Genomic DNA, 56,684 nt, shown 5'->3' on the forward strand with positions numbered 1-56,684 from the left:
CACCGTGACGCTGCCTCCCGTGACGGCACTCGGTTCTCGTGCGCCAACCCCGCGTGCGGGTGGACCGGCCACGCTGACACCAACGCCGCGATCAACATCAGCAACGCCGCAGGAACTGTGGTGTCAGACATCCCTGGAGCTTGGATGTCAAGCTATGAGGGCTTGGGATCGGTGTGACCAGGCGGTTGTCTGGTCGTAGTGGGTGCGGGTCTTGAGGCAGCCGTGGAGGATGCCGACGAGGCGGTTGCCGACCTGGCGGAGGGCTGCGTTGTGCCCGACATCGCGGGCGCGGAGCTGGTCGTAGTAGGCGCGGACCTCGGAGTCGTGCAGGATGGCGCAGGAAGCCTGGAGATGGAGCGCGTCCACGAGGCGGTCGTTGTGGACAAAGCGGGCATGAACGGTGCGCATCTTCCCGGATTGGCGGGTGATCGGGCTGGTTCCCGCGTAGTTCTTACGGGCCTTGGCAGAGGTGTAGCGTCCGGGAGCATCTCCGAACTCGGCAAGCACCCGGGCGCCGAGAACGACACCGATACCGGGCTGGCTGAGGATGATCTCAGCATCCGGGTGCCGGCCAAAATGCGCCTCGACCTCGCTCTCGAGGGTGCTGATCTCGGCGTTCAGAGTGGTGATGACCGCAACCAGGGCGCGGACAGTGGAGGCGTAGGCGGCGGTGACCAGGCCAGACTGGCCCAGATGCTCACCGCGCAATGACTGCTGGATCGCGGCGGCTTTGCCCGCGATGTCCCGGCGGCCCTTGAGTGCCGCGCTGATCTGGCTGATCGTCAGCTTCGCCGCCGCGGCCGAGGTAGGTGCCTTGGCCAGCAGCTTCAGCACCGGCTCGGAGGTCAGGCCGAGGGGCTTATAGGCGTCCAGCGCGGCGGGGAAGTAGTCGCGCAATGCGACCCGCAACCGGAGCATGTGCCGGGTGCGTTCCCACAGCAGGGTCTGGTGGGCCCGCGTGACGACCTTGACCGCCTCAGCGACCTCGGAGTCACCGGCGACCTCCAGCAGTTGGTGGTGGCGGGTGCGCACCATGTCGGCCAGCGCATGGGCGTCGCCCCTGTCACTTTTGGCGCCGGAGCTGCTCAGAATCTCCCGATGCCGGGCGGCCTGCTTGGGGTCCACCCCGAACACCCGGTATCCAGCTGCCCGCAGCGCCCGCACCCACGGGCCCCGGTCGGTCTCGATACACACCAGCACGTCAGACGGCTCGGCGTCCTCGGCCACGAACCGGGCCACCAGTTCGTGGAAGCGCGATATCCCGGCTATGCCCTCGGGCAGCCGTACTCGCTTGAGAACCTTTCCGGCCTCGTCCTGGACCTCCACATCGTGATGTTCCTCAGCCCAGTCATCTCCGACGAACAGCACCGAGCCCCCAAAGATCGACAACATAACCAGCAGCCTGCAGGAGCCGGTCAGCGACCTAATGGACAAGTGTTCACGCCATGCGATCGGCGGACACGACATCCCATCAGCGATCAAGACCCCTGACCACTGGTGAGGGCACAATCTGACACTAGGACTCGAGATCCAGGCCGTGGAAGTGCTCACTCACCAGCGGCTACCAGGCACCGAGTCTGCCCGAACAGCAGGCCCGGTAGCTTCCATTAGGACGTGGAGACCTCGGGGCTGCCCGGTCTGTGAAGCGTCAACCCCCGCGCGCCGCTTGACCGTGACGCGACGGGAGAAGCTCCGGCCTTCAGGCCGGGGAGGAGTTCAATCGTACGCCGAAGAGACCCCGCCGCCGCCACCGAGGTCCGCCAGGCGGCCCCCGTGACCACCGTCGGGATCGTCGGGACCGGGCCGGAGGCGGCGACGCTCGCCGCGGCCGTCGACGGCGCCGGATTCACGGCCGTGGTGGCGGAGAGCTCCGACCTGGCCCCGGTGAGGAACGCCGACGTGATCGTCGCGCTGTCCGACCGCCCCATTGTCGAGCTCGCCGTACGGCTCCCGCACCCGGACCGGCTGGCCGGGCTGCACCTCGTGGGCGACGACGTGGCCGAGGTCGCCTCCACCGTGCTGACCTCCGAGGAGACGACCGGGGCCGTCCGCGATCTGGTGGAGATCCTGGGACGGACGCCGGTGATGTGCGGGGACCGGGCGGAGTTCGTCGTCAACGCCCTGCTGTACGCGCACATCAACGACGCGGTCCGCATGCTGGAGTCGGGATACGCCTCGGCGGGCGACATCGACACCGGGATGCGGCTCGGCTGTGGATACCCCGCCGGGCCGCTGGAGATGCTCGACGCCATCGGCCTGGAGGCGGTCAGGGACGGGCTCCGCGCCCTCTACGCGGAGTACCGCGAGCCGTCCTTCGCTCCCGCGCCGCTGCTCGACCAGCTCGTCACGGCCGGGGTGCCGAGCATCCGGGAATACGCCGGCTGAACGGCTCCTGACTGAACGGCTCCTGACTGAACGACTCCTACGGCCGCGTCACGCCGGTCGGGGCCGGGAGTCCGCCACCGCCGGATAGGCCAGGACGTCACCGGTCACGGTGAGCGTGACCAGCGCGCCGGTCGCCGGAAGGTCACCGCCCGAGACGCGGGCGGTGACCTGTGGTCCGCCGGGCACGCCGGACAGCAGGTCCAGCCGTACGGCGGCGTCGTGCCCGAAGTAACTGACCTCCGCGACACGAGCCGCCACCCCGGCGGCGTCCGAAGCGTGGTCCAGCCGGATCTGCTCCGGCCGGATCAGCACCTGGGCCGGTCCGTTCGCGGGCGCGCCGCCGTCATGTCGGCCGCTGTCCCCGATGTTGTCCCCGACGTTGTCCCCGATGTCGTCCCCGATGTCGTCTCGGCCGACGTTCCCGGCCGGCTCGCGTACGGCGAGGCTGCCGAGGGCGCACTCCGCCCGTCCGTCACGGAGAACCGCGGACAGGAGCACCGCCTCTCCGACGAACTCGGCCACCCCGGCGTCGCACGGGTACCCGTAGACGGTCGCGGGAGAGTCGAGCTGGACGAGGCGGCCCTGCCGCATGACGGCCACCTGGTCGGCGAGCGAGAGCGCCTCGCTCTGGTCGTGGGTGACGAGCACGGCGGTGGCCTGGGTCCTGCGCAGGGCTTGGGCCACGGCCCGCCGGGTTCCTTCACGCAGGCCCGCGTCGAGTGAGGAGAAGGGTTCGTCGAGGAGGACGACGGACGGCTCGGGGGCGAGGGCCCGCGCCAGCGCGACCCGCTGCTGCTGCCCGCCGGAGAGCTCGTGCGGGAACCTCGTGGCGAGCCGCTGCTCGAGGCCGACGAGATCGAGCAGTTCGGCCACCCGCGCACCGGTCTTGCGGGCCCGCCGGGGCAGCCCGAACGTGATGTTGGCCGCCACGGTCAGATGCGGGAACAGCGCGCCTTCCTGGGGGACGTATCCGACGCGTCGCCGCTGGGGCGGCACGGAACGACCGTCGGCGAAAACCGTCTCCTCACCGAAGGCGATGGTGCCGGCGTCCGGGTCGGCGAAGCCCGCGATCAGCCGCAGCAGCGTGGTCTTGCCGCAGCCCGAGGGGCCCAGGACCGCGGTGAGGGTCCGCGGGCGGATGCGCAGGTCGATCCCCATGAGCACCGGGGTGGCCCCGAAGGACTTGGTGACTCCGGTGATGGTCAGCCCGGTGATGGTTGAGGCCGTCATCCGCGCGCTCCTCGTCGTGACTCTCGGGTGAGCAGGTAGGTCGCCGGTGCCGAGATCAGCACCATCAGAGCCGCGTAGGGTGCGGACGCGGCGTACGCGATGCTGTCGCTGTGGCTCCAGAACTGGGTGGCCAGCGTCTGCGTGCCGATGGGTGCGAGCAGCAGTGTCGCGGTCAGTTCGGTGACGATGGCGATGAAGACCAGGGCGGCGCCGGCCCCCAGCCCCGGGGCGATCAGCGGCAGCGTGACCCGCCGGAAGGTGGCCGCGCGGCCGAGGCCGAGCGCGTGCGCGACGTCCTCCAGCGCGGGCGCCGACTGAGCCAGCGCGGAACGGACGTTCACCATGGCCCGGGGCAGGAAGAGGATCGTGTAGGCGACCAGCAGCAGCGCCGTCGTCTGGTAGAGCGGCGGCGTGAGCCGGATCGCGATCGTCACCAGGGCGAGCGCCACGACGATGCCGGGCAGCGCGTTGCCGAAGTAGGTGCTGCGCTCCAGCGCGACGCTCAGCCTTCCTGGCCTGCGGACGCACAGCCAGGCCACCGGAATCGCCAGGATCGAGGTGAGGAGTGCCCCCGCCGCGCCCAGTCCGATCGAGGTGAGCGTGGAGGAGAGCAGGGGCTCCACCGGGATGGCCGCGGAGCTTCCCGCCGTCAGCCAGTACACCAGGCTGCCCAGCGGCACCCCCAGCGCGAGCGCGATCAGCACGCCCAGGCCGAGCAGCGCCGGAACCGTGAACCCGCCCAGGCGGGCCCGTACGGCGGGGCGTGCCACTCCGGCGCCCAGGCGCGCGTAGCGGGCGCGCCCGCGCAGCCGCAACTCGGCGAGGAGCAGCACCAGGCACAGCAGCACCAGCACCCCGGCCAGCATGTTGGCGGCGGGACCGTTGAACGTCGACTGGTACTGGTCGTAAATCGCGGTCGTGAAGGTGGGGAAGCGCAGCATCTGCAGGGCGCCGAACTCGGCCAGCAGGTGCAGGCTGATCAGCAGCGACCCGCCGAGCAGGGCGGGCCGCAGCTGGGGGAGGACGACGCGCAGGAAGGTCCGCCAGGGGGTGTGCCCGAGCGCGTGCGCGGTCTCCTCGAGCGCCGGGTCGAGCCCGCGCAGCGCGGCGGCGACCGGGAGGTAGACCAGCGGAAAGTACGACAGGGTCACGATGAGCAGGGCACCGCCGTATCCGGTGGCCCACGGAACGACGGAGACCCAGCCGAAACTGTTGACGAACGCGGGAACGGCCAGAGGCGCCACGAGCAGCACGTTCCACACCCGCCGGCCGGGCAGCGTGGTGCGCTCCACCAGCCAGGCCGCGCCGGTGCCGAGCAGCGCGCACAGCAGCACGCAGCCGGCCGCGAGCCGTACTGTGTTCCACAGCAGCTCCCCGGTCCGCGGCCGGACGATGAGCCGCACCGCCTCCGCCGGGCCGACGCTCACCGAGTAACCGGCGACGAAGACCAGCGGGATCAGCGCGACCAGCGCCACGAGCGCCGCGGCCGCCAGCACAAGGGGCGGGTAGAACCGCGGGGTGCGGCCCGCCCTCGTTCGGCGTGGCACGCCGGGAAGGGGGGCGGGGGCGTCCGTGGACGACACCTAGAGCAGTCCCGCCTGCTGCATGAGCTCGACCACCTTGGGGCCGTTGAGCGTGGAGACGTCGACGGAGGGGGGATCGAGCTCGCTCAGCGGCTTGAGCACGGGGTTGGCGGGGACGTCGCTGGCGATGCTGTACTCCAGGGCCGTGCTCGCGGAGAGGATCTGCTGGCCGTTCTTGCCGGTGAGGTACTTCACGAGTTGCTGAGCCTGCTCCGGGTGCTTGCTCGACTTGAGCACTCCGGCTCCGGAGACGCTGACGAACGCCCCGGCGTCCTTACCGCCGAAGTACTTGAGCTCGGTGTTCGAGCTGTTCGTGCCCGACTCCGCCCGGTCCTTGTACCAGTAGTAGTGGTAGATGACGCCGGCCTGGATCTCGCCCGCGTTCACCGCCTTCATGACGGCGGAGTTGCCCTGGTAGATCTTCGCGTTGGCCTTCAGGCCCTTGAGCCACTCAGCCGCCGCCTGCTCGCCCTCCACGGCGACGACCGCACTGACGATCGCCTGGAAGTCGGCGCCGGCCGCGGCGATGCCGATCTTGTCCTTCCACTCCGGCTTGGCCAGGTCCATGATCGACGCGGGCAGCTTCTCGGGCGTCAGCGCCGTGGAGTTGTACGCGAGGACGGTGGCCCGGGCGGCGAAACCCACCCAGTTGCGGCTCGACGGGACGAACTGTGCGGGCACCTGGGACAACGTCGCGTCGTCGACCTTGGCGAATCCGCCGTGGGTGTCCACCAATCCCATGGCCGGCGAGTTCTCGGTCAGGAAGACGTCGGCGGGCGACGCCGCCCCTTCCTGGACGAGCTGGTTCGCCAGCTCGAAGTCCTTGCCGGACCGGATGTCCACCTTGATGCCGGTGTCCTTGGTGAAGCCCGCCACCATCGCCTCGATAAGGTCGTCGTGCTGGGCGTTGTACAGCGTCAGGGTGCCCTTGTCCGACGCCGTGGTGGCGTCGCCTCCGCAGGCCGTCGTCATCATCATCGCGAGGGCGGCGATCCCCGCCAGCGCCATCGTCATGTGTCTGGGCCGTCGCATGCCGTCCCCATCTCTCTCAGAAACCCGTCAGGCTTTGCTTAGGTTAGGCATACCTTAGCGGGACCTCGGATCCGGGTAAGCACGGGCCCCTGGAAGAATGGGGGAGGATCTCCCGTTCCGACTGACATGAACCTCCCGCAAGGACCGTCGTCATGAGCCCCCGCCGTGCCCGCCGCCTGAGCCCGTTCGACCGCGCCAACGGTCGTGGCACCGCTCGTCCGGTCGGCTCGGTGCCGGGTGTGGACCGCGTGGAGACCTCGTCCGACGGCGAGTGGGTGGTGCGGAACGTGTCGGGGTCCGCACTCGCCAAGAGCTACCGATGTCCCGGGTGCGACCAGGAAATCCGTGTCGGCGTGCCGCATATCGTGAGCTGGCCCAACTGGCCGGGGGGCGAGGACGAGCGCCGGCACTGGCACACCGCCTGCTGGCGTAACCGCGTCAACCGCGGGCCGGGCCGTACGCGCTACTGACCCCGGCCCCTGCCCCCACGGGGTACGTGAGGGACGGTAGAGCTCGTCCGGCCCGGGACACCGGGACGGACCATCACATGATCGTGCAGGAGGTTTCGGGATGGTGGCGGAGATCCGGGCGTCGACGGTGCTGCCCGCGCGGCGCGAGGACATCGAGTTGCACACGGCCGACGGGCTGACGCTGGTCGGGGAGCTGGCGCTGCCCGAGGACAGGCCGCCGGTAGCCACGCTGGTCTGCCTGCACCCGCTGCCCACACACGGCGGCATGATGGACAGCCACGTGCTGCGCAAGGCGTCCTACCGCCTGCCGGCGCTGGCCGATCTCGCCGTGCTGCGCTTCAACACCCGAGGCACCACCTCCGATCGCGGGACCTCCGAGGGCGCTTTCGGCGACGGCGTGGACGAGCGGTTCGACGTGGCGGCGGCCCTGGAGTACGCCGAGTTCCACGACCTGCCCCACCCGTGGCTCGTCGGATGGTCCTTCGGCACCGAGCTGGCCCTCAGGTGGGGTCGCGACCCCCTCGTCCAGGGCGCGATCCTGCTCTCGCCGCCGCTCCGCCGCGCGTCGGACTCGGACCTGGACGCCTGGGCGGAGTTCGGCAGGCCGCTGGTCGCGCTGGTGCCCGAACACGACGACTACCTCCAGCCCGAGGAGGCCCGCAAGCGATTCGCCCGCGTGCCGCAGGCCGAGGTCGTCGGGGTCGACGGCGCCAAGCACCTCTGGGTCGGCGAGCCGTACGTGCGGATCGTGCTCGACGAGATCGTCAAGCGGGTGAACCCGGCGGCCGGGCCGCTGCCCACGCAGATCTGAGCCTCCCCGGGGCGGGGTGCCGTGCTGGAAGTCGAAGCGGTATAAAACAGGAACGGTAGAGCTATGTTCTGTTCCAGGGAGGCACCGTGCAGGCGTTCGATCTCTCCGGCAAGAAGGCGTTCGTCACGGGGGCGTCCCGCGGCATCGGCAGGGCCATCGCCCTCACGTTCGCCGAGGCGGGAGCCGACGTGGCCCTCGTCTCCCGATCCGCCGAGAACCTCGCCCAGGTGGCCAAGGAGGTCGAGGACCTCGGCCGCCAGGCCCACGTCATCCCCTGCGACGTGACCGACCGCGAGGCCGTGGCGGCAGCCGTCCACGCGGCGATCGAGGCGCTCGGCCACGTGGACGTCGTCGTCAACAACGCCGGCGGTTCGAGCTTCCTCGCCGAGTTCAAGGACCTGCGGCTGAGCGGCTGGGACAAGCTCATGCGGCTCAACCTGGACTCGGCGATGGCCGTCCTGCACGCGCTCGCTCCCCACCTGCTCGAGCGCGGCGGCGGCTCCGTCATCAACGTCGCGTCCGTCGCGGCCAAGGGCGCCCCGTTCCTCGCCCCGTACGCGGCGGCCAAGGCCGGGCTGGTGGCCCTGACCAAGACCCTCGCGATCGAGTGGGCGTCCCGCGGCGTCCGGGTGAACGCGCTGTGCCCCGGATGGACCGCGACGGAGCTCAACCGCAACCTGTGGGAGGACGAGAACGCCAGCAGGGCCACCATCAGCGGGGTCCCGATGGGACGCTGGGGTACCCCCGACGAGATGGCTTACCCGGCGCTGTTCCTCGCCGGCTCGGCCTCCGCCTACATGACCGGCCAGGTCCTGTTCGTCGACGGAGGACAGACCGCCACGGCGTGAGCGCGATCTTCCCGGTGCGGCCGAGTCGGGGGATGGCAGGCGGCCGAACGCGGGTTACGGTGACCATGTGCAGCTGTACTCGCGATCGGCCGGATCCGGGACGCCCGTGGTCCTGCTCCACGCCTTCCCGCTCTCCTCGGCGATGTGGCTGGCGCAGCGTGAGGGGCTGGCGCCGGCCTGCCGGGTGATCACCCCTGACCTGCGCGGCTTCGGCGGCTCGCGGCTGGGGGACGAGGCGCCCTCGCTCGACCTCATGGCCGACGACGTGGCGCGGCTCCTCGATCACGAGGGCGTCGAACGGGCGGTGGTCGGCGGCCAGTCCATGGGCGGTTACGTCACGATGGCCTTCTGCCGCCGCCACCCCGACCGCCTGCTCGGCGTGGTCCTCGCCGACACGAAGGCGGCGGCCGACCCGCCACCCGCCCGGGAGAACCGGGAGCGGATCGCGGAGGCCGTGCTCCGCGACGGCTCGGAGATCCTCGTGCGGGAGGTCCTGCCGCCGCAGCTCGGCGCGACGACCAAGCAGGGTAGGCCCATGGTGGCCGGCCGGGTCCGCGGCCTGGTCCAGAGCGCGCCGCCGGCGGCCGTGGCGTGGGCGCAGCGCGCGATGGCGGCCCGCCCAGACTCCTCCGACACGCTTCGCACTCTGAAGGTGCCCGCGCTGGTCGTCGTGGGGGACGAGGACGAGCTGTCCCCGCCGGCCGAGGCGGAGGCGATGGCCGGGACGGTGCCCGACGGCAGGCTTGTCGTGATCGAGAAGGCCGGTCATCTGTCCGCGATGGAACAGCCCGAGGCGTTCAACCACGCCGTCGCGGACTTCGTCCGTTCCCTGGCCTGAGCGGCCGACCCTGAGCTGCCGACTCTGAGCTGCCGACCCTGAGAGCGGCCGACCCTGAGCGGCCGACTCGGGGCGGTGAGCGAGGGGCGGACGCGGCCGACGGGGTCACCGTCCAGGCCTGCGTCCCCTCCCTCTGCTTTCCTCCCTCGGGAGCTCACGGAGTCAAGCTCCGTGTCTGCTCCATGTCGTCACCTTTACGGCTCGACACCCCGATTGTGGTACAAACTTGTGACCTGATCCGGCCATTGGCCGGAACATGCCACGGAGGTGTACGTTGTGGGACGCCATCGGGCTGGACGTTCTCGAAGAACGGATCTATCGTCTGCTGCTCCGTGACCCCCGCTGTTCGGTGGAAGAGTGCGCGCGGCGGCTGGAGGCGTCGACCGACGCCGTACGCGCCTCGGTCGACCGGCTCATGGAGCTCGGCCTGCTGGAGTCGTCCGGTGGGCACGGCCTGCGCGCGGCCGACCCCAGGATCGGCCTCGGCGGGGCGATCCGCCGCCGCCGGGCCGAGCTGGACCGGCTGACGCTGGAGGCCGAGGAGCTGGCGGCCTCCTTCCAGGAGGGGCTGCTGCGCGCCGATCCCGAACGCGTCATCGAGGTCGTCGAAGGCTCGGCCGCCGCGGGTCGGCGGGTGGGGGAGCTGCTGGCCGGCGCGTCCAAGGAGGTGCTCGCGCTGGATGCCCCGCCGTACGCCGCCTTGGGGACGTCGATCAGCGCCGAGGAATCGGCCATGGCACGCGGTGTGCGCTGCCGTGCGATCTACTCGTCCGCCGTGCTGGACCTGCCCGCCAAGCTCGACGAGATCCGGAAGATGATGAGCCTCGGCGAGCAGTCACGGGTGCACGCCAACCTGCCGATCAAGCTGGTCCTGGTCGACGGCACGACCGCCCTGCTGCCGCTCACCGGCAGCGAGGAGGGCATCCGCTTCACCTCCGTCGTGGTACGGCACAGCGCGCTCACGGACGCCCTGGTCGCGCTGTTCGAGACCCTGTGGCGCGAGGCCGCCCCTCTCGCGGGGACGTCGGCCGTACCGGGTCTGGACGCGGTGGACCGGCAGATCCTGGAGCTGCTGGCGGTCGGGATGAAGGACGAGGCGATCCTGCGGCACCTCGGCATCTCCGAGCGGACCCTGCGGCGCCGGATCGCCTCGCTGCTCGGCCGTCTGGGCGCGACCGGCCGGTTCCAGGCCGGAGTGCAGGCCGCCCGCCGCGGCTGGATCTGAGATCTCAAGGGCGCCCCGAGCCGCCGAGCGGAGCGAGGCCAATAAACACAGCAGGGCCCGGCGGAGGTGATCCGCTGGGCCCCGTTCAGTGTGCCGGAATAGCCGTCGCCAACTCCCCGAAAGCGCCGGCCGTTACTCCTGCCACCACTCGGCGTCGTCGTCGGCCTTGGCGCTGGTCTCGACGGGCTTGGAGACCGAGGCGGGCTTGTCGACACCGCTCGGGGCCGCGGACAGCGCGGGCTTGGCCGGGGAGGCCGCGACCGGCGCGGGCTCCGGGTCCATGCCGGGCAGCGGGGCGCCACCGAGCAGCTGGCGCAGCTGGGCGAGGTGGCTGGTGATGCTGTCGCGCTGGCGGGTCAGCTCGTCGACCTGGCGCTGCATGGAGGTGCGGGTGCGCTCGGCCTCGTTCTTGGCGTCGGTCACGATCGACTCGGAGCTGGCCTTGGCCTCGGCCACGAGCTGGTCGGCGTTCTTCCGCGCGTTGGCGAGCAGCTGCTTGGCGTGGGTGTCGGCCTCGCGGCGGGTCTGCTCGGCCTGCTGGGTCGCCTTGCTGGCCCGCTGCTCGGCGGTGGCGGCGCGCTGCTCCGCCTCGGCGACGAGCTTCTGCGTGTTGGTCTGGGCGGTGGCGTGGCGCTCGGCCTCCTGCCGCTCGGCCTCCTCGCGGCGGGACGCGAGCTGGATCTCGAACTCCGCCTCGTCCTGCGCCCGCTTGGCCTCGGACTCCTCCAGCACGCGCTGCGCCTGGGCGCGCATCTCGTCGGCCTGGCGCTTGGCGGTGGTGAGCACCTCGTCACGCTCGCGCTTGGTGGACGCCCGGAGCTGGGCCACCTCGCGCTCGGTGGTGGTGCGCAGCTTGGCGATCTCCCGCTCGGCGTCCGCCCGCTTCTCGGCGACCTCGTGGTCGGCGGTGGCGCGAACCTTGGCGACCTCCCGCTCGGTGGTCGAGGTCAGCTCGTCGGCCTCCCGCTTGGCGGTCGAGCGGATCTCGTCGGCGTCCCGCTCGGCCGTGCTGCGCATGTCCTCGGCCTCGCGCGCGGCGAGGGCGCGCTTCTCGGCCGCCTCGTTCTCGGCGGCGGCGCGCATGTCGGCGGCGTCGACCTTGGCCGCCGCCTTGATCTCGTTCGCCTCGGACCTGGCGGCCTGGACGAGCTCGGTGGCCTGCTCCTCCGCAAGACGAAGCAACTGCTCAATGCGGGCACCGAGCCCCGAATAGGTCGGACGCTCCTGCTCCTGCAACTGGCGCTGCGAGTCCGAAAGGTCCCGCTGGAGCGTGCCGACCTGTTCCCGGGCCTGACGCAGTTCGGTGTCGAGCGTCTTCAAGTGGTCGTGGACCTGGTGCCGGTCATAGCCGCGGAGCACCACGTCGAATTCCCGAGAAGGGGCGTCTTCAAAGAAATTGTTGAGCTGGGCGTCGATGTCGGACTGCATGAGGCTCGATCCTGGGTTGTCGAGACGGCTACACGGGCCGGACGGGGGGTTCGGACAGAGGAGGCGGGGAGCCCATCTCAGGATCCACGTCCGGTGATAGGCCAGCGTACTCCGGTGCTGCCGCGTTGGCGGCCCCCTCCGACTTTATGCGCGACTTGTTACGTATGAACCTTTCTTGTGTTCAGAGTGTCAATGCCGCGCTGTCTCGACCAGCTCCGTCAGGACTCCTCCCACGTCTTTCGGGTGGAGAAACGCGATTGACGCGCCCATTGAACCGTGCCTCGGACGCTCATCGATGAGTTTTATGCCCTTTGCGGCGATATCCTGCAAGGCTTGCGTGACATCCGCCACGCCATAGCCGATGTGGTGCACACCCTCGCCGCGCTTCGCCAGGAACTTTCCGACCGCGGTGTCCGGGTGAAGGGGCTCCAGCAGCTGCACGTACGAGGCGCCGCTGGGACCGTCGGTCACGTGCAGCATCGCCTCCCTCACGCCCTGCTCCTCGTTCACCTCACGGCTCACGACCGTGAGCCCGAACGTCGACTCGTAGAACTCGATCTTCTCTTCGAGGTTGTGGCAGGCGATGCCCACGTGATCGATCCTGAGCAGCATGTCTCACTCCGTCCGCATCACAGTCCGCGCTCCAGTCCGTGCTCCCGCCCGTCCGGCGACCACTGTTCCACGTGTGGAACATATGGCCGACCACCATGGCGATCGCTCGGGCACTCCTGGGTATCGTGACATCGTCGCCCCGATCCCGTGATGGAGGCCCCTCCAATGTCCGGTTCCGTGATCGTCGCAGGAGCTCGTACGCCCATCGGGCGGTTGCTGGGCTCACTCGCCGGCCTGTCCGCCGTCGACCTCGGTGGCATCGCCATCAAGGCCGCGCTCGAGCGCGCCGGCGTCGCGCCATCCGATGTGCAATATGTGATCATGGGGCAGGTGCTCCAGGCCGGCGCGGGCCAGATCCCGTCCCGGCAGGCCGCCGTCAAGGCGGGCATCCCCATGACCGTCCCGTCGCTGACGATCAACAAGGTGTGCCTCTCCGGGCTCGACGCGATCGCCCTGGCCGACCAGCTCATCCGGGCCGGCGAGTTCGACATCGTGGTCGCCGGCGGCATGGAGTCCATGACCAACGCGCCGCACCTGCTGCCCGGCCTGCGCAAGGGAGTCAAGTACGGCCCGGCCGGCATCGTCGACTCCATGGCCTTCGACGGGCTCACCGACGCCTTCGACCAGATCGCCATGGGCGAGTCGACCGAGCGGCACAACGCCCGGCTCGGCATCACCCGCGAGGAGCAGGACGAGTTCTCCGCCCGCTCCCACCAGCTCGCGGCCCAGGCCACCAAGACCGGCGTCTTCGACGACGAGATCGTGCCCGTCAGCCTGCCGGGGCGCAAGGGCGGCGAGCCCATCGTGTTCTCGGCCGATGAGGGCATCCGCGGCGACACCACGGCCGAGACGCTCGCCGGGCTGCGGCCGGCCTTCGCCAAGGACGGCACGATCACGGCGGCGTCGGCCTCGCAGATCTCCGACGGCGCCGTCGCCGTCGTCGTCATGTCGCGGGCGAAGGCCGAGGAGCTCGGCCTGGAGTGGCTGGCCGAGATCGGGGCGCACGGCAACGTCGCCGGACCGGACAACTCGCTCCAGTCCCAGCCGGCCAACGCGATCAAGCACGCGCTGGGCAAGCAGGGCCTGTCCGCAGACGACCTCGACCTGGTGGAGATCAACGAGGCGTTCGCCCAGGTGGTGCTCCAGTCCGTCAAGGAGCTCGGCGTCCCGCTGGACAAGGTCAACGTCAACGGCGGCGGCATCGCGCTGGGCCACCCGATCGGCGCGTCCGGCGCGCGCATCGTGCTCACGCTGGCCCACGAGCTGAAGCGGCGCGGCGGCGGCGTGGGCGCGGCCGGCCTGTGCGGAGGCGGCGGCCAGGGCGACGCCCTGATCATCCGCGTCCCCTCGCGCGACTGATCCGCACCCCGTGCGCGCGGGCGTCACCGCCCGCGCGACGGAGGCCGTACGCGATCAAGCGTTTAGGCTGGTCAGCGGGCGACCAGGACGGGAGGTCTCCATGGACGTCGGGGCGCTCGTGGCGGACGCGAAGCGGGGACGGCCCCGCGCCGTCGCCCGGCTGATCACCCTGATCGAGAACGCGACCGCGGTGCCGGGTGGCGTCGATCCGCTGCGCGAGGTGATGGCGGCGTTCGCCGCCGAGAGGGGCCCCGGAGGCGCCGGCGGGCGGCGCGGGCCGTACGGCGCGCGGGTGATCGGGCTGACCGGGTCCCCGGGCGTGGGGAAGTCGACCTCGACCGGCATGCTCATCCGGGCGCTCCGCAAGCGCGGCCAGCGGGTCGGCGTCCTGGCCGTGGACCCGTCCAGCCCGTTCACGGGCGGCGCGCTGCTGGGTGACCGGGTACGGATGCAGGAGCACGCCACCGACCCCGAGGTCTTCATCCGCAGCATGGCGAGCCGGGGCCACCTCGGAGGTCTCGCGTGGGCCACCCCGCAGGCCCTCCGGGTGCTGGACGCGGCCGGGTGCGACGTGATCCTGGTCGAGACCGTCGGTGTCGGCCAGGCCGAGGTCGATGTCGCGCGGCTGGCGGACACCACGATCGTCCTGCTCGCGCCGGGGATGGGCGACGGCATCCAGGCGGCGAAGGCCGGCATCCTGGAGGTCGCGGACGTGTTCGTGGTCAACAAGGCCGACCGTGACGACGCCCACGCGGTGGTCCGCGAGCTGCGGAACATGGTCGCGCTGGTCCACGCGCCGTGGAAGCCGCCGATCGTCTCCACGGTGGCGTCGAAAGGCGAGGGGGTCGACGACCTGCTCGCCGCGCTCGACAAACACGCCGCGTACCTCGACGAGTCGGGTGAGTTGCGCCGCCGCAGGCTGGCCCGCGCGCGGGACGAGATCGAGACCATCGCGCTGGCGCAGCTGCGGGCGCGGTTCGCGCTGGCCGGCCGCGAGCGGCGGCTCGACCTCCTCGCGGAACGCCTGCTGGCCGCCGAGACCGACCCCTACACCGCCGCCGACGACCTGCTCTCCTCGCTCGGCTGATCCCGGCTGATCCCGGCTGATCCCGGCTGCTTGCGTGGCTGATCGCGGCGCTCGGCTGATCCGGCGCGCGCGGGGGCGTCAGGGCTCGGAGGAGTACTGGACCACCACGTCGGTGAAGCCGAGCGACCCCAGCATGCCCTGGAGCATGGCCCGGGTGTTCTGGTCGGCCCGCGCGCGCAGGTCGCTGGACGTGGCCGCGTCGGCGATCTTCTTCTCGGCCAGCACGTAGAGCTCCTGCTGGTTCTGCGGGGAGGACGAGAGGAAATCCGACACCCGGTCGAGCAGCCCGCGCTGCTGGGCGAAGACGTACGACCTGGTGTTGTCCAGATTGGGCTTCTCGAGCTGGGCGTGCGGGAGCCGTACGGTGACGGTCGTGCGGTCGGCCGAGACAGTGATCGCGTCCTTGGCGAGCGAGCCGAAGTCGACGTAGGCGTCGACGCTGCCCGCGCCCACGAACAGGGTCCTGGTGCCCTTGATGGCGTCGGGCAGGAAGGCGGCGTCCTTCTCCAGGTCGACGACGACCTGGAAGTTGCCGGTGGCGGCCTCGAAGCGGCTCAGGTTGTGGATGGACCGCAGCAGCACGGGACCGCTGCGGTCCACGGTCCGCTCGTCGAACGGGTCGAGCCAGGAGAGGGCGAGCCGCGCGCCGACGACGAGGAGCAATGCGAGGAAGAGCAGGCCGGCCAGCCACCGCCAGCCGCGTCGGGAGCGCCGGTTCGCCGGTTCTGCGGGCGACGACCCCTGGGGGGCTCGAGTCTGGCGGTTCACGGAAGGAGTCTTCCCGTGATCGGCCCGGTCTCACCTTGGAGTGACAAGTGGTGATCCGTCGGTTTCCGCCGGCGCATCTGGGGTCTCGCGGCCGAACGGCGGATTCATGGGGTAGCTGGGGGCGGCGGGGGCGTCCCGCCGGACGTCTCCGCCGAAGTACCGGCTCTGCAGCCGGCAGGTGGCGAAGTCCGTGTAGAACATCCGCAGCCAGTCCCGGCGCTGTGTCTCGGTCAGGTGGGCGAACCAGGTCGCGGCACGCCGGTGCTCCGCCAACGGCCCCGAGGGCAGCGGCTCGTCCCGCAGCCAGGCGATGACGATCGCGCGGTATCCGTCGGCCGGGGAGCCGGGGCACGGCCGGGCGAGCTGCTCGACGAACTCGGACGCCGCGCGGGCGGCGTACCCGGCGTCGAGATCGTCCACGTAGATGGGCACCACGCCCTTGGCGACCTTGTCGGCGTCGGAGCGTGAGCGCTGCTCGACCCGGTTGAACGCCGCGGGGGTGCCGGCCAGCCGGGCCGCGATCGTGGTGAACGTGCTGCCCAGCTCGCCGAGGCCGCCGCGCATCCCCGGATGCACGCATACGACGATCGGCCATTCCTGGCAGCTGTAGGCGAAATTCTCGCTCACCGCGACCGCCTGCGGCTCGCTCAGCAGCCGGGCCACGCCCGTACCCGCGGCGAGCAGCGCGATCATGGCGGCGGCCAGCGCGAGCGCCTGCCGCGTGACGAACGCGGCCCAGCCCAGCAGGAGCGCGACGCTGATGCCGACCAGCCACAGCGCCTGGGCGGTGAACGTCCCCAGGGGCATCATCCGGAAGGCGTCGTACGGCTCCCGGCCGGCGGGCGTCAGCCGGTCGGCCCACGGCGCGCCCGAGGCGACCCAGGTGAACAGCGCGTACGTGCCGAACCCGGCGATCAGGGGCGCGACGGCGACCGGCGCCAGCCAGCCGGCGACCCATCCGGCGACCACGTAAAGGGCGAGCCCGGCGGCTCCCAGCGCCACCCCGCCGGCGCGCAGGCCGTTGCCCTCCCCGGTCAGCAGGGCACGCACGGTGAGCACGGTCATGGTGGCGGCGAAGGACCCCACGACGACCATGAGGATCGCGAGCGGCGGCCGCACCGCCTGCCATGTGGTGAGCGTGCGGCGGCGGCCCGCGCGGCGCCTGCGCGCCGCGATCCACGCGGCGAAGGCGGCGGCGACCGGACCGGTGAGCCGGAGCGATCCGATGACCGCCACCATGATGTTGTCCCAGTCCATGACACCCGGAATCAGGACGCTCCACGCGGTGACGAGCCCAAGCACGAGCAGCACGGCCAGAAGTACGACCGCGCCCTGCTTGAGTTCCTCGCGTGAAACGCCTCTGCGGCTATCCACGACCCGGCGCGGCAGCCGGCCGCGCCCATGGTCGTGTGCGGCGCTGCGCCCGCGCCGTCAGCTGCATGTTGCCCATTAACCAAAACCCCCCGTGCGGGTGGGCGGTGGCGTCGGACCGCGCCGGTCCCCGTGGCGCTGGTCCGCAAGGTGCGCCCGCCGTGCCTGCCAGCTAGCAGACTTGGCTCGCGTTGCCCTCCGGGTTTGCCGCCGCCTCACCTTTTGACGTGGCAACCATAACGGAGCGTGATGTTTGACGCCGGAGTTCTGGAGTCAAGGAATCAATTTGATTACACAGCGTACGCATCGCAATCGGGACTAACGTCGCGCTACCGTATCCGCTGTGTTCATCTCGAAGCCGCTCAACCTCCCGTTCGACCCCATTGAGAGGGCTGCTGAGAGCTGGCGAGCGAACTTCGGGCCGTCCTCCGCGATGGCCGCCGTCACTTCGATCATGAGAGCTCACCAGATACTCCTGGCGCAACTGGACGCGCTGCTCAAGCCGTACGATTTGACCTTCGCCCGGTACGAAGCGCTGGTTCTGCTCACGTTCAGCAAGGCGGGATCGCTGCCGCTCTCCAAGATCGGCGAGCGCCTCATGGTGCATCCGACCAGCGTGACCAACACGGTCGACCGGCTGGAGCGCGCCGGACTTGTACGCCGCATGCGCAACCCCCGAGACGGGCGCGGCGTGCTCGCCGAGATCACCGACCGGGGCCGCGATGTCGTACGGCTCGCCACCGCCGATCTGATGGCCGCCGACTTCGGCCTGGACATGTACGGCGAGGAGGACCTCGGCGAGATGTTCGGCCTCCTGCGGACCCTCAGGGTCGCCGCCGGCGACTTCGCCGACTGACCTGACGGCACACCGCCGACGGTGTGCCGTCAGCGGTGCGCCGCCGGGATGTCCGGCCACCGGTGGCCGGACATCCGTGTCGTACTTGTAGGCACCAGCTAGCGGTGCACGGCGCGGAGGGCGTCGACGATGCCCTTGCCGTAGAAGCCGTTCGCCGCGGCGTCGCCCTCACAGGTGTGCGTGGCGGTCGCGGTGGTGCCGTTCGGCAGGTGCCGCGTGTAGGTGAACGCCGCCGGGGTCGGGCACGGAGTGGGCGTGGCCGTTTCCGTGAGGATCCGCTTCACGACGTCGGGGTCCAGGGTGAGCCCACCCGGGTGACGGGGGTCGGGCCTGCCGTACTTGCTGACGATCAGGGCGGCGACGCCCGCGGCGCGCGGCGAGGCCATCGAGGTGCCCTGGAGGTACTGGTAGTAGCCGCAGACCTTGCCCTTGCAGTCCTTCACCACGTAGGGAACCGTCGGGTCGCCGTTCTCGTCGATCTCGCCGTTGGCGACGGCGAGCGACTTCGGGTACGCCGAGAGGGTCGCCTTGGTGATGTCCCGCGTGTTGTCGGGCGTGTCGTACACGTCGCCGCCGGGGGAGGCGACGTCGATGAAGCCGTTGCCGTGGTTGGAGTAGTACGACTTCCGCTTGCTGATGCCGGTCGACGAGACCGAGATCACGTGGTCGCCCTGGCCGGGCATCGACTTGCAGCTGGTCGGCGTGATCGTGCGGGGGTACGGCGCCTGGCCGGGCACGCTCACGAAGTCCGGGCTGGTCCTGTCGACGTTGGTCTTGGTGTAGTCCATCGCCTCGTTGCCCGCCGCGGAGACCAGGGTCACGCCCTTGCCGTGCGCGTAGGTGAGGGCACGCTGCGTGGCGGCGATGACCGTGGCCTGCTCCAGCTGGCTCTCGGGAGAGTCGGCGGGGTTGTTCACGCAGTTGAACAGCCACGGGTCGACGTAGTAGCTCATGTTGACCACGTCGACGCCGATGTCGCCGGCGTAGGTGAGCGCGTCGACGGTCGGCTGCAGGAAGAAGTACCCCGAGTCCTGGCCGGCGCGGATGTTCACGATCGAGACCTTGGGGGCCACGCCGGAGACGCCCAGCCCGTTGACCGGGGACGCGATCGAGGAGGCGACGTGCGTGCCGTGGCCGTCGTCGTCCACATCCGCCGGGTCGACGCAGGAAGCCACCTCGCAGGGGCCGTCCACCTCGTTGCCGTCGGCGTCCGTGGGGATGTCGACGGTGAAGTTACGGCTCAGCGCCCTGTTGAAGTTGGGCGCGATGTCCGGGTGGGATCCGTCGACCCCGGTGTCGATAATGCCGACGAGCACCCGCTTGTCGCCCATCTCGTACTTGTGCGCCTCGTTGGCGTGGATCTGCTGCATGTCCCACTGCAGATCGCTGAGCGGTTCGGCCGTGGGCTTCTTGCCCCGCTTGACCGGAGTGGCTCCGGCCCTGCCCTCCTTCTCGACGGCCTTGGCCTTGACGGCCTTGACGGCCGCGGCCGGGGCCTTGGCCATCTTCGGGGCGGAGCCGATGGCGCGGTTGCGCGCGACCCCCTCGATGGCGGAGTTGTCCTTGATCGCGGCGATGAAGCCGCTGTTGGTCGTGGTGACCGTGGCCAGTCCAACCGCGTTGTTGACCTTCACGATGGAGCCGCCGGCGGCCTCGATCGCCTTTTGGGCGTCGGCCGCGTTGGCACTCTCCTTGTAAAGGACGACGTACTCGGTCTGCGCGGCCGGCTAGGCAACGGTACGCACCGCCTGAGCCGGAGACGCCAGCGTAGCCGCGGCCAAAGCCGCGGCTGCGGCGACGACAATGACGCGCTTCACATCCACCTCCCTGTGGATAGCAACCATGCGCGTCTCATATTTCGGTATTGACGGTCTCTGCCATAGATCCGCGGGGTTTTGCGACCAAGGTGTGACATTCGAGTGTCCGGGGGGCGCGGTTCCCTGGCGCGATTTACTAGGACGTCCTAGTGTTTTGGGTGAGGGGAGGGGGAGTATGAACGCGGACGAGATCGAGGCCGGGCGGGCCCGCTGGCAGGCGCGGTACGACGCGGCGGCGACACGCGCCCCGCGGCGGGAGCACCGGACGCTGTCCGGGCTGGAGGTCACTCCGGTCTACGGGCCGGACGGCGACGATCCGAGGTTCGAGCGCATCGGCTGGCCGGGGGAGTACCCCTACACCCGTGGCCTGCACCCGACCGGATACCGGGGGCGGCCGTGGACGATCCGGCAGTTCGCCGGGTTCGGCAACGCCCGCCAGACCAACGAGCGCTACAAGATGATCCTCGGCGCGGGTGGCGGCGGCCTCTCCGTGGCCTTCGACATGCCGACCCTGATGGGCCGTGACTCCGACGATCCCCGCGCCCTCGGCGAGGTCGGTCACTGCGGCGTGGCGATCGACTCCGCGCTGGACATGGACGTGCTCTTCGAGGGCATCCCGCTGGGCGAGGTCACCACCTCGATGACGATCAGCGGCCCCGCCGTCCCGATCTTCTGCATGTACGTCGTCGCGGCCGAGCGTCAGGGCGTGCCGGCCGGACGGCTCAACGGGACGCTGCAGACCGACATCTTCAAGGAGTACATCGCGCAGAAGGAGTGGCTGTTCGCCCCCGAGCCGCACCTACGGCTGATCGGCGACCTGATGGAGTTCTGCGCCGCCGAGATCCCGGCGTACAAGCCGCTGTCGGTGTCCGGCTACCACATCAGGGAGGCCGGGTCCACGGCCGCGCAGGAGCTGGCCTTCACGCTCGCCGACGGCTTCGGGTACGTCGAGCTCGGGCTCTCGCGCGGCCTCGACGTCGACGTCTTCGCCCCCGGGCTGTCCTTCTTCTTCGATGCGCATATCGACTTCTTCGAGGAGATCGCGAAGTTCCGGGCCGCGCGCCGCATCTGGGCCCGCTGGATGCGCGACGTGTACGGCGCCCGCACGGAGAAGGCCCAGTGGCTGCGGTTCCACACCCAGACGGCCGGGGTGTCGCTGACGGCGCAGCAGCCGGACAACAACATCGTCCGCACCGCGATCGAGGCGCTCGCCGCGGTCCTGGGCGGCACCAACTCGTTGCACACGAACGCGCTGGACGAGGTGCTCGCGCTGCCCTCGGAGAAGGCCGCGGAGATCGCCCTGCGCACCCAGCAGGTGATCATGGAGGAGACCGAGGTCGTCAACGTCGTCGATCCGCTGGGCGGATCCTGGTACGTGGAGGCGCTCACCGATCGGCTGGAGGCCGAGGCCGAGTCAATTTTCACGAAAATTCGTGAAATGGGTTCCGACGGCACGATGACCTCCGGCATCCTGCGCGGCATCGAGGACGGCTGGTTCACGGCGGAGATAGCCGAGGCCGCCTTCGACTACCAGCGCAAGCTGGAGAAGGGCGACAAGAAGATCGTCGGAGTGAACCGCCACACCTCGACCGTGGAACAGCCGCTGGAGATCCTCCGGATCAGCCACGAGGTCGAGCTGGAGCAGCGCCGCGTCCTCGCCGACCGGCGTGCCGTACGGGATCGGAAGGCCGTGGACGACGCGCTCGCCGTTCTCGTCGCGGCCGCGCGGTCCGACCGGAACATGATCCCGCCCATGCTGGACGCCGTACGGGCCGAGGCCACGCTCGGCGAGATCTGCGACGCCCTCCGCGCCGAATGGGGCACCTACACCGAGCCCGCGCGCTTCTGACAACATCGCGTTTCCCAGCGTTCCGCCCGACTTGTCCCGTCATTTCCGGGGTTCGGCGCGCCTTCCGAGCGCGGCGGACCCGCCGGAGCTGACGAGGGGGCGACCCCTCGTCAGACAAGGAGGCACGGTTGGCACGGAACAGCCGCGCGCGTACGGCAGGATTGGATTCATGGCAGCGGATTTCACTCGACCTGGATCGCTCTACGGCGCCGTGGACCTCGGCGCGCGCAAGCAGGCTCTGGAAGCCCAGGCGCGGCGCGAGGCCGCCGCGCAGAACCCGGACGCGGCGGCCGCGCACGTCATCGAGGTGACCGCGGCGACCTTCACCGCCGACGTCGTCGAGCGCTCGATGAGCGTTCCCGTGATCGTCGAGGCCACTGTGCCGCGGGCGGAGCAGGTCCAGCAGTTCAGCCAGACCATGGAGAAGCTCGCGGCGGAGGCGGGCGGCGCGTGGATCCTGGCCCGGGCGGACGTCGAGGCCAACCCCGAGCTCGCTCAGGCGTTGCGCATGCGCGCCGTGCCGACCGTCTACCTGGCCGTCCAGGGGCAGCTCATGCCCCTGTTCGAGGGGCCGCTTCCCGAGCCGCAGCTGCGCGAGGCGCTCACCCAGGTGTTCGAGCAGCTCGGCGTCACGCTGGCCGCCCCGGCGCCCGGCGCCGAGGAGTCGGCGGAGCCGCCGCTCGACCCCGACCTGGCCGCCGCGGACGAGGCCGTCGAGAAGGGTGACCTGGCCGCGGCCGCGGCCGCGTTCGAGCGGCTTCTCGCCCGGCAGCCCGGCAGCCAGGAGGCCAAGATCGGCCTCGCCGGAGTCGGGCTGGTCCGCCGCACCCAGGACCTCGACCCGGCGGACGTGCTGGCCCGCGCGGCCGAGCAGCCCGGCGACGTCGGCCTCCAGATCCAGGCGGCCGACCTGGAGATGATGGCCGGCGACGTGGACACCGCCTTCGACCGGCTCATCGGCGTCGTACGGCGTTCCGCCGGAGACGACCGGGAGCAGGCCAGAGTCCACCTGCTCGGCCTGTTCGACGCGCTGCCCGCCGACGACCCCGCCGTCTCCAAGGGGCGCCGCGGTCTCGCGAGCGCGCTGTTCTGATCACGCCGCCCAGACCCGGCCGCCTAGATCACGCCGCCCGGATCCGGCCGCTCTGACCACGCCGCCCGGATCCGGCGGCTCTGATCCGGAGGCTCTGATCCGACGGCCGGCCCCGCCGCGTTCCGGAGGAGCAGATCCATCCCGGCGAGCGCTGTAGTGTGTGGGCACTGGTGCGTCCCCGGCGTCGTCACGGATCAGAACGACACAGCCTCCGGAGGCGTGCCCGCGCAGACAGCCATGACAACAGGAGCGAATTGACGTGGCCACCGTGCCGAGCGTTTCGTACTCGATCACCGTTCGTCTCGAGGTGCCGGCGGGCGGCAAGGCCGTCAGCCTTCTCACCCACGCGGTGGAGAGCGCCGGTGGGGTGATCACCGCACTCGACGTCACCACGGCGGGTCACGAGAAGCTCCGCATCGACGTCACCTGTGCCGCCAGGGACACCGACCACGCGCAGGCGCTCGTCGACGCCCTCGGCACGGTCGAGGGCGTCGCCATCCACAAGGTGTCCGACCGGACCTTCCTCATGCACCTCGGCGGCAAGATCGAGATGCAGTCGAAGGTCCCGCTGCGCAACCGTGACGAACTCTCGATGGCGTACACGCCGGGTGTTGCGCGGGTCAGCATGGCCATCGCGCGTAACCCCGAGGACGCGCGCCGCCTCACGATCAAGCGCAACTCGGTGGCCGTGGTCACCGACGGTTCGGCCGTCCTCGGCCTCGGCAACATCGGCCCGGCCGCCGCGCTGCCCGTGATGGAGGGCAAGGCGGCGCTGTTCAAGCGGTTCGCCGGCATCGACGCCTGGCCGATCTGCCTCGACACCCAGGACGTCGACGAGATCGTGCGCACCGTCCAGGTGATCGCCCCCGGGTTCGGCGGCATCAATCTGGAGGACATCTCCGCGCCGCGTTGCTTCGAGGTCGAGCGCCGGCTGCGCGAGCTCCTGGACATCCCGGTCTTCCACGACGACCAGCACGGCACCGCGATCTGCGTCCTCGCCGCGCTGACGAACGCGCTCAAGGTGGTCGGCAAGGAGATCTCCGACGTCCGCGTCACGCTCGCCGGAGCGGGCGCGGCCGGTACGGCGGTGCTGCGCCTGCTGCTCGCCGGCGGCGTGCGGCACGTGGTGGTCTGCGACTACCTCGGCGCCGTCCACAAGGGCCGCGACGACCTCGACGAGTCGCTGCGCTGGATCGCCGAGCACACCAACGCCGAGGGATACAGCGGCGACCTGCGCGGCGCGGTCAAGGGCGCGGACGTCTTCATCGGCGTGTCCGCCCCCGGCATCCTCGACGGCGAGGACATCGCCGCGATGGCCGAGGGCTCGGTGGTGTTCGCGCTCGCCAATCCGGAGCCGGAGGTCTCGCCCGACGAGGCCAGGGAGCACGCGGCCGTCGTGGCGACCGGGCGCTCCGACTACCCGAACCAGATCAACAACGTGCTGGCCTTCCCCGGCGTGTTCCGCGGCCTGCTCGACGCGCAGGCCAACGTGGTCACCCCGGAGATGCTGCTGGCCGCGGCCCGGGCGCTCGCCGCCGTCGTGACCGACGAGGAGCTCGGCCCCAACTACATCATCCCCAGCGTCTTCCACCCCGACGTGGCGGGCGCGGTCGCGGCGGCCGTACGCGAATCGGCCGGCGGGCGGGCCCGCGGGTTCACGGAGGCCTGATCGTCTTTCGCCGCGCGCCGGAGCCCGCGGGCTGAAGTCGATGCCGGGGCGACGTGCGAGATTCCCGCCTTCTCCCTCATGATGGAGGGTATGGCGGAAGGGATCTACGTGGGCCGGCTGCTCGTCGCGACGCCACTGCTCGAGGACCCCAACTTCCGGCGCAGTGTCGTCCTCGTTCTCGAGCACGACGAGGGCAGCGGCTCGCTCGGCGTCGTGCTCAACCGTCCCAGCGAGATCTCGGTGACGCAGGTGCTGCCCTCGTGGGACGCGCTGGTGACGGGTCCCTCCGTGCTGTTCGAAGGCGGTCCGGTGCAGACCGACAGCGCGCTCGCGCTCGCCGCCGTGCAGAGCGGCGGTGAGCCCCTGGGCTGGCGGCGGCTGCAGTCGGGCCGCTCCGCCGCCTCCCGCCTGGGCACGGTCGACCTCGACGCGCCGCCCGAGATCCTCGCCGGCGAGATCTCGCAGATGCGCATCTTCGCCGGCTACGCGGGCTGGACCGCCGGCCAGCTCCGCAACGAGGTCGAGGAGGGCGCGTGGTACGTCGTGGACTCCGAGCCGGAGGACACCTTCCATTCCGACCCGACGACGCTCTGGCGCTCGGTGCTGCGCCGCCAACAGGGGGAGCTGTCCTTCGTGGCGACCTATCCCGATGATCCCGAGCTCAACTGACGGCCGGCAAGGGAACTGGGCATGTCCGGGAAGTCCGCCGCGCGCATCCGCTGATCACGCTGGACGTGGCGCGGGTCCACCCCAGGGTGTCATCGTCGGGGTTCGCCGGGGTTCGTCGGGGTTCGTCGGGGTGAAGCCGGACTCAAGCCGGTCTCTCAGCGGTCCCATCCGGGGCGCAGGCACCGCTCCGCGATCGCGAGGGTCTGCTCCAGGCGCTCCGCCAGGAGCGCGAGATCCTGCGGGCCGTGCTCGAAGCAGACCCGGCCGATCGCAGTGAACACCGAGACCGCGAACTGGGTGTGGAGGTCATCCACGCCTGTGCCGCGGCGGCGGGCGACCTCCTCGGTCAGCAGCCGTTCGCTTTCCATGATCAGGCACATCTGCACGGCGGACAGCGAGGACGTGCACTCGACGAGCCGCCTCGCCTTGTCGAATCGCCTCGCCTCGTCGGGGTCGCCTTCGCGCAGGGCGGTCAGCATGGCCCGAATCGCCTGGCTCACCGCCTGGTAGGGAGTCTCCTCGGCGGGCCTGGCGGCCAGCTCGCTCTGGAAGATCTCCTGGCCGTCCCGGCACAGCGAGAGCGCGACCTCCTCCTTCGAGGCGAAGTAGCGGAAGAAGGTCCGCGGCGAGACGTCCACCGCGGCGGCGATCTGGTCGATCGTCGTTATGTCGTACCCCTGCGATAAGAACAGGTCGAGGGCGGCGTCGATCAGCGCTATCCGGGTCTTCTGCTTCTTGCGCTCTCGTAGACCCATGGTTGTCATCTTCACGAAACCCTCGCTTCATAATCTGTCAGTTGTCACGTTATGACGGAAAATAGCGTTTGTCATGTGTCATTGAGTGACATAAGTTGCTCCGGTTGACTTCTACCAGGGGGGACTCCCGATCATGGCTCAGGCGTTAGCCGTACATTCCAACGCGCCCGCGGAGAGCGGCAAGGACCGCCCGTGGATGACGCTGCTCGCCGTCTCGCTCGGCGTGATCATGGTGATGCTCGACGGCACCGTGGTCGCGATCGCGAACCCCGTGATCGGAACGGAGCTCAATGCGGACCTGGCCGATCTCCAATGGGTGACCAGCGGCTACCTGCTCGCGCTGGCGGTGTTCCTCATCACCGCGGGCAAGCTCGGTGACCTTTTCGGCCACAAGCGGATCTTTCTGATCGGCGTGGCCGGCTTCGCCCTCACGTCGCTCGCGATCGGCCTCACCGGCTCGGTGTTCACGCTGATCGCGTTCCGTGTGCTGCAGGGCCTCTTCGGCGCGATGCTGCAGCCCGCCGCGCTGGCCTTGCTGCGGTCCGCCTTCCCCGGCGAGAAGCTGAACATGGCGATGGGCGCGTGGGGGGCGATCATCGGTCTGTCCAGCGCGGGCGGTCCCATCATCGGCGGCCTGCTGGTGGAGAACGTCAGCTGGCAGTCGGTCTTCTTCATCAACGTGCCGGTCGGCGTGGTCGCCCTCGCGGTCGGCCTGCTGGTCCTCAAGGAGAGCAGGGCGCAGACGCTGTCGAGGGTCGACTGGCTCGGCGTCGTGCTGCTGTCCGGCACGATGTTCTCGCTGATCTGGGCGATCATCAAGGCTCCCGAGTGGGGCTGGAGCGACCCCTGGACGATCGCGTTCATCGCCGCCACCGTGGTCCTCGGCGCGATCTTCCTGGTCTGGCAGTCCCTGGCGAAGGAGCCGCTGCTGCCGTTGAGCCTGTTCCGCAACTTCTCGGTCTCCATCGGCACCGGCTTGATGATCATGGTCGCGTTCTCGATGTTCGGCGCGATGTTCTTCCTCACGTTCTTCTTCCAGGGCGTGCACGGGCTGTCCCCGATGGAGTCCGGCCTCCGGATGCTGCCGATGAGCGCAGGCATGATCGTCGCGTCGCCGCTCGCGGGCGTCCTCATCGGAAAGCTCGGCCCCAAGGTCACCATCGCGGGCGGCATGCTGGTCACCGCGGTCGCGATGTTCCTGATGTCCCGGTTGAGCGTGGACGCCGCGTTCATCGACAGCGCGATCCCGTTCGTCCTGCTCGCCTTCGGCCTCTCGCCGGTCTTCGTCGGCGCCACCGAGATCATCGTCGGCAACGCGCCCGAGGATCTCAGCGGCGTCGCGGGCGGCGTGCAGAACTCGGCCATGCAGGTCGGCGGCGCGCTCGGCACCGCCATCCTGGGCGCCGTGGTGTCGGGGAAGGTGGCCGACGTGTTCCCCGGTCACCTCGGCCCGGCCGCGTCGAGCATCCCGGCGGAGCAGCTGGGAGCCCTGGAGAAGGCCGCCGCCGTGGGCATGACCCCTCCCGGGCTTCCCGAGCCGATGAGCAGCCTGCTCGCCAAGGCGGCGCACCTGTCCTTCATGGACGGCCTGCACCTCGGCTTCACCGTGAGCACGGGCGTCGCCGTCCTGGCCGCGATCCTCGCCCTGTTCGTCCAGGCGGGCCGCAAGACCGAGGGCGGCGCGGTCCACATGGGCTGACCGTCGCCCCGTACGGCCCTGTGATCCATACGGCTTCGCACGGCTCCGTATGGCTCCGTACGATTCCGCCCCGTACGGCTTCCGCACCTCGCCCGGGCGGAGGCCGACGGGGCGGTGCGTTTCCGCGCGTAAAATCGGTACCCGTGAGCGGTACGAAGATTCTTCCCGAGAGCGATGTCACTCCGAGGCTCTCGCACGGGGACGGCGACCATGAGCGGTTCTCGCACTACGCCGACAGGAACAAGATCACCGAGAGTATGGTGACCGGCACTCCGATCCGCGCCCTCTGCGGCAAGATCTGGGTGCCCAGCCGGGATCCGAAGAAGTACCCCGTCTGCCCGGAATGCAAGGAGATCTACGAGGGACTGCCCAAGGGAGAGCCCTCCGGCGAGTGAGTGTCGATCCGGGATGACCACCCCCGGTACGGCTAGCGTCAGCTGTCTGTCTGACCAGTCGTATCGGGGGAATGAATGGCCCGGCGCGTGCTCGCCGTCTCTTTGGCATGTCTGTTCGCGGTGTGCGGGGTTCCCGCCGAGAGCCGGGCCGGGGTCGCCGGGACCAGGGATGAGTGTCGCGCCGGACCGCATCCTCCGGCACCGGCGCGCATGGCGGAACCCCGCGCCCCGGAATCGCGCCAGATCGACCGGATGTCCGCCGATCTCCGCCGCCGGCTCGGCCGCGCGCACGCCGGTCACGGCAGGAAGGCCGTCGAGAGGGTCACCGTGCCGCTGTGGGTGCACGTCATCAAGGACGGCGCGCTCGGCGCGCCCGACACTGCCGTGCGGGATCAGGTCGCCGCGCTCAACGCCGCCTACGGCGGCAAGATCGGCGGCGTGGACACCGGGTTCCGTTTCGAGCTCAAGGGCATCACCCACACCGTCAACCCCCAGTGGTTCCGCGATCCCGTGGGGTACGAGCAGCCGATGAAGCGCAAACTCCGGACCGGGGGGTCGGAGACGCTGAACCTCTACCTCGCCCAGCTCAGCCAGCTCGTCCTCGGCTACGCGACCTATCCGTACTGGTACAAGGACGAGCCGCAGCTGGACGGCGTGGTCATCGACTGGCGGAGCATGCCGGGAGGGCCGCTGGTCAACTTCAACCGGGGATACACGGCGGTGCACGAGATCGGGCACTGGTTCGGGCTGCTGCACACCTTCGAGAACGGGTGCGACGCCCCGGGCGACTTCGTGGACGATACGCCTCCCGAGGCGGAGCCCAGCTCCGGCTGCCCCGGGCGCAGGGATTCGTGCCCGGCGCCCGGTGACGACCCGATCCACAACTTCATGGACTACGGGTACGACCGGTGCATGTCCGAGTTCACCGCGGGTCAGGCGGCCCGGATGCTCGAGATGTGGACGACCTACCGCCAGCCCCGGACGTGAGAGCGAAGCCGGGGGGCACGGCCACCACGTGGGCGCGCCCCCCGGCTTCGGCTATCAGTCCTTTCCATGGCGAATGTGTGGATTTCCGTTGACGGACGGTCTGCGGCGTGAGTAACTCCTGATCAGCGCTCGCCGGTGAGCCGGGCGCCGGTTCAGGAGGCGCCGTGGACGATGAGTGGACGCGCCGGGTGTGGCCGCCCGCCGCCAGTGACTCAGACGGGGACGACACCCACCGGGGCGCCCCTGCTGAGGACCTGCCGCCGTCCGCCAGCTGGTACGGCACGCCGGCCCCGCCGCAGCGCCGGATACCGCGCCGGATGCCGCGCCGGATGCCGCGCCGGATGCCGCGCTGGGTGGTGCGCCTCATCGTCGGCACCCTCGCCTCAGCCGCGGCCGGCACGCTGATCGGCGTACTGGTCGTCACCGTCATGAGCGGGACGGACAGCGCGCCCTCGGGCACGGTCACGGACCGGCTCGCCGGGGTCGCGTACGACCTTCCGGCCGGCTGGCGGGAGGCCGTCGTCGCCCCGGTCACCGGCTTCACGTCCGTCGCCGTCAGCGACGGCCGCGCGACGGTGATGGCCAGGCGCGGAGAGCGCGCCGATCCGGCGAACCCGCGCCCGGCGGCGGTCGGTCTGACCGATCTCTACGCGCGGCTGCTGCTCCACGGCGACAAGATCGACGTCATGGACGACAGGGCGGTGACCGCGGGCTCCCGGCGTGGCTACACCCGTGCCCTGCGCGCGGAGTACCGGGACGACGTGAACCAGCCGGCTTTCCTCCGGGTGACGCTGCTCCTGGACGGTGAGGGGAGGACCACGGTGCTGCTGGGGCTCGCCCACCCGGACGACCCCGCGTCGCGGGCGGACATCGACGCCCTCATGGCGGGCGTGCGCTGATCGCTCCATCGGCAGCGGCGCCCCCTGCCGAGTGCGTCCTTCGCCCCGTCATCCGGCCCGCTCGGCGGCGACCCGGCGGATCCGTCCCGGCTCCTGCGAGGCCGTCCCGATGGGCCCGGTCGGAGCGGCGGCGGGGCGGGTGTGAGGGATGTCTCAGGCGTGCGGCGGCCGTAGCACAACGGGGGTATCGCCGCCAGGATCTCGGTGGGTCGGCACGTCTTGTCAGTCGATCCGGCTACTCTGAGGTCACTGTGAGGGAGCGAACCGATAGATACAGCATTGTCCCAACGGGATGGGGGAGGCGTCGTTGAGCGTATCCGCCGCATCGCATCTCTCGCCTTCCTATCCCGACAGAGCCGCCTGGGGCACCGCGCCCAAGCTGCGCGCGTGGCAGCAGGAGGCGTTCGACCTCTACTTCCAGCGTGAGCCGAGGGATTTCCTCACCGTCGCGACGCCGGGCGCGGGAAAGACCACCTACGCGCTGCGGATCGCCAGCGAGCTGCTGTCCAGGGGCATCATCCGGGCCGTGACGATCGTCACCCCGACGGAGCACCTCAAGCGGCAGTGGGCCGACGCGGCCGGCCGCGTCGGCATCGGCATCGACCCCGAGTTCAAGAACAGCCAGGGCACGACCTCCCGTGACTACACCGGCGTCGCGATCACGTACGCCCAGGTGGCGATGCATCCGGCGTTGCACCGGGCGCGCACGGAGGCCCGCAAGACGCTGGTCATCTTCGACGAGATCCACCACGCGGGCGACGCGAAGTCGTGGGGTGACGGCGTCCGTGAGGCGTTCGAGCCGGCCACCAGGCGGCTGTCGCTGACCGGCACGCCGTTCCGCTCCGACGACAGCCCCATCCCGTTCGTCACGTACGTCGAGGAGGCCGACGGCGCGCTGCGCAGCGCCTCCGACTTCTCCTATGGCTACGGCCCGGCGCTGGCCGACGGGGTCGTCCGTCCGGTCATCTTCCTTGCCTACTCGGGGGAGATGAGGTGGCGGACCCGGGCGGGCGACGAGATCGCCGCCACGCTCGGCACCCCGCTGACCAAGGATCAGCTCTCCCAGGCGTGGCGGTCCGCGCTCGACCCCAAGGGCGACTGGATCCGCCAGGTCATCCACGCGGCCGACCGGCGGCTCACCGAGGTGCGCCGCGGCGTGCCCGACGCAGGGGGCCTGATCATCGCCTCCGACCACGAGTCGGCCCGGGCCTACGCCCGGCACATCAGGACGGTGACCGGCGAGGGGGCCGTGGTCGTCCTCTCCGACGATCCGGGCGCGTCCAAGAAGATCAAGGATTTCTCCGCCTCGCAGGCGCGGTGGCTGGTCGCGGTCCGGATGGTTTCCGAGGGCGTCGACATCCCCCGGCTCGCCGTCGGGGTCTACGCCACCAGCATCTCGACGCCGCTGTTCTTCGCCCAGGCCGTCGGGCGTTTCGTCCGCGCGCGCAAGCGGGGCGAGATGGCGTCGGTCTTCGTGCCGTCGGTGCCGGTCCTGATGGGGCTCGCCGCCGAGATGGAGGAGGAGCGCGACCACGTCCTCGGCCGCTCGCAGCCGGAGGACGGGCTGGATGACTCCCTGCTCGAACGAGCCCAGCAGGAGCGCAAGCAGCCTGACGCGCTCGGCGACGAGTTGCCGTTCCAGACCCTGGAGGCGTCCGCGACCTTCGACCGGGTGCTGTTCGACGGCGGCGAGTTCGGCACCTCCGCCGCCCCCGGGTCCCCGGAGGAGGAGGACTTCATCGGCCTCCCCGGGCTGCTGGAGCCCGACCAGGTGGCCTCGCTGCTGCGCCGGCGGCAGGCCGACCAGCAGGCTGCGAAGCGGCGGAAGAAGCCCGAGGAGGAGGCGCCCGCGCTCGCTCCGCACGAGCAGATCCACGAGCTTCGCAAGGAGCTCAACGGCCTCGTCGGCGCGTGGAACCACCGCACCGGCCAACCGCACGGCGTCATCCACGCCGAGCTGCGCCGATCCTGCGGCGGTCCGGCCATCGCGCAGGCGTCGGCGGACCAGATCAAGGATCGGATCGCCATGATCAGGAAGTGGGCCACCCAGCGGAGGTGACCCCGCTCCGGCATCGGTCGTGGCGGCTGCTCGCCGCCCGCCGGCTCGTGTACGCGTGGAGCGGGCCAGGTGCGGGCGGTCAGGTCAGCCGTTCGTGGGTCGCCGCTCAGGGATGCGGTGCCCGGTGCGGCCGTCCACCGCCACGTAGCGTGGCCCGGGGCGGAGCGGCGGCATGAGCGTCAGGTCGAGTGTCGCCCGTCCCTCGGCGACGTGTACGGGCAGCGTCCGCGATTCCCGGCCCTCGATCTCGTCTCGGCCCGCCGCGCCCTCGTCCAGCCAGATCCGCACCTGCCGCCCGGCGCGCCGGTACGTCACCGTCGCCGTCCCGCACTGCTCGGACGTCGCCGTCCAATAGATCGTCATGCCCTGTACGCCCTGGTGCGGGCGGTGCGTGAGCCGTACGGACTCGGGGGCGGGTGTGCGGGTCGCACAGGTGGGGGATGGCGCGGGGGTGGGCGTGGTGCCCGGCCCGGAGGACGGCACAGAGGACGGCGCGGAGGACGGCCTGGAGTGCGGCCCGGAGGACGCGGCCATGGCGGGGGCCGTTGCGGGCCGGTCGGATGGCGGCTGCTCCGCCCAGCCGACCGCCAGCGTGGTCGCCTCCAGCGCCGCCAGCGTCAGCACCCCTGTCGCGCGCGCGAGCCGGGACTGCTCGCGGCCGAAGAGCCGCCAGATGCAGATGGGGGTGAGGACGAGCCAGGACAGCCCGAGCAGGAACGCGAACATCGACGCCGCCAATCGCAAGGAGTTGTCACTCTACGTAACACATCTTTCGCGTATCGTGTCGGTCGAATTGAACATTTGCTCGCCTGTATGGCGCTCATCACACCGGGCGGGGAGGCGGGTCAGCCGCGCAAGACGGGGGTTCCGGAGAGCCGCACACCGGCCTCGGCCAGCTCGGCGAGCGCCGCCCGGGTGGTCGCCGGAGCCACGCCCGCGGTCAGGTCGAGCAGCACCTGTACGGCGAAGCCGTCGCGGACGCCGTCCAGGGCCGTCGCCCGTACGCAGTGGTCGGTGGCGATGCCGACCACGTCCAGGGACTCCACGCCCCGATCCCGGAGCCAGTCCGCAAGACGGGTGCCGTCGTCGGCGGCGCCCTCGAACCCGCTGTAGGCCGCCGCGTGGGCGCCCTTGCTGAACACCTCCTCGATCGGGGCGACGTCGAGCGCGGGATGGAAGCCGGCGCCCGCCGTGCCCGCGACGCAGTGCGCCGGCCAGGTGTCCACGTAGTCGGGCCGCTCGGCGAAGTGCGCCCCGGGGTCGATGTGGTAGTCCCGGGACGCCACCACATGGTCGTAGCCGTGCCGCCGCGCGTGCCGTCCGATCGCGGCGGCCACGTCGGCGCCGCCGCCGACCGCGAGGCTGCCGCCCTCGCAGAAGTCGTTCTGCACGTCCACGATGATGAGCGCGGATTTCATGCGAAACAGCCTAAAACGATCGCGAGGAGACCGGCGTCGTCCTCATACGCCTGTCCCTCGCGATCAACTGAAGATAGTAGGGATCGCGGGGTCTCCAGGGGAGAGGCTGTGCGCCATCGTCGGCAGCTCCGCCACGGTCGCGCGGTGGCGGGCCCTCGCGTCCTCCAGCGGTTCGCGGCCCACGATCTCGCCGTCCCTGACGAGCTCCGCCAGGAGCGGCCGGTGCCTGGTCTCGGCGGGTTCGCCGGTGACGACCTCGGCGACGGCGGTGTCGTCCTCGACCGCGCGGTAGGCCCACTTGCGGCCGCCCTTGCTCGGCTTGCCCACCGACTGCTTGGCCACCGGCCGCAGCACCCCGGCGGCGTCCTCTCGGGCGACCAGCTTGTAGACGAAGTTGGCCGTGGGGTGGCCGGACCCGGTGACGACGGACGTGCCGACGCCGTACCCGTCGACGGGGGCGGCGGCGAGCGCCGCGATGGCGAACTCGTCGAGATCGCCTGTCACGACGATCCGGGTCCGGTTCGCACCGAACGCGTCGAGGATCCGCCGCACGTCCAGCGCGACCTCGGCCAGGTCGCCGGAGTCGATCCGCACGGCGCCGAGGTCCGGCCCAGCCAGCTCGACCGCCGTGCGCACGGCCTTCGCCACGTCGTACGTGTCGACGAGGAGGGTCGTGCCGACGCCGAGCGAGTCGAGCTGGGCGCGGAAGGCGTCCTCCTCGGAGTCGTGCAGCAGCGTGAACGCGTGCGCGGAGGTGCCCGCGGTCGGCACGCCGTACAGGCGCCCGGCCATCAGGTTGGAGGTGGAGCCGAAGCCGCACAGGTACGCGGCGCGGGCCGCGGCGACCGCCGCGAACTCCTGGGTGCGGCGGGAGCCCATCTCGATGATGGGCCGCTTGCCCGCGGCCTGCACCATGCGGGCGGCGGCGGAGGCGACCGCGCAGTCGTGGTTGAGTATCGAGAGGATCACGGTCTCGAGCAGGACCGCCTCGGCGAACGTGCCCTCCACCACCATGACGGGCGATCCGGGGAAGTAGGACTCGCCCTCGCGGTAGCCGTACACGTGGCCGGAGAACCGGTAGTCGGCGAGGAACTCCAGGGTGGGCTCGTCGACGACGCGGGTGGCGCGCAGGAAGTCGAGCTCCTCCTGGCCGAATCGGAAGTTCTCCAGCGCGTCGAGCACGCGGGCTGTCCCAGCGACCACTCCGTACCGCCGCCCTCCGGGCAGCCGGCGGGCGAACACCTCGAAGACCGCCCGGCGGTGCGCGGCTCCTCCGGCGAGGGCCGCCTGCAGCATGGTCAGTTCGTAGTGATCGGTGAGCAATGCGCTGCTCATGGTCATCTGCACGTGTCGAGAGTACGGCGGTCGTGGTGCAGGATGGTTACGTGGGTGGCACCGCTCCGATGGAGGTCGAGCGTCCGGCGATGGACGTGCGGCCCGATTTGCCGTGGCTGACGATTGTCTGGAACGACCCGGTCAATCTTATGTCGTACGTCACATACGTCTTCCAGACGGTGTTCGGCTACCCCCGCCAGAAGGCGGAGAAGCTGATGATGGACGTGCACCACAAGGGCAAGGCGGTGGTCGCCAGCGGCAGCCGCGAGGAGATGGAGCGCGACGTCCAGATCCTGCACTCCTACGGCCTGTGGGCCACCGTCCAGCAGGACTCCTGATGGATCACACGGAACGATGAGCACGGAACGGGGTGACCTGTGAGCACCGGCTTCACGGCCACGGGTGCGGGCGTGTCCGTCACGCTCGATGCCGGGGAGGTGTCCGTGCTCACGTTGCTGGTCTCCCAGATCCTCGGCCTCGTCGAGCCCGGCGTGACGGGAGAGGACCCGCTGGAGCGGGCGCTCGGCATCGGCTCCGGCGACGCCCCTTCGGACCCGGTGCTCGCCCGGCTGTTCCCCTCGGCGTACGCCGAGGACGAGAAGGCGTCGGAGGAGTTCCGCCGCTACACCGAGGCGACACTGCGCGAGGGGAAGCGCGCCGACGCGCGGACGCTGCTGGACACAGCGGGGCCGGGAGTGGTGGAGCTCACCTCCGAGCAGGGGCAGGCGTGGCTGCGCGCGCTCAACGACGTACGGCTCGCGCTCGGCGTCCGGTTCGACGTGACGGAGCAGATCCACGAGGAGATGGCGGAGATGTCGGAGGAAGATCCGCGCTACCCGGCGCTCGCGATCTACGAGTGGCTGACCTATCTCCAGGACACTCTCGTCCGTGCCCTATGGTGAGGCCATGCTGACGATCGCGCGGGAGCTGGTGGACAAGATCGTGGCCCACGCGCGGGCGGATCACCCGGACGAGGCGTGCGGCGTGGTCGCCGGGCCCGCGGGCTCCGACCGGCCCGAGCGGTTCGTCCCGATGGAGAACGCCGAGCGTTCTCCGACGTTCTACCGGTTCGACTCGATGGAGCAGTTCCGGGTGTGGCGGGAGATGGACGACAAGGACGAGGAGCCCGTCGTCATCTACCACTCGCACACCGCGACGCAGGCCTACCCCTCCCGGACGGACGTGTCCTACGCGTCCGAGCCGAACGCCCACTACGTGCTGGTGTCGACGGCCTCGGACGACGTGGAGTTCCGGTCCTATCGCATCGTGGAGGGCGTCATAACGGAGGAGCCAGTCAAGATCGTGGAGGCGTACGGCTAGACTGGCCGCATGCCTTTTGATGACGTCCGCGCCGGGCTGTCGTCGGCTGTCCTCCGGGGTCGGGTGCGTCCCGAATCTCCCGTGCAGAAGTTCCTCTTCGCGCACACCCCTTCTGTCGTCGTCTACGACTGTCGCTGAATTCCGCACCGGAATCGCCGTGTGCCCGCCTCCGTTCCAATGAGGTGGGCCGTTCATCATGACGACCACAGATCAAGGAGACTGACCCACGATGGCTATCGAGGTCCGCATTCCGACCATCCTCCGCACCTACACCGGCGGCGCCAAGGCCGTGGACGCCACGGGCGTGACCCTGGACGAGCTGATCGGCGACCTGGAGTCGCGTCACCCGGGCCTGAAGGACCGCCTGGTGGACGGCGCCGGGCTGCGCCGCTTCGTGAACGTGTATCTCAACGACGAGGACGTCCGGTTCCTCGGCGGGCTGAGCACTCCGGTCGCCGACGGCGACACGGTGACGGTGCTGCCCGCCGTGGCCGGTGGCGCCCGCTAGGCGGGAGCCGTCCGTCATGCGTTTCGACTCGCTGATCGACTCGGTCGGTCGCACACCTCTGGTCGGCCTGCCGCGCCTGTCCCCGTCGGCCGACGTGCGGATCTGGGCGAAGCTGGAGGACCGCAACCCGACCGGGTCGATCAAGGACCGGCCCGCGCTGTGGATGATCGAGCAGGCGGAGAAGGACGGCCTGCTCACTCCCGGCTGCACGATCCTGGAGCCGACCTCGGGCAACACCGGCATCTCGCTGGCCATGTCCGCCCGGCTCAAGGGATACAAGCTGATCTGCGTCATGCCGGAGAACACCTCCGAGGAGCGCCGCCAGCTGCTGCGCATGTGGGGCGCCGAGATCATCTCGTCGCCCGCGGCGGGCGGGTCCAACGAGGCGGTCCGGGTCGCCAAGGGGCTCGCCGCCGAGCATCCCGACTGGGTGATGCTCTACCAGTACGGCAACCCGGCCAACTGGCGGTCCCACTACGAGTCGACCGGTCCGGAGATCTTCGCGGACCTGCCGACGGTGACCCACTTCGTGGCGGGGCTCGGCACCACGGGCACGCTCATGGGTGTGGGGCGCTACCTGCGGGAGAAGATCCCCGACATCAAGATCGTCGCCGCCGAGCCCCGGTACGGCGAGCTCGTCTACGGCCTGCGCAACGTGGACGAGGGGTTCGTCCCCGAGCTGTACGACGCCTCGGTGCTGACCACGCGGTTCTCCGTGACGTCGGCGGACGCCCTGCGCCGGACGCGGGAGCTGCTCGCGACCGAGGGCATCTTCGCCGGCATCTCCACCGGCTGCGCCCTGCACGCCGCCCTGGGCATGGCGCGCAAGGCCGTACAGGCGGGGGAGCGGGCCGACATCGTCTTCATCGTCGCCGACGGCGGCTGGAAGTACCTCTCGACCGGAGCCTACGAAGGCACCCTGGACGACGCGGAGGAGCGCCTGGAAGGCCAGCTCTGGGCCTAGGTCGTGTTTCGTGGATCTTTTTGGCCTACTGCGGTCGGCCAGATGGCGCCTCGCTTCGTTGTCGCCCCACCCACGAAAAACTCCCTAGCGGCCACGTGGGATTTCGCACAGAGCCGGCCGTGCTCAGGGTGAGGCACAGTTGCCGTGTCCTCATCCTGAGCCTGCCGGGCGTTAGCGTGCTGGATGGCGTCCCAGTAGTCCCACGACACAACCGCTGGGAATGTGAGGCGACGCGTCGACCGTCATGCCGCAGTGGCCAGGTGAGTGCGGCGGCCGGTCCAGATCCAGACGAGCTGAAGGGCGCTCATGCCGAACATCAGGACGCCCAATGGGATGTGCAGGGTCTTCACCTGCGCGATGCCCAGCGCCACCTGCGCCAGCGTGAGCCCCAAGAACCCGCCCGCGTACAGGATGGGCCTGGGCGAGCCGCCGCCTGGCCGCCACACCAAGATCGCGACGACCAGGTGCAACAGCGCCACCACGAACAGCCCGTACGCCCCAGCACTATGCAGTGCCGCACTGTTGGGTGAAGACAACAACAGCCCCGCGGTGATCGCCTGGACGAAGACGCCCACGGTTTGCAGGGTGATCGCGATACGCAAGAACATGAGGTTGCCCTGCTTCGTCGTCGTGCGCGTGGGCATGGCGAGGTTTCCCTTCCCAATCTCAGCGAGGGTTTGAGGCTTGGGACCAGGTGTCCCAGTAGTCCGACGACACAACTGCCGGGAATGTGAGGTGACGCGCCAACCTCACAGTTCGGCGCGTTGTCTCGTCGATCTGGTGAGGGCGGATGCGACCAAGGAAGTCGGGGGCACCATGACCACCCAATCGGAGTCAGGAGACGGTCGGCTCGATCCGAGCCTGAGCGCGATCATGAGTGAGCGGCGTCAGCTGATCAATCTGGCGTACCGGCTGCTGGGCTCCCTGGCCGATGCCGAGGATGTCGTACAGGAGACGTACGCCCGCTGGTACGCCATGTCCCGGCAGCAGCAGGAGGCGATCGAGTCGCCCGGCGCGTGGTTGACGAAGGTGGCCAGTCGCATCTGCCTGGACCTGCTCGGCTCGGCTCGGGCCCGGCGCGAGAGCTACGTGGGCGAATGGGTCCCGGAGCCGTTGCCCGATCGTACGGAGTGGATCAGCGGGCGGCTGGGCGGCGCCATGGTCGATCCGGCCGACCGGGTCACTCTCGATGAGTCGGTCAACATGGCTTTCTTGGTCGTGCTCGAGTCGATGACCCCGGCCGAGCGTGTCGCGTTCATCCTGCACGATGTCTTCCGGTATTCCTTCGCCGAAGTGGCCGAGATCGTCGGCCGCACTCCGGCGGCATGTCGCCAGCTGGCCTCCTCGGCCCGCCGTCGCATCCGCGCCGCGCAGGCTCCCGCGGCTCCGACAGGGCGGCAGGCCGGCCTCGTCGGGGACTTCAAGCGGGCCTGGGAGGCGAAGGACATCGAGGCCCTCGTCGGCCTCCTCGACCCCGACGCCACGATGGTCGCCGATGGCGGTGGCCTGGTCAGCGCCGTGCTCCGCCCAATCGAAGGCGGCGAGCAGATCGCCCGCTACATCATCGCCATTGCCGACATGGCACCCAACCTGACGATCCTGGAGCGTACGGTCAACGGTCAGCCCGGTCTGGTGGCCCAGCACAACGGCGTCACCGTGACGGTGGCGGCGTTCGACGTTCCAGGCAACCGGATCAAGCGCATCTGGGCGGTACGCAACCCCGAAAAGCTCTGGCCTTGGACGGTGAGGCCACAGCACCGGGACCAACCCAGCAGCGCAGCCGTCGAAGCAACCGACAGTGATTACGCCGTGTGCCGTCGTCGGCGAAGGTGAACGCGGTCAGACCGCACCTCGCGTAGGCGAAAGCGGCGATCTTCCGAGTGTTGTTGCCGTGTTGTTGCTGCGAGCGGCGTGGTCACGCGGGACCGCGTGACCACGCCGGGGTCATGTCAGTTGAACACGACCCGGAGGAGGAATCCCGCGCCCTCGTCGCTCACGCGGCCGCTCAGGCCCACCGCGCGCAGCATCTGGAGGTCGGCCGCGGAGTCGCCCTGCACATCCTTGAGATAGAGGGGCTCGACCTTGTCGAGGTCGGCGTACAGGCCGAAGGTGGCGTCCTGGGCTCCGGGCACCGCCAGCCGGAACGCCTCGCTGTCGCCGAGCGTGCCCTCCGAGTTGAGCTTGTTCGCGTAGTCCTGGGAGGCGGCCACGACCAGCTTGTCGTCGCCGTCGACCTTGACGAGCTGGGGTGTCGCCCCGTTCCCGGAGGCGGCCGTCTCCAGCTTGTTCAGGACCGCCCGTGCCTTGGCCGGGTCGGTGTGCAGCACCACGCCGACGTTCGGCTGCTCGGCGTTCAGGCCTTCGGCGTCCACGGCGGCGGTGACTCCCTCGCCGAGCAGCGTGATCAGGTCGCCCGGAAGGGCCAGGCCGGTCTCCTGGGAGAGCCGCGCCACCGCGCCCCTGTCAGCGGATTCGACTGCCTTCTGGATCTTGGGCCACTGCTCGCCCAGGATGGCGCCGAGACCGGAGATCCCGATCGCGCCGGCCGTGGAGGCGGGCAGCTCGCCCAGCTTGAGCGGCTTGGCGTCGGTCTTCGTCGTCTCGATGCCGCGGGTGAACCCGGTCAGCTCGGCGTAGTCGTCGCCGAACCTGAGCGCTCCGGTGAACCGGGCGTTCCTCACGAGGTCCGTCACGGCCGGGTTCTGGTCCTTGCCTGTGTTCTCGGCGATCGCGCCGAGGTCCGCCCAGAAGGACAGCACGCCCGGCTCGCCCAGCGCGTCGAGGTCGCCGGTGAACCGCTCGTTCTCCGACAGCGGCGTCGCCCCTGCGTACCGGTCGGCCTTCTCCTGGTTTTCCGCGATGATCACGTAGCCCTCGCGGAAGACGACGCCGGCCTTCGTCCCCTCCGTCCCGGAGTCCAGCTTGGCGAAGGCCGTCTTGGCCGCGGCCTCGTCCTTGACCTGGATCGCCACGACCGCGTCCGGCTCCGAGCCGACCCGGGCCGGGGCGAGTATGGCGGCGCCGATCCGGTCGCCCAGCCACGGCTCGACGTCCTTGGCGAAGTCGAGTTCGGCGAACGCGCTCACGCCCTTGCGCATCTCCTCGAACAGGGCCTTGCGCGGGTCGTCCCCGGCGAAGACGTCCTTGGTGGCGGAGAACTTGCGGGCGATGTTGAGCAACGCGAGCTTCTGGTTGGCCGCAGGGTCGAGGTCGAGCCGCAGGTAGCCGATGGCGTTGCCGGGGAGCACCTCGTGGGGCTGGGTTCCCCCGCCGCTGAGCATGCTCGCCGCCCACACGCCGCCTCCGCCGACGACGCCCACGAGGAGCGCCGCGACGAGCGCGATGATCCAGCCGCGACCGCGCTTCGCGGGGGTGGGTGGCACGGGGGCGTACCCGAGCTCCTCCGGGTGCGGCCACTGCCGGGTGTGGGCGTCGTTCGAAGGCTGTGGCTGCGGCGACCGGTAAGCGATCGTCTGGTCGGGATCCTGCCCCTCAGGGAACGGGGGGATATCGGCAGGCATGTCTCTCTCACATTTCCGGTTACAGCGGGCAATCTTGAATGTAAGCCACAACGGTAGCGAAACTCATGCACTTTGCTTGACCCGGACGGTAGCGGTTCCGGAGGAGTCGATAAGGTATTCACTAGAACAACATTCGGCAGACGGGGGCGCGGTGACCAAGTTCGACGAGGCGACGCAGGCGATCAAGGTGGACGACACGACCTACGACGTCTGCCTCGACGACGGATACGCAATCGGCGGCCCCCTGAACGGCGGATACCTGATGGCCGTGATGCTGCGGGCGGTGACGGACTCCTCCCCGCACGCGCACCCCGTCTCGACCTCCGCGCAGTTCCTCCGGGCTCCGGCGCCCGGACCGGCCAGGGTCAGGCTGGAGCGGCTCAAGACGGGCCGGACCGCGACCATGACACGGGCGACGCTCATCCGGGACGGCGAGCGGTACATCGACATGCAGGTCACGACGGCCACGCTGGACGGGGACGCCGCACCGCACTGGTCGGCGCCCCCGGAGACCGCCATGCCCGACCAGGCCGACTGCGTACGGTTCCCCAACCCCAAGCCCGAGTCGAACATGACGCTGAGCACGCAGATCGACCTGCTGTTCGACCCGAGCTCGATCGGATGGCTGCGCGGCGCGCCCAGCGGGCGCCCGGAGTCGCGCGCGTACTTCCGGATGGTCGAGCCGCAGGACCCGGACCCGTACGTCCTGGCGCTCGCCGTGGACTCGCTCCCGCCGGTGGTGTTCTCGACGGGCGCCAGGGGATGGGCGCCGACGGTCGAGCTGACCTGGCATCTGCGCGCGCTGCCCGCGCCCGGCTGGCTGACCCTGCTCGGCAGCGGCAGGCTGATCAGCGACGGCTGGTTCGACGAGGAGGTCGAGGTGTGGGACTCGGCCGGCCGCCTGGTCGCCCAGTGCCGCCAGCTCGCCCGCGTCGGCCGCGGCTGAGCCGGGGGGTTGTGTCATGGATCCCCTGCTGCTCCGAGTGTGAGGCCCACGATGGCTCCGCCGCCCGAGCGGTTGGCGGCGAAGGCGGCACCGCCGTGGCGGTGTGCGACGTCCTTGACGATGGCCAGGCCCAGGCCGGAGCCGGGCAGGTCGCGGGTGGCGATCGCGCGGTAGAAGCGGTCGAAGACGCGCTCCAGGTCGTGCTCGGCGATGCCGGGACCCCGGTCGCGGACCTCGATCCGCCCGGCCTCCGTGACCAGATCGATCGGCTCGGCGCCGTCAGGGTCGAACTTCGCGGCGTTGTCGAGCAGGTTGGACATGGCGCGCTTGAGAGCCACCGGGCGCGCGGTGACCACGGCGGGGGCGGCGCGTACCCGGATCTCCCGCCCGCTGCGGCGCCTGGCCATGGCCGCCGTCTCTTCGGCGAGGTCGGCCAGCTGGATCTCGACCGGCTCTTCGCCCTCGTGCTCGCCGGCGGCCAGCTCCAAGAGCTCGTCGACGAGGGTGGTCAGCTGGCGCGACTCCTGGGTCAAGTCCCGTAGGAGGTTCTCCCGCTCCTGCGGCGGCAGCTCGCCCAGGCGGGGCAGGATCGCGATGTTCGCACGCAGGCTCGTGAGCGGCGTACGCAGTTCGTGCCCTGCGTCCTGGACCAGACGTTGCTGGTCGTGCTTGGCGCGGGCGAGACGGCCGAGCATGTCGTCGAAGGACCGGCCGAGCCGGCCGATCTCGTCCTCGCCGGTGACCGGCACGGCCACCTCCAGCTCGCCGGTGGAGGCGACCTCTTCGGCGACGGCGGTCAGCCGGATCAGCCGCCGGGTGCTCCTGCGGGCCAGCCACCATCCGCCTACCGCCGCGATGACGACGACGGCCCCGGCCAGGAGCATGACACGTCGGCCCAGCTGGGCCAGGAGCCCGTCGGTGTCACTGAGCCGCTGGGTGATCCTGATGGCACCACGGCCGTCGCCGAGTGGCATGGTGGCGGTGCGATAGCGCACGCCACCGATGGTGAACTCGCCCCGGGGCCCGTTGCCGGGCTGTCGGTCGGTGCCCGGCCTGTCCAAAGGGAGCGGGGCAGGGCGCTGCGCGGCGGACTCGGGACCCAGGATCTGGATGCTGATCCGGGCGGCCCGGAACAACTTGGGCAGCAGATTCCGGCCGGGGTTGTCGGTGCTGAGGTCGTCGGCCGCGAAGCGTCCCTGCCGCACCTGGATCTGCAGGTCGCTGACGATCCCCGCGAAGAGGGCCTTCTCGTCGGCGCGCACCATGTCGGCGGCGGTGTCGTAGCTCAGCCCGCCGACGAGCACGATGACCAGCGTTCCCATGGCGGCGAAGCCAAGCGCCAGAGTGGTGCGCAGGCTGCGACGGCTCATGGTCGCCTCAGGGCGTAGCCGACCCCGCGCACGGTGTGGATCAGCGGCGGCCGCCCGGGCACGTCCAGCTTGCGGCGCAGGTAGCCGACGTAGACGACGAGGTTCTTGGCCCCGGGGCCGAAGTCGTAGCCCCAGATGTGCTCGTAGATGGTGGCGTGGCTGAGGACGATGCCCTGGTTGCGGGCCAATAGTTCGAGCAGGTCGAATTCGGTGCGGGTGAGGGCGAGCTCGCACGGGCCGCGCCAGGCGCGCCGGGCGGCGGGGTCCACGCGCAGGTCGCCGACCTGGATGACGGCGCCGTCCTGCCCGTGCCCGGCGCGACGCAGCAGCGCGCGCAGGCGGGCCGACAGTTCCAGCGGTTCGAACGGCTTGGGCAGGTAGTCGTCCGCGCCGGCGTCCAGGCCGGCCACCCGGTCGGAGGTCTCGACCCTGGCGGTGAGCATCAGGATCGGCGTCTGGTCGCCTTCGGCGCGCAACACCCGGCACACGCCGAGCCCGTCGACGCCCGGCATCATCACATCCAGCACCAGCACATCAGCGGCGCGATCATGTGCGGCGGCCAGGGCCTGGACGCCGTCGGCCACGGCGATCACCTCGTACCCTTCCAGGCGGAGGATGCGCACCAGGGAGTCCCGGATGGGCCGGTCGTCCTCAGCGAGCAGCACGGTGTAGGTCACCAGCGAATTGTGGCAATGACAGCACGTTTGTCGGTGATTTCTTGCCATCCTCTTGCCTTGCTCACGTGGTGCTGTAGCCCGGCCCGGCCACGCTGATGTGCCATGACAATGGACGACAACGCGGGAGAGCCCGTCATCCGGGTCGAGGGCCTGCGTAAGGAGTACGGCAGTGCGGCGGCACTGGACGGAGTCTCCCTGGAGATCCGCGCCGGGGAGTCCGTGGCGGTCATGGGCCCCTCGGGCTGCGGCAAGTCGACCCTGCTCAACATGGTCGCGGGCCTGGATCGACCGACCTCGGGCACGATCCTGGTGCACGGGCAGGATCTGGGCCGGCTGGACGAGACCGGCCTGGCGTTGTTCCGGCGCCGGCAGATCGGCATGATCTTCCAGTTCTTCAACCTCATCGACGACCTGCCCGCGCTGGACAACGTCACTCTGGCCGCGCAGCTGACCGGCACCCCGGCCAGGCAGGCGCGCCTGCGCGCACTGGAGTTACTCGAGGAACTCGGCGTGGCCGGGCGCCGTGACAACTACCCGGCGACGCTGAGCGGGGGCGAGCGTCAGCGGGTCGCGGTCGCCAGGGCTCTGATGAACCGCCCTGCCCTCCTGCTGGCCGACGAGCCGACCGGAGCGCTGGACAGCGGCTCCGGCCGGCAGGTGATGGACCTGCTGGTCGATCTCAACCGGGCCGGCCACACCCTGCTGATCGTCACCCACGATCCTCAGCTGGCCACCCGCTGCGCCACCCGGCTGGTCGAGTTCGCCGACGGCAGGGTGGTGCGCCAGAGCGCGCTGGAGTCGGCCTCATGAGCGCGGTGTGGCAGGCCGCGCGCGCGGCGGTACGGCGGCGCAGACTCCAGACCGTGGTGATCGGGCTGGTCGTGCTCGCTTCCAGCGCCACCAGCATGCTCGCGCTGGGGCTGATCGACGCCGCCACCTCCCCCTTCGACAAGGCATTCGGCCAGCAGAACGGTGCCCACGTGGTCGCCGTCTTCGATACCGCGAAGGTCTCGCGCGCCGAGTTGGAGAAGACCACCCGGCAGGAGGGCGTCGAGGCCGCGGCCGGTCCTTTCGACCAGACGATCATCGCCGTCCCCAAGGGCTCGCCCGCCGCGCCCGCCGGACCTCTCGTCGTAGCGGGCCGGGCCGACCCCGCAGGTGCCGTGGACCGCGTCGAGGTCGTCCAGGGGCGCTGGCCCTCCGCCCCCGGAGAGATCGCCATCAACCAGGGCTTCAACGTCCCACCCAAGCCCGGCGCCCTGGGATCGAAGCTCGAGCTGCCCGGGGGAACGTCACTGACCGTCGTCGGCTTCGCCACCAGCATGAGCCGATCCGCCGGTGCGTGGGTGCTCCCCGAGCAACTTGCGCTCGCCCCGGCCACCAGCCAGATGCTCTACCGCTTCGCATCGGCGGCGACGGAGCAGCAGATCCGTACAAGCCTGGCCACCATCACCGCGGCGCTGCCGGAGGGGGCCTTGAGCAGCTCTCGCTCCTATCTCTCCGTCAAGGCGGCCTTCTCCGGCCAGAGTGAGGACTACCTGCCCTTCATGACGCTCTTCGGCGTCCTCGGACTGGTGGTCGCGGTCCTGATCGTCGGCAACGTGATCAGCGGCGCGGTCATTTCGGGGTTCAGGCACATCGGCGTGCTCAAGGCGCTGGGCTTCACCCCCAACCAGGTGGTCGCGGTCTATCTCACCATGGTCTGCCTGCCCGCCGTGGCCGGCTGCGTCCTGGGAATCACGCTCGGCGCCCTGCTGACCAAACCCGTTCTGCAGGCCGCCTTCGAGGGCATCGAGACCGGCACTGCCACCATCGGGACCAGCGCCTGGGTCCCGATCGTCGTCCTGATCGCCATGCCCGCGCTGGCCGCCCTCGCCGCACTGATCCCCGCACTGCGGGCGCGCCGGCTCTCGGCCACCCGCGCCCTCAACGCGGGCAGCGCGCCGCGCACCGGCCGCGGGCTGCGGGCGCAGCGCCTCCTCGGCGCGACCCGACTGCCGCGTTCCCTCAGCCTGGGCCTGGGCCAGCCGTTCGCCCGCCCTGGACGCTCCCTCATGGCCATGGGCGCCGTCATCGTAGCTGTGACCACGGTGACCCTCTCCACCGGCCTGACCAGCACACTCGTCGCCTTCGCCGAAGCCGGCGGCACCGGCGCGGCCACCGAGTTCTACGTGCGCGCCGGCAGGCCCGGACTCGGGCAGCCGACGCGGAAGCTGAGCGACCGGGAGACCGAGAAGATGCTCCGCGCCCTGCCCGGCACCCTCAAGGTCACCGCGGGCGTCTTCGTCGGCGTGGACCTGGCCGGCTACCAGCAGCAGCCGCTCGACGTGCAGTTCCTGCGCGGGGACACGCCCAGCCTGGCCGGCCAGATAGTCAAGGGCCGCTGGCTGGAAGGACCGGGCGAGGTCATCGTCCCGCCGGCATTCCTGTCCCAGCGGGGCCTGAACATCGGCGATGAGATCACCCTGACGCTCAAGGGCAAGCAGGAACCGGCCACCATCGTCGGAGAGGTCATGGACGGCGGGCCCCGCTTCATCTGGTCCTCCTGGCAGACGCTGGCCGCGCTCGACCCGAAGATCCCAGCCGACCTCTACCACGTCCAGCTCACGCCCGGCGCCGACCCCAAGGCCTACGCGAAGGCGGTCCGATCCGCCGATCCCGGACTGCGTGCAGAAATCGACGCGGACCTGGGCGAGTCCATCAGTACTCCCACCGTGGTCGGGTTCGCCTCGATCTTCACCGTGCTGCTCACGCTGGTCGCGGCACTCGGCGTCTTCAACACCGTCCTGCTGAACGCCAGGGAGCGTCGCCGCGACCTGGGCATGCTCAAATCGATCGGCATGACGCCGCGGCAGGTCACGGTGATGATGACGGCCTCCGTGGCGCTTCTGGGCACAGTGGGCGGGCTGCTCGGCATCCCCATCGGGATCGCCGGACACCGCATCGTTGTGGACAGTGTCGGCTCGATCGTCTTCCCCGAGTCGGCGAAGGCGGTCTGGCATGTGCCGCAGCTGGCCCTGTTGACCCTCGCGGGCCTGGCGATCGCCGTCCTCGGCGCGTTCGCTCCCGCGCGGTCGGCGGCGCGCCTGACGATCGCCGAGGTGCTCCACACGGAGTAGCCGCTACGCGAAGCCGCCCAGCGCGAAACCCACCGGCGGTGTGACCATTCTTACCCTCAGTGAACCGCCGCCGGTCCCCTAACCTTGGGACTCATGCCGGAGAACAGCAGGCCGATCGGGATCTTCGACAGCGGTGTGGGCGGCCTCACCGTCGCGCGGGCGATCATCGATCAGCTGCCGCACGAACCGATCGTGTACGTGGCCGACACCGCCCGCCAGCCGTACGGGCCGAAGGCGATCGCCGAGGTGCGCAAGTACGCCCTGGAGGTCATGGACCACCTGGTCGAGCACGACGTCAAGATGCTCGTCATCGCCTGCAACAGCGCCAGCGCCGCCGTGCTGCGCGACGCACGGGAGCGGTACGACGTCCCGGTCATCGAGGTGATCCAGCCGGCCACCCGGCGGGCCGTGCGCGCCACCCGCAACGGCAAGGTCGGGGTGATCGGCACGCGGGCCACGATCGCGTCGATGGCCTACCACGACGCGTTCGCCGCCGCCCCCGACGTCGAGCTGGTCGGCGTGCCCGCGCCGCTGCTCGTCGACTTCGTGGAGCGCGGCGAGACGATGAGCGACGAGCTCATCGAGGTGATCCGCGGCTATCTGAAACCGATCCAGGACGCCGACTGCGACACGCTGATCCTCGGCTGCACCCACTATCCCCTGCTCACCGGCGCGGTCTCGTACGTCACGGGGGAGGGCGTCACACTCGTGTCCAGCGCCGAGGAGACGGCCAAGGACGTCTACCGCGTCCTCCACGACCGGGGTCTGCCGCGGTCGCCGGGCGAGCCGCCGCGGCATATCTTCCGCGCGACGGGGGAGACGGCTCTGTTCGAGCAGCTCGGCCGGCGCTTCCTCGGCCCGGAGATCCAGGCGGTGGAGCTCGCCCCGATGGGGGACGGTTCAGGCGACGGGCGAGTCGACGATTCCGGCGACGGGAGGGCGCGGTGAAGCTGACGATCATCGGCTGCTCTGGCAGCTTCCCCGGTCCGGAAAGCCCGGCCTCCTGCTACCTCCTGGAGGCCGACGGATTCCGACTGCTCCTGGACTTCGGCAACGGGGCGCTCGGCGCGCTGCAGCGCCACGCCGGGCTCTACGACGTGGACGCCATCTGCCTGTCCCACCTGCACGCCGACCACTGCCTCGACCTGTGCGCGTACCACGTCGTGCGGACGTACTCCCCGGACGGGCCGCTGCCCAAGGTCCCGGTCTACGCCCCGGCCGATGCCTCGCGCCGGCTCAACGCGGCGTACGCGATGCCCGATGAGCCGGTGATGGAGAGCTCCTTCGACTTCGTACGGCTCCAGCCCGGCGTGCGGCGCATCGGCCCGTTCGAGGTGGTCACCGCGCCGATGAACCACCCGGTCGAGACGTACGGCTTCCGCGTCTCCCACGGCGGGCGCTCCATGGCGTACTCGGCGGACACCGGCGAGTCGGCCGAGCTGGTCACGCTGGCCCGCGACGTGGACGTGCTGCTGTGCGAGGCGTCGTTCGTCGAGGGCCCGGGTGAGCGGCCCGACATCCACCTCACCGGGCGGCAGGCGGCCGAGCACGCGGCCAGGGCCGGGGCGCGGAGCCTCGTGCTCACCCACCTCGTGCCGTGGTACGACCAGGAGCGGGTGCTCGGCGACGCGGCCGCCGGGGGCTTCGGCGGCCGGACCGAGTTGGCCCGAAGCGGTGCGGTATATGACCTAGGGTGAGCGTCATGGCTCGTGCAGACGGACGTCGACCCGATCAGCTTCGCCCCGTGACGATCACCAGGAACTGGCTCGCCCATGCCGAGGGTTCCGTGCTCGTCGAGTTCGGTGGCACCAAGGTGCTGTGCGCCGCGACGGTGGAGGCGGGCGTGCCCCGCTGGCGCAAAGGCAGCGGCCTGGGCTGGGTCACCGCCGAGTACGCCATGCTGCCCCGCTCGACCAACACCCGCAGCGATCGCGAGTCGGTCCGCGGCAAGATCGGCGGGCGGACCCACGAGATCTCCCGGCTGATCGGCCGCTCGCTGCGCGCCTGCGTCGACTACAAGGCGCTCGGGGAGAACTCCGTCCTCCTCGACTGCGACGTGCTGCAGGCGGACGGCGGCACCCGCACCGCCGCCATCACGGGCGCGTACGTCGCGCTCGCCGACGCGATCGCCTGGATGCGCGGCAAGAAGATGTGCCCCGGCAACCCGCTGGTCGACTCGGTGGCGGCCGTCTCGGTCGGCGTCGTCGGCTCCGAGCCGATGCTCGACCTGTGCTACGTCGAGGACGTCAAGGCCGAGACCGACATGAACGTGGTGATGACCGGCAAGGGCGACTTCGTGGAGGTCCAGGGCACGGCCGAGGGCGCGCCCTTCGACCGCACCACGCTGGACGGCCTGCTCGACCTGGCCGCCGTCGGGTGCGCGGAGCTCACCCGCCTGCAGGCCGAGGCGCTTGCCTGACCCGCCGGTACGGCCCGGCTGCGAGCAGCCGGTAGCAAGGGAGAAAGAAAGAATGCACAAGGTCGTCCTGGCCACCCGCAACGCGGGGAAGGTCGCCGAGCTCCGCCGGATCCTGGCCGAGTCCGGCGCCCAGGTCGAGCTCCTCGGGATGGACTCCTTCCCCGAAGTCCCGGACGTCGCCGAGACCGGCCTCACGTTCGCCGAGAACGCCCTGCTCAAGGCGCATGCGGTGGCCTCCGAGACCGGCCTGCCCGCCATCGCGGACGACTCCGGACTCTGCGTGGACGCGCTGAACGGCATGCCCGGCATCTTCTCGGCCAGGTGGGCGGGATCCCACGGGGACGACAAGGCCAACCTCGACCTCCTGCTCGCCCAGGTCTCCGACGTGCCCGACGGGCGCCGCCGGGCGCACTTCGCCTGCACGGCGGCGCTCGCGCTGCCGTCCGGAGCGGAGCAGGTCGTCGAGGGCACCGTGGACGGGGTCCTGATCCGGGAGCCGCGCGGCACCAACGGCTTCGGCTACGACCCGATCTTCGTGCCCGAGGGTGAGACCCGGACGACCGCCGAGCTGTCGCCCGAGGAGAAGGACGCGATCAGCCACCGCGGCCGGGCCTTCCGTGCGCTCGCGGCCGAGCTGCCCGAGCTGCTGGGGTCCTCCTCCTGAACGATTCCCGTTCCCCGCTCGGCTGCCCCGAAGGTGGGTAGGTCGCGGTCGCCGGTGTGAGTCGCCGGGAGTGTCCCGTGCGGCGGCTTGCGTGAGCCGCCGAGGGTGTTCCGTGCGGATTTCCGGTGTCGGCTCCCAGCCGCGGGCCGCGGAGGCATAGCGTCGGACACATGAGTGCAAACGCGACCGGCTCGCGCCTGCCCGCGTGGGCGGCGGGCCTCGCCGGGGTGACCGCGGGCGCGGTGGCGCTCGGCGTCGCGGAGCTCGTGGCGGGGCTGACCACCGCGAGCGCGTCGCCGGTGATCGCCGTCGGCGGCGCGATGGTGGACCGGACCCCCGCCGTGGTCAAGGAATGGGCCATCCGGACCTTCGGTGAGAGCGACAAAGCGGTCCTGGTCACCGGCATCGTCATCGTGGTGGCCCTGATCGCGGCCGGTCTCGGCCTGCTGGCCCGACGGCGTGTCGGGTACGGCACCGCGGGCCTGGTCGCGTTCGGCGTGGTGGGGGTCATCGCCGCGGTGAGCCGTCCCGACTCCGGGCCGCTCGACTTCCTGCCGTCGACAGTGGGTGCGGCGGCGGGCGCCTGGGCGCTCGCCCTCCTCTTCCGGCGGGCCGAGCGGCACGAGGAGCCGAGCGTGGCGACCGAGCCGGACACAAGGACCGGGCGGGACGGCGCGCCTCACCACGACAGACCGGTCGCTTTACGGGAACCGGCGGGTTCGCGGGAACCGGCGGATTCGCGCAAACGGGCGGAGCCGCCGGTCAGGCGCGCCGGGGCCGCCCTCTACACCTTCGACCGGCGGAAACTCCTGACCGGCGTCGCGGTCGGCGTCGGCGTCGCCGGTGCCGGCACGGTGGCCGGGCGCCTGCTCGGCGGGCGCGAGGACGTGACCGCCGCCAGGAGGAGCGTGGCGCTCGCTCTGCCGCGCCCCGCCGTCGCGGCGAAGCCGCTCCCCGCCGGGGCGGATCTCCACATCAGCGGGCTGTCGCCGTTCGTCACGCCCAACCACGAGTTCTACCGGGTGGACACCGCGCTGGTCGTTCCCGGCGTCGATCCCCGGTCCTGGACGCTGAAGATCCACGGCATGGTGGACCGACCCGTCGAGCTCACCTTCGCCGACCTGCTCAGGCGGCCCCTGGTGGAGGCGGACGTCACCCTGACCTGCGTGTCCAACGACGTCGGCGGGCCGTACGTGGGAAACGCCCGCTGGCTCGGCGCCCGGCTGGCCGACGTGCTGCGCGAGGCCGGGATCCGGCGCGGCGCGGACATGTTGCTCAGCGTCTCGCAGGACGGCTGGACCAGCGGCACGCCGGTGGATGTCGTCATGGACGGCAGGGAGGCCCTGCTCGCGGTCGCGATGAACGGCGAGGTGCTGCCCGCGGCTCACGGGTTCCCGGTGCGCCAGGTCGTCCCCGGCCTGTACGGCTACGTCTCCGCCACCAAATGGGTCACCGAGATCAAGGTCACCCGGTTCGACCAGGACACCGCCTACTGGACGCCGCGCGGGTGGGCCGCCCGGGCTCCGATCAAGACCGAGTCCAGGATCGACGTCCCACGCGATGGGGACAGGGTGCCCGCCGGCCGTACGACCATCGCGGGGGTGGCCTGGGCGCAGCACCGAGGCGTGGACGCGGTGGAGGTCCAGGTGGACGGCGGAGCGTGGCGGCGGGCGACGCTGGCCGATGTCCCGGGGCCCGACACCTGGCGGCAGTGGTCGATCGACTGGGACCTCGAACCGGGCGGTCACACGATTTCCGTCCGGGCGACGGACGCCACCGGATACACCCAGACCCCGAAAGTCGCCCCGCCCGCGCCGGACGGAGCCACCGGCTACCACTCCATCAGGGTCCGGGTCGGCTGATCCGGATGTAACGGGGCGAACCGGCGCGACGCGCCCGGGCGAGTTCGGGAATGGCGCCTGCCGTGGGGCCGCGCCCCTCTAGCATCGGCTCCTGATACGCGCGTGAGTGGAGGGGAGCCCCGGCACGTGTCTCAGGAGATGATCCACCGGCAGTCCCGCTGGCAGCCGCGCGGCCTGTCCCGGTGGCGGTTGCCGACCGGCGTATACAACCCTGTCGTCACCCCCGACGGCCGCCGGTGGCGGGACTACGAGAAGGCCGCCGAGGCTCCCGCGCCCTCGCTCGACGAGCATCCGCTGCGGGTCCGCGTGCCGGTGGCGCTCGCCGGAGGCCGGGACTGGTTCGACCGGCCCGGCCGGCCGCCCCGCCTCGACCTGGCCAGGCCGTACGGCATGCCGGGCGGGCTGGCGGAGCCGGACCCCCGGACACAGCGGGACCTGGACCAGGCGGTGCGCGGACGCTTTCCCGACCCGCGCGGGACCTGGATCCGGCTCATCAACGCCGAAGGGCCGTCGGAGGATCCGTTCCGGTCCACCAACGCCGTGGACTGCGCCCTCTCCGTGCTGTCCACCTGGCACGGCGAGCCCGTGGTGGCGGCCCCCAGGCAGCCGGAGTTCGACGAGAGCGGTTCGCCCGTCCTGACCGGCGAGACCAAGGGCGTGTCCCGCGCGGAGCGGTGGATCGGGCATCGTTTCGAGTACGTGGGACACGGCCGCCGGGCCTACGCCGCAATCGGCCGGCGGCTTCTCACCGGCGGCCACGGCGCCGCCGCGATCCTCATCACCCGCTGGCCGAGCGGCGGCAGCCACGCGTGGAACGCCGTCAACTGCCACGGCGAGATCCTGTGGATCGACGCCCAGCGGGGGCACATGGCGGTCGAGCCGCCGTACACCGACGTGACGGGCGTCTTCTGCGTGATCATCGACCACGAGGGGCAGCGCCTTTGAAGGTCTCGCCCCAGAGGGCGCGCGAGCTGGCGGAGGGATACTTCGCCGGCCGGTCCGCCAAAGTGGAGATCTTCACCTTCGGCCGCATCTACGTGGCCTGGGTGCGGAGCGGCGATCCGACCGACCCCAGGACGCTGCCGGAGACGGTCGGGGGCGGCTGCCTCGTCATCGACAAGGAATCCGGCGAGATCGCCGTCCGCCCCCTCCTCGCTCCGCAGGCCGTAGCCGACCAGTTCCCCCGCTGACCGGCCACGGCCGTGGCTTCGGGCTGTCTCCCGCTTTCGGATGAGCCGTCTGAGGCCGTCCGCCGGCTCGTCAGCTGCTCGCCAGCGAGCCGACGATCGACGCCTTCGCGGCACGCCGGCCGGGGAGAACGGCGGCGAGCACGCCCGCCAGCCCGGACAGGGCGACGAAGCCGAGGATCTGGCCGACCGGGGCCCGGAAGATGACGTCGCTCACCATGGTCTGCGTCGCCGCCCAGCCGAACGCGACACCGAGGGCGACGCCCACGAGCGCTCCGATCAGGCCGAGCACCAGCGCCTCGATCGAGAGCATCCGGCGGAGCTGGGGCCGGGTGAGGCCGAGCGCGCGCAGCAGCGCCGACTCCCGGGTCCGCTCGTGCACCGAGAGCGACAGGGTGTTGGCGATGCCCAGCAGGGAGATGAGGACCGCCAGCCCCAGCAGGCCGGTGATGATCATGGTCATCATGTCGAGCGCCTTGTCGAACTCGCCGCGGACCTCGCGCGTGCTCTCCACCAGCACGGTGGGATACGGCTCGGCCGCCGCTTCGACGATCCTGCGCGACTGGTCGGCGGCCACGCCGTCCTTGGCGTTGACGAGGATCTGCTTGTCCGGGGTGTTGGGGAACGCCGCCTCGAAGTCCCGCTCGCTCAGGCTCACGCCGTACACAGGGGAGGCCTGGTCCGAGAGGAGGGCGACGACGCGGTAGTTCTTGCCGGCCGCCTTCAGGGTGTCGCCCAGCCCGACGCCGAGCTCCTTGGCGACGTAGCTCGTCACCGCGGCGGTGCCCGGGCCGAAGTCCTTCATCGACCCCGTGGTCGGGGTGACCTTGAAAGCCGGGTCGATCGTGAACGTGCCGATCCGTACCGTCTGGCCCTTGATCCTGGTCTGGGTCTCGCGGACCGCGACCACGGCCGCGAGCTCGGGCTTGGAGCGCAGCTCCTCGGCCACGGTGCGCGGGACCGTCGAGTCGTGCTCCTGCGTGGCGATCATGTAGTCCACCGGGAACTGCTGGTCGAGCTGCTGGCCAACGGTCACGCGGGTCGTGGTGGTGATCACGGAGATGAGCGTCATCAACGTCACACCGACGGTGAGCGCGACGGTGGTCGTCGCGGCGCGCTTGGGGTTGCGCCGGGAGTTGTCCACGGCCAGCCTGCCCGGCACTCCGAAGAGCCGCGCGGGCAGCCATCCGGCGAGCGCGCTCATCGGCTTGACGATCACCGGCGCCACGATCAGCACGCCGAGGAAGAAGATCGAGCCGCCCGCCATGACGGCGATCAGGGCGTCCTGACCGGGGTCCTTGGCCACCCCGAGCGCCGTGACGGCCGTGCCGGCGAGGAGGAAGAGCGCCGCGAAGACCATCCGGAGTACGCCGGCGCGGAAGGTGTTCTCCTCCACCTGCATCCGCAGCGCCGCGATGGGCGCCACCCGGGTCGCCGCCCGAGCGGGCAGCAGGGCCGCGGCGACCGTCACGACGATGCCCGTGACGAGTCCCACGGCGATCGTACGCGGGGCGAGGGAGACGCCGACCCCGGTCGGGATGGGGGCGTCCATCGCGCCGAGCACCGCCAGCGCCCCCGCCCCGAGACCGAGCCCGATGAGCAGGCCGAGCACGGAGGAGAGCACGCCGACCACGGCCGACTCCAGCACGATCGAGCCGAAGACCTGCTTCCTCGTCGCGCCGATGCAGCGCAGCAGCGCCATCTCCCTGGTGCGCTGGGCGACCAGGATGTTGAACGTGTTGTAGATGACGAGCGCCGCCACGAACATCGCGACCAGGCCGAACAGCAGGAGGGCCACAGTGATGAAGCCGGTGTTCATGTTGTTGGCCGCGGCCAGATCGTCGGCGAACTGCTTGCCCGTCTTGACCGTGTGGTTCGAGCCGAACGCGGCGTCGATCGAATCGCGCAGGTGGACGTTGGAGACCCCGTCGGCCGCGAGGACGTCGATCTCCCTGAAGCCCTTCTCCCCGGTCATGCGCCGCGCGGTGTCCGTGGTGAAACCGACCGCCCCCGAGAAGGCCAGTTCCTGGTTCACGCCGACGTCGAACAGGCCCACGAGCGTGAACTCGTGCTTGGCCTTCGCGGAGTCGAGCACCGTGATGGTGTCGCCGACCTTGAAACCGCGGGTCTTCGCGGTGGCCTCGTCGAGGACGGCCTCGGCCTCGGTCTTGGGGCCCGACCCCAGGGTGATCACCGTGCGGTTGAGCAAGCCTTCCGGGATGGAGATCCCCATCGTCGGCCTGCTCCCCGCCACCTTTCCGTTCTTGCCGATGAGAGGGGCGGTGCCGTACACGAGGCCCTGCGCGTCGGCCACACCCTCCACCCGGCGTACCTTGGCGAGGTCGTCGGCGGAGAGGATGGGCGACTCCTTCGGGTTGTCGCCCCCCTTGGGCAGGACCGCGACCGAAAGCTTCGCGGCGTCCGCGGTGAACTTCTGCGCGAACCCGGCGTCGATGGTGTCCGTCAGCACGAACGTCCCGGCGATGAACCCCACGCCCAGCGTGATCGCGAGCGAGGTGAGCAGCAGGCGCAGCTTGTGCGCCAGCAGCCCGGCCAGAGTCGTCTTGAACACGGCTCAGGCCTCCAGCTTCAGCAACGTGTCGAGTACGGTCTGCGCGGTGGGCTGGTGCAGCTCGTTCACCAGCAGCCCGTCGCGCAGGAAGATCACCCGGTCGGCGTAGGACGCCGCGACGGGGTCGTGGGTCACCATCACGATCGTCTGGCCGAGCTCCCGCACCGACCGGCGCAGGAAGGCCAGGACCTCCGCGCCGCTGCGCGAGTCGAGGTTGCCCGTCGGCTCGTCCGCGAAGATCACCTGTGGCTTGCTGATCAAGGCGCGCGCCACCGCGACGCGCTGCTGCTGGCCACCCGAGAGTTGGTTCGGCCGGTGCCCCAGCCGGTTCCCCAGCCCGACGGTCTCGATCACACGGTCGAAGAGGACCTGGTCGGCCTGCCGGCCCGCGATCTCAAGAGGCAGCCTGATGTTCTGTTCCGCGGTGAGGGTCGGCAGCAAGTTGAAGGCCTGGAACACGAACCCGATGCGCTCCCGGCGCAGCAGCGTGAGCTGCTTGTCGTTCAGTCTCGTGATCTCGACGTCGCCGATGTAGATCTCTCCGTCGGAGACCGTGTCGAGCCCGGCCAGGCAGTGCATCAATGTCGACTTGCCGGAGCCGGACGGCCCCATGATCGCCGTGAACGCCCCCGTGGCGAACCCGACCTCGATTCCGCGCAGAGCGTGCACTTCGGCGTCGCCCTGGCCGTACACCTTTGTGAGTCCACGTGCCGTTACGGCCTGCCGGACGTCCGTAGTCATCGTCATGACGACAACGCTATGGGCGTGATCTGCCGTTTCTCTCGGCTTGCGGAAGGGACCTGATCTGCACTCTCCGGCCATCCCCGGCCGCCCGATGTGCGACTTCTGATGTACTTCCGCTCCTACCTGGGTCCCCCGTGCGGCACGACCAGCCCGGTCTCGTACGCGTAGACGACGGCCTGGGCCCGGTCACGGAGCCGCAGTTTGGCGAGAACCCGGCCGAGATGCGTCTTCACCGTCGCCTCGGCGAGGTGCAACTGCGCGGCG

Annotated in this window: 55 protein-coding genes (1 of these 55 running past the window's edge); 35 read left to right on the plus strand and 20 right to left on the minus strand. The window is 70.6% G+C overall.

Annotated elements, in window-relative coordinates:
- Positions 1–147 precede the first annotated feature (147 nt).
- The gene (locus QSK17_RS26345) at positions 148–1,368 is read right to left on the minus strand and encodes an IS110 family RNA-guided transposase (protein WP_285708129.1); all 1,221 of its coding nucleotides are present in this window, start codon (positions 1,366–1,368) and stop codon (positions 148–150) included.
- Positions 1,369–1,773: 405 nt separating this feature from the next.
- Between QSK17_RS26345 and QSK17_RS26350 the strand changes: the two genes are divergently transcribed.
- Positions 1,774–2,385 carry a 3-hydroxyacyl-CoA dehydrogenase family protein gene (locus QSK17_RS26350; RefSeq protein WP_285708006.1) on the plus strand — a complete coding sequence of 204 codons (612 nt, stop codon included), beginning with the start codon at positions 1,774–1,776 and terminating at the stop codon, positions 2,383–2,385.
- A gap of 48 nt (positions 2,386–2,433) precedes the next feature.
- Here the strand turns inward: QSK17_RS26350 and QSK17_RS26355 are convergent, their stop codons facing one another.
- The 3 genes from QSK17_RS26355 to QSK17_RS26365 are packed head-to-tail and all read right to left on the minus strand — an operon-like array spanning position 2,434 to position 6,230.
- Positions 2,434–3,615 (minus strand): ABC transporter ATP-binding protein, encoded by a 1,182-nt coding sequence (locus tag QSK17_RS26355; protein ID WP_285708008.1) that lies wholly within the window; start codon positions 3,613–3,615, stop codon positions 2,434–2,436.
- Positions 3,612–5,162, minus strand: a complete 1,551-nt coding sequence (locus QSK17_RS26360) for an ABC transporter permease (protein ID WP_285708010.1) — start codon at positions 5,160–5,162, stop codon at positions 3,612–3,614. Before QSK17_RS26360 ends, QSK17_RS26355 begins: the two co-directional genes overlap by 4 nt.
- A gap of 36 nt (positions 5,163–5,198) precedes the next feature.
- On the minus strand, positions 5,199–6,230 hold the full coding sequence (locus tag QSK17_RS26365; protein WP_285708011.1) for an iron ABC transporter substrate-binding protein: 1,032 nt from the start codon (positions 6,228–6,230) through the stop codon (positions 5,199–5,201).
- Positions 6,231–6,382: 152 nt separating this feature from the next.
- Between QSK17_RS26365 and QSK17_RS26370 the strand changes: the two genes are divergently transcribed.
- From QSK17_RS26370 to QSK17_RS26390, 5 genes are all read left to right on the plus strand, one after another.
- Positions 6,383–6,700, plus strand: a complete 318-nt coding sequence (locus QSK17_RS26370; RefSeq protein ID WP_285708013.1) for an Rv1322 family protein — start codon at positions 6,383–6,385, stop codon at positions 6,698–6,700.
- A 100-nt stretch (positions 6,701–6,800) separates the two neighbouring features.
- On the plus strand, positions 6,801–7,511 hold the full coding sequence (locus QSK17_RS26375) for an alpha/beta hydrolase (RefSeq protein ID WP_285708014.1): 711 nt from the start codon (positions 6,801–6,803) through the stop codon (positions 7,509–7,511).
- Between the two features lie 86 nt (positions 7,512–7,597).
- Positions 7,598–8,359: an SDR family NAD(P)-dependent oxidoreductase gene (locus QSK17_RS26380; RefSeq protein ID WP_285708016.1), complete on the plus strand. Its 762-nt coding sequence runs from the start codon at positions 7,598–7,600 to the stop codon at positions 8,357–8,359.
- 67 nt (positions 8,360–8,426) lie between these two features.
- Positions 8,427–9,197, plus strand: coding sequence for an alpha/beta fold hydrolase (locus tag QSK17_RS26385; RefSeq protein WP_285708017.1), 771 nt, complete (start codon positions 8,427–8,429; stop codon positions 9,195–9,197).
- A 274-nt stretch (positions 9,198–9,471) separates the two neighbouring features.
- Complete coding sequence (locus QSK17_RS26390; protein ID WP_285708019.1) at positions 9,472–10,422, plus strand: winged helix-turn-helix transcriptional regulator; 951 nt, start codon at positions 9,472–9,474, stop codon at positions 10,420–10,422.
- Between the two features lie 132 nt (positions 10,423–10,554).
- Here the strand turns inward: QSK17_RS26390 and QSK17_RS26395 are convergent, their stop codons facing one another.
- Together QSK17_RS26395 and mce are read right to left on the minus strand one after the other, a co-directional pair.
- Complete coding sequence (locus QSK17_RS26395; protein WP_285708020.1) at positions 10,555–11,850, minus strand: DivIVA domain-containing protein; 1,296 nt, start codon at positions 11,848–11,850, stop codon at positions 10,555–10,557.
- Positions 11,851–12,039: 189 nt separating this feature from the next.
- On the minus strand, positions 12,040–12,462 hold the full coding sequence (mce, locus tag QSK17_RS26400) for a methylmalonyl-CoA epimerase (protein WP_285708021.1): 423 nt from the start codon (positions 12,460–12,462) through the stop codon (positions 12,040–12,042).
- A 165-nt stretch (positions 12,463–12,627) separates the two neighbouring features.
- On the opposite strand from mce, the gene QSK17_RS26405 reads away from it, so the two are divergent.
- Positions 12,628–13,821 carry an acetyl-CoA C-acetyltransferase gene (locus QSK17_RS26405; protein WP_285708022.1) on the plus strand — a complete coding sequence of 398 codons (1,194 nt, stop codon included), beginning with the start codon at positions 12,628–12,630 and terminating at the stop codon, positions 13,819–13,821.
- A gap of 100 nt (positions 13,822–13,921) precedes the next feature.
- Positions 13,922–14,908, plus strand: coding sequence for a methylmalonyl Co-A mutase-associated GTPase MeaB (gene meaB / locus QSK17_RS26410; RefSeq protein WP_285708023.1), 987 nt, complete (start codon positions 13,922–13,924; stop codon positions 14,906–14,908).
- A 78-nt stretch (positions 14,909–14,986) separates the two neighbouring features.
- Here meaB and QSK17_RS26415 read toward each other — a convergent pair whose 3' ends face one another.
- Positions 14,987–15,676 (minus strand): DUF4230 domain-containing protein, encoded by a 690-nt coding sequence (locus QSK17_RS26415; protein ID WP_285708024.1) that lies wholly within the window; start codon positions 15,674–15,676, stop codon positions 14,987–14,989.
- 30 nt (positions 15,677–15,706) lie between these two features.
- On the minus strand, positions 15,707–17,050 hold the full coding sequence (locus tag QSK17_RS26420) for a hypothetical protein (protein WP_285708025.1): 1,344 nt from the start codon (positions 17,048–17,050) through the stop codon (positions 15,707–15,709).
- A gap of 346 nt (positions 17,051–17,396) precedes the next feature.
- Between QSK17_RS26420 and QSK17_RS26425 the strand changes: the two genes are divergently transcribed.
- Positions 17,397–17,903 (plus strand): MarR family winged helix-turn-helix transcriptional regulator, encoded by a 507-nt coding sequence (locus tag QSK17_RS26425; RefSeq protein WP_285708130.1) that lies wholly within the window; start codon positions 17,397–17,399, stop codon positions 17,901–17,903.
- Between the two features lie 98 nt (positions 17,904–18,001).
- Here QSK17_RS26425 and QSK17_RS26430 read toward each other — a convergent pair whose 3' ends face one another.
- Complete coding sequence (locus QSK17_RS26430) at positions 18,002–19,537, minus strand: S8 family serine peptidase (RefSeq protein WP_285708026.1); 1,536 nt, start codon at positions 19,535–19,537, stop codon at positions 18,002–18,004.
- 358 nt (positions 19,538–19,895) lie between these two features.
- Here QSK17_RS26430 and icmA point away from each other — a divergent pair, with 358 nt between their 5' ends.
- From icmA to QSK17_RS26450, 4 genes are all read left to right on the plus strand, one after another.
- Positions 19,896–21,569 (plus strand): coenzyme B12-dependent isobutyryl-CoA mutase large subunit, encoded by a 1,674-nt coding sequence (icmA, locus tag QSK17_RS26435; protein ID WP_285708027.1) that lies wholly within the window; start codon positions 19,896–19,898, stop codon positions 21,567–21,569.
- A gap of 169 nt (positions 21,570–21,738) precedes the next feature.
- The gene (locus tag QSK17_RS26440) at positions 21,739–22,662 is read left to right on the plus strand and encodes a tetratricopeptide repeat protein (protein ID WP_285708028.1); all 924 of its coding nucleotides are present in this window, start codon (positions 21,739–21,741) and stop codon (positions 22,660–22,662) included.
- Positions 22,663–22,921: 259 nt separating this feature from the next.
- Positions 22,922–24,331 (plus strand): NAD-dependent malic enzyme, encoded by a 1,410-nt coding sequence (locus QSK17_RS26445; RefSeq protein WP_285708029.1) that lies wholly within the window; start codon positions 22,922–22,924, stop codon positions 24,329–24,331.
- A 90-nt stretch (positions 24,332–24,421) separates the two neighbouring features.
- Complete coding sequence (locus tag QSK17_RS26450) at positions 24,422–25,000, plus strand: YqgE/AlgH family protein (RefSeq protein ID WP_285708030.1); 579 nt, start codon at positions 24,422–24,424, stop codon at positions 24,998–25,000.
- Positions 25,001–25,155: 155 nt separating this feature from the next.
- On the opposite strand, the gene QSK17_RS26455 is transcribed toward QSK17_RS26450, so the two are convergent.
- Complete coding sequence (locus QSK17_RS26455) at positions 25,156–25,755, minus strand: TetR family transcriptional regulator (protein WP_285708031.1); 600 nt, start codon at positions 25,753–25,755, stop codon at positions 25,156–25,158.
- Between the two features lie 133 nt (positions 25,756–25,888).
- Here QSK17_RS26455 and QSK17_RS26460 point away from each other — a divergent pair, with 133 nt between their 5' ends.
- The 5 genes from QSK17_RS26460 (at position 25,889) to QSK17_RS26480 (ending at position 31,794) form a co-directional block, all read left to right on the plus strand.
- On the plus strand, positions 25,889–27,454 hold the full coding sequence (locus QSK17_RS26460) for a DHA2 family efflux MFS transporter permease subunit (RefSeq protein WP_285708032.1): 1,566 nt from the start codon (positions 25,889–25,891) through the stop codon (positions 27,452–27,454).
- Positions 27,455–27,597: 143 nt separating this feature from the next.
- Positions 27,598–27,849 carry a DUF3039 domain-containing protein gene (locus QSK17_RS26465; protein ID WP_285708033.1) on the plus strand — a complete coding sequence of 84 codons (252 nt, stop codon included), beginning with the start codon at positions 27,598–27,600 and terminating at the stop codon, positions 27,847–27,849.
- A 252-nt stretch (positions 27,850–28,101) separates the two neighbouring features.
- Entirely contained in the window at positions 28,102–28,836 is a 735-nt protein-coding gene (locus QSK17_RS26470; protein WP_285708034.1) for a zinc metalloprotease, read from the plus strand.
- 164 nt (positions 28,837–29,000) lie between these two features.
- Complete coding sequence (locus tag QSK17_RS26475; RefSeq protein ID WP_285708035.1) at positions 29,001–29,735, plus strand: hypothetical protein; 735 nt, start codon at positions 29,001–29,003, stop codon at positions 29,733–29,735.
- A gap of 307 nt (positions 29,736–30,042) precedes the next feature.
- Positions 30,043–31,794, plus strand: a complete 1,752-nt coding sequence (locus QSK17_RS26480; RefSeq protein WP_285708036.1) for a DEAD/DEAH box helicase — start codon at positions 30,043–30,045, stop codon at positions 31,792–31,794.
- An 84-nt stretch (positions 31,795–31,878) separates the two neighbouring features.
- On the opposite strand, the gene QSK17_RS26485 is transcribed toward QSK17_RS26480, so the two are convergent.
- The 3 genes from QSK17_RS26485 to QSK17_RS26495 all read right to left on the minus strand — a co-directional run bounded on the left by QSK17_RS26485 (position 31,879) and on the right by QSK17_RS26495 (position 34,559).
- On the minus strand, positions 31,879–32,538 hold the full coding sequence (locus QSK17_RS26485; RefSeq protein ID WP_285708037.1) for a hypothetical protein: 660 nt from the start codon (positions 32,536–32,538) through the stop codon (positions 31,879–31,881).
- Between the two features lie 101 nt (positions 32,539–32,639).
- Positions 32,640–33,212, minus strand: coding sequence for an isochorismatase family protein (locus QSK17_RS26490; protein WP_285708038.1), 573 nt, complete (start codon positions 33,210–33,212; stop codon positions 32,640–32,642).
- A gap of 63 nt (positions 33,213–33,275) precedes the next feature.
- Positions 33,276–34,559 carry a nicotinate phosphoribosyltransferase gene (locus QSK17_RS26495; protein WP_502889306.1) on the minus strand — a complete coding sequence of 428 codons (1,284 nt, stop codon included), beginning with the start codon at positions 34,557–34,559 and terminating at the stop codon, positions 33,276–33,278.
- Between the two features lie 56 nt (positions 34,560–34,615).
- Between QSK17_RS26495 and clpS the strand changes: the two genes are divergently transcribed.
- From clpS to QSK17_RS26525, 6 genes are all read left to right on the plus strand, one after another.
- A complete protein-coding gene (clpS, locus tag QSK17_RS26500; protein ID WP_285708132.1) occupies positions 34,616–34,885 on the plus strand; it encodes an ATP-dependent Clp protease adapter ClpS in 270 nt (89 codons plus the stop codon).
- 39 nt (positions 34,886–34,924) lie between these two features.
- Positions 34,925–35,449 carry a DUF2017 domain-containing protein gene (locus QSK17_RS26505; protein ID WP_285708040.1) on the plus strand — a complete coding sequence of 175 codons (525 nt, stop codon included), beginning with the start codon at positions 34,925–34,927 and terminating at the stop codon, positions 35,447–35,449.
- Between the two features lie 4 nt (positions 35,450–35,453).
- Positions 35,454–35,867 (plus strand): M67 family metallopeptidase, encoded by a 414-nt coding sequence (locus QSK17_RS26510; RefSeq protein WP_285708042.1) that lies wholly within the window; start codon positions 35,454–35,456, stop codon positions 35,865–35,867.
- Positions 35,868–35,876: 9 nt separating this feature from the next.
- Complete coding sequence (locus QSK17_RS26515; RefSeq protein WP_285708043.1) at positions 35,877–36,005, plus strand: hypothetical protein; 129 nt, start codon at positions 35,877–35,879, stop codon at positions 36,003–36,005.
- Between the two features lie 91 nt (positions 36,006–36,096).
- Complete coding sequence (locus QSK17_RS26520; RefSeq protein WP_285708044.1) at positions 36,097–36,375, plus strand: MoaD/ThiS family protein; 279 nt, start codon at positions 36,097–36,099, stop codon at positions 36,373–36,375.
- Between the two features lie 16 nt (positions 36,376–36,391).
- Complete coding sequence (locus tag QSK17_RS26525) at positions 36,392–37,339, plus strand: PLP-dependent cysteine synthase family protein (RefSeq protein ID WP_285708045.1); 948 nt, start codon at positions 36,392–36,394, stop codon at positions 37,337–37,339.
- A gap of 242 nt (positions 37,340–37,581) precedes the next feature.
- Here the strand turns inward: QSK17_RS26525 and QSK17_RS26530 are convergent, their stop codons facing one another.
- Positions 37,582–37,983: a hypothetical protein gene (locus QSK17_RS26530; RefSeq protein WP_285708046.1), complete on the minus strand. Its 402-nt coding sequence runs from the start codon at positions 37,981–37,983 to the stop codon at positions 37,582–37,584.
- 229 nt (positions 37,984–38,212) lie between these two features.
- Between QSK17_RS26530 and sigJ the strand changes: the two genes are divergently transcribed.
- Positions 38,213–39,172, plus strand: a complete 960-nt coding sequence (gene sigJ / locus QSK17_RS26535) for an RNA polymerase sigma factor SigJ (protein ID WP_285708047.1) — start codon at positions 38,213–38,215, stop codon at positions 39,170–39,172.
- A 116-nt stretch (positions 39,173–39,288) separates the two neighbouring features.
- On the opposite strand, the gene QSK17_RS26540 is transcribed toward sigJ, so the two are convergent.
- Positions 39,289–40,860, minus strand: a complete 1,572-nt coding sequence (locus tag QSK17_RS26540) for a DUF3352 domain-containing protein (RefSeq protein WP_285708049.1) — start codon at positions 40,858–40,860, stop codon at positions 39,289–39,291.
- A 151-nt stretch (positions 40,861–41,011) separates the two neighbouring features.
- Between QSK17_RS26540 and QSK17_RS26545 the strand changes: the two genes are divergently transcribed.
- Positions 41,012–41,806, plus strand: a complete 795-nt coding sequence (locus QSK17_RS26545; protein ID WP_285708050.1) for a thioesterase family protein — start codon at positions 41,012–41,014, stop codon at positions 41,804–41,806.
- Positions 41,807–41,820: 14 nt separating this feature from the next.
- On the opposite strand, the gene QSK17_RS26550 is transcribed toward QSK17_RS26545, so the two are convergent.
- Positions 41,821–43,176, minus strand: coding sequence for a sensor histidine kinase (locus tag QSK17_RS26550; RefSeq protein WP_285708051.1), 1,356 nt, complete (start codon positions 43,174–43,176; stop codon positions 41,821–41,823).
- A complete protein-coding gene (locus tag QSK17_RS26555) occupies positions 43,173–43,853 on the minus strand; it encodes a response regulator transcription factor (RefSeq protein WP_285708052.1) in 681 nt (226 codons plus the stop codon). The genes QSK17_RS26550 and QSK17_RS26555 overlap by 4 nt, the downstream gene beginning before the upstream one ends.
- Positions 43,854–43,955: 102 nt before the next feature.
- Between QSK17_RS26555 and QSK17_RS26560 the strand changes: the two genes are divergently transcribed.
- From QSK17_RS26560 to QSK17_RS26600, 9 genes are all read left to right on the plus strand, one after another.
- The gene (locus tag QSK17_RS26560) at positions 43,956–44,663 is read left to right on the plus strand and encodes an ABC transporter ATP-binding protein (protein WP_285708053.1); all 708 of its coding nucleotides are present in this window, start codon (positions 43,956–43,958) and stop codon (positions 44,661–44,663) included.
- On the plus strand, positions 44,660–46,972 hold the full coding sequence (locus QSK17_RS26565; RefSeq protein WP_285708054.1) for an ABC transporter permease: 2,313 nt from the start codon (positions 44,660–44,662) through the stop codon (positions 46,970–46,972). Before QSK17_RS26560 ends, QSK17_RS26565 begins: the two co-directional genes overlap by 4 nt.
- Before the next feature lie 93 nt (positions 46,973–47,065).
- Positions 47,066–47,920, plus strand: a complete 855-nt coding sequence (gene murI / locus QSK17_RS26570; RefSeq protein ID WP_285708056.1) for a glutamate racemase — start codon at positions 47,066–47,068, stop codon at positions 47,918–47,920.
- Positions 47,917–48,669 carry an MBL fold metallo-hydrolase gene (locus tag QSK17_RS26575; RefSeq protein WP_285708057.1) on the plus strand — a complete coding sequence of 251 codons (753 nt, stop codon included), beginning with the start codon at positions 47,917–47,919 and terminating at the stop codon, positions 48,667–48,669. Before murI ends, QSK17_RS26575 begins: the two co-directional genes overlap by 4 nt.
- Before the next feature lie 5 nt (positions 48,670–48,674).
- A complete protein-coding gene (gene rph / locus QSK17_RS26580; RefSeq protein WP_285708058.1) occupies positions 48,675–49,391 on the plus strand; it encodes a ribonuclease PH in 717 nt (238 codons plus the stop codon).
- A gap of 52 nt (positions 49,392–49,443) precedes the next feature.
- Positions 49,444–50,055, plus strand: a complete 612-nt coding sequence (locus QSK17_RS26585; protein ID WP_285708059.1) for an XTP/dITP diphosphatase — start codon at positions 49,444–49,446, stop codon at positions 50,053–50,055.
- A gap of 170 nt (positions 50,056–50,225) precedes the next feature.
- Complete coding sequence (locus QSK17_RS26590) at positions 50,226–51,917, plus strand: sulfite oxidase (RefSeq protein ID WP_285708060.1); 1,692 nt, start codon at positions 50,226–50,228, stop codon at positions 51,915–51,917.
- A 126-nt stretch (positions 51,918–52,043) separates the two neighbouring features.
- Positions 52,044–52,862 (plus strand): toxin glutamine deamidase domain-containing protein, encoded by an 819-nt coding sequence (locus QSK17_RS26595; protein WP_285708062.1) that lies wholly within the window; start codon positions 52,044–52,046, stop codon positions 52,860–52,862.
- Positions 52,859–53,107, plus strand: a complete 249-nt coding sequence (locus QSK17_RS26600; RefSeq protein WP_285708064.1) for an SUKH-4 family immunity protein — start codon at positions 52,859–52,861, stop codon at positions 53,105–53,107. Before QSK17_RS26595 ends, QSK17_RS26600 begins: the two co-directional genes overlap by 4 nt.
- 70 nt (positions 53,108–53,177) lie before the next feature.
- Here QSK17_RS26600 and QSK17_RS26605 read toward each other — a convergent pair whose 3' ends face one another.
- From QSK17_RS26605 to QSK17_RS26615, 3 genes are all read right to left on the minus strand, one after another.
- A complete protein-coding gene (locus QSK17_RS26605) occupies positions 53,178–55,676 on the minus strand; it encodes an ABC transporter permease (protein ID WP_285708065.1) in 2,499 nt (832 codons plus the stop codon).
- A gap of 3 nt (positions 55,677–55,679) precedes the next feature.
- Entirely contained in the window at positions 55,680–56,423 is a 744-nt protein-coding gene (locus tag QSK17_RS26610; protein ID WP_285708066.1) for an ABC transporter ATP-binding protein, read from the minus strand.
- A gap of 116 nt (positions 56,424–56,539) precedes the next feature.
- Positions 56,540–56,684 carry the end of a response regulator gene (locus tag QSK17_RS26615; protein WP_285708068.1) on the minus strand. It continues 521 nt past the right edge of the window, so 145 of the gene's 666 nt are visible here — the last part of the coding sequence; its start codon lies beyond the right edge, outside the window — the gene reads right to left on this strand; its stop codon occupies positions 56,540–56,542.

It is taken from the genome of Microtetraspora sp. NBRC 16547 (genome assembly GCF_030268965.1).
Lineage (GTDB): Bacteria > Actinomycetota > Actinomycetes > Streptosporangiales > Streptosporangiaceae > Microtetraspora.

Bases quoted from the DNA above. Each gene is read 5' to 3' on its own strand.
- sigJ (WP_285708047.1), top strand. From the start codon at position 38,213: ATGAGTGAGCGGCGTCAGCTGATCAATCTGGCGTACCGGCTGCTGGGC.
- mce (WP_285708021.1), bottom strand. From the start codon at position 12,462: ATGCTGCTCAGGATCGATCACGTGGGCATCGCCTGCCACAACCTCGAA.
- clpS (WP_285708132.1), top strand. From the start codon at position 34,616: ATGGAGGTCGAGCGTCCGGCGATGGACGTGCGGCCCGATTTGCCGTGG.
- QSK17_RS26520 (WP_285708044.1), top strand. From the start codon at position 36,097: ATGGCTATCGAGGTCCGCATTCCGACCATCCTCCGCACCTACACCGGC.
- meaB (WP_285708023.1), top strand. From the start codon at position 13,922: ATGGACGTCGGGGCGCTCGTGGCGGACGCGAAGCGGGGACGGCCCCGC.
- QSK17_RS26455 (WP_285708031.1), bottom strand. From the start codon at position 25,755: ATGGGTCTACGAGAGCGCAAGAAGCAGAAGACCCGGATAGCGCTGATC.
- murI (WP_285708056.1), top strand. From the start codon at position 47,066: ATGCCGGAGAACAGCAGGCCGATCGGGATCTTCGACAGCGGTGTGGGC.
- QSK17_RS26470 (WP_285708034.1), top strand. From the start codon at position 28,102: ATGTCCGCCGATCTCCGCCGCCGGCTCGGCCGCGCGCACGCCGGTCAC.
- QSK17_RS26525 (WP_285708045.1), top strand. From the start codon at position 36,392: ATGCGTTTCGACTCGCTGATCGACTCGGTCGGTCGCACACCTCTGGTC.
- QSK17_RS26355 (WP_285708008.1), bottom strand. From the start codon at position 3,615: ATGACGGCCTCAACCATCACCGGGCTGACCATCACCGGAGTCACCAAG.
- QSK17_RS26560 (WP_285708053.1), top strand. From the start codon at position 43,956: ATGACAATGGACGACAACGCGGGAGAGCCCGTCATCCGGGTCGAGGGC.
- rph (WP_285708058.1), top strand. From the start codon at position 48,675: ATGGCTCGTGCAGACGGACGTCGACCCGATCAGCTTCGCCCCGTGACG.
- QSK17_RS26395 (WP_285708020.1), bottom strand. From the start codon at position 11,850: ATGCAGTCCGACATCGACGCCCAGCTCAACAATTTCTTTGAAGACGCC.
- QSK17_RS26490 (WP_285708038.1), bottom strand. From the start codon at position 33,212: ATGAAATCCGCGCTCATCATCGTGGACGTGCAGAACGACTTCTGCGAG.
- QSK17_RS26440 (WP_285708028.1), top strand. From the start codon at position 21,739: ATGGCAGCGGATTTCACTCGACCTGGATCGCTCTACGGCGCCGTGGAC.
- QSK17_RS26565 (WP_285708054.1), top strand. From the start codon at position 44,660: ATGAGCGCGGTGTGGCAGGCCGCGCGCGCGGCGGTACGGCGGCGCAGA.
- QSK17_RS26610 (WP_285708066.1), bottom strand. From the start codon at position 56,423: ATGACGATGACTACGGACGTCCGGCAGGCCGTAACGGCACGTGGACTC.
- QSK17_RS26370 (WP_285708013.1), top strand. From the start codon at position 6,383: ATGAGCCCCCGCCGTGCCCGCCGCCTGAGCCCGTTCGACCGCGCCAAC.
- QSK17_RS26365 (WP_285708011.1), bottom strand. From the start codon at position 6,230: ATGCGACGGCCCAGACACATGACGATGGCGCTGGCGGGGATCGCCGCC.
- QSK17_RS26510 (WP_285708042.1), top strand. From the start codon at position 35,454: ATGCTGACGATCGCGCGGGAGCTGGTGGACAAGATCGTGGCCCACGCG.
- icmA (WP_285708027.1), top strand. From the start codon at position 19,896: ATGAACGCGGACGAGATCGAGGCCGGGCGGGCCCGCTGGCAGGCGCGG.
- QSK17_RS26540 (WP_285708049.1), bottom strand. From the start codon at position 40,860: ATGCCTGCCGATATCCCCCCGTTCCCTGAGGGGCAGGATCCCGACCAG.
- QSK17_RS26585 (WP_285708059.1), top strand. From the start codon at position 49,444: ATGCACAAGGTCGTCCTGGCCACCCGCAACGCGGGGAAGGTCGCCGAG.
- QSK17_RS26515 (WP_285708043.1), top strand. From the start codon at position 35,877: ATGCCTTTTGATGACGTCCGCGCCGGGCTGTCGTCGGCTGTCCTCCGG.
- QSK17_RS26530 (WP_285708046.1), bottom strand. From the start codon at position 37,983: ATGCCCACGCGCACGACGACGAAGCAGGGCAACCTCATGTTCTTGCGT.
- QSK17_RS26550 (WP_285708051.1), bottom strand. From the start codon at position 43,176: ATGAGCCGTCGCAGCCTGCGCACCACTCTGGCGCTTGGCTTCGCCGCC.
- QSK17_RS26450 (WP_285708030.1), top strand. From the start codon at position 24,422: ATGGCGGAAGGGATCTACGTGGGCCGGCTGCTCGTCGCGACGCCACTG.
- QSK17_RS26375 (WP_285708014.1), top strand. From the start codon at position 6,801: ATGGTGGCGGAGATCCGGGCGTCGACGGTGCTGCCCGCGCGGCGCGAG.
- QSK17_RS26460 (WP_285708032.1), top strand. From the start codon at position 25,889: ATGGCTCAGGCGTTAGCCGTACATTCCAACGCGCCCGCGGAGAGCGGC.
- QSK17_RS26405 (WP_285708022.1), top strand. From the start codon at position 12,628: ATGTCCGGTTCCGTGATCGTCGCAGGAGCTCGTACGCCCATCGGGCGG.
- QSK17_RS26590 (WP_285708060.1), top strand. From the start codon at position 50,226: ATGAGTGCAAACGCGACCGGCTCGCGCCTGCCCGCGTGGGCGGCGGGC.